We start from the raw sequence: 57671 nt of genomic DNA, 5'->3' as shown, positions 1-57671 counted from the left end.
AATTGTCGAAGATGACCTTGCCGTGCGGCGGGCCTACGCGGATCTTTTCAGTGCATACGACTGTGAGACCGTCGTTTTCCCGACCGCGGAAGAGTTCCTGGAACACGTATCTGATCATAGGGTAGCCTGCCTAATCCTGGACCAGAGATTGCCGGGGATGAGCGGCTTGGAGCTTCAGACATTGCTGCGCGAAATGGATGTGGCGTTCAAGACCGTATTCATCACATCGCAGGATGACGACATCACCAAAGCAAAGGCTATGGAGGCCGGAGCCGCGGCGTTTTTCAGCAAGGGAAGCGACATCGACGACATAATCGCCGGCGTCATGCGCGTTGCAGGTTACGAAATCGACTGAGGCGAGCGTCCCCTTTCAGGTGACCGCCGTGTCAACTTCGCGGAGAAGCCTTGAGAGCCGCACCATCGATCAGCGGTATCGAAAATTCCGCGACCGCTCCTCCGCTGCTTCTGTTCTTTATGCTAAGCGTTCCGCCGAAGCTTTCGACTACGCTTTGACATACCGTCAGGCCGAAACCCAACCTATCGGGTTTTGTAGAGAAAAAGGGATCAAAGACGAGCGCCAGGTGCTCTTCGCTTATCCCGGGGCCGCGATCCGATATCGAAATCCTCAAATCCGTCGCAAATGGCGGACGACAGATTGCTATAGAGACGACCGGCGGCCGGTCCAGAGAGCTCCCCGCTTCGAACGCATTCAGGAGAAGGGCGCAAATAACCTGCTGCAACGCAACAGGGTCCGCTTCGATGAGCGGGAGATCGCTATCCGCAGATATTTCTACAGCGGTATGTTTCAGGCCGAGTGGATCAAGAACAAGATCGAGTGAACGCCTGGTGAGCGCCAGGATATCAACAGCCTGCTGGCTATGACGGTTGGGCCGGAGACTTTCCCGGGTCTTTGTTCCTATTTCCGTCAGACGCTGGGTGTTCCAGCGAAGCCTATCCATTAGTTTCCCGACCGCTTCCGCGCCGCCGGGTCCCATTGCGACAAGCCTACTAGCGGTCGCCAGATCGAGCGAGATCGCGGTGAGGGGTTGGCTCATTTCATGAACGAGGGAGGTGGAAAGCGCAGTCGCGCAGGCAATCCTGTTCGCCCGCGCAAGCTGCTGTCGCGCAGCACCATTTCTCTCCGCTCGCTGGCCGTCGTCTCTGGTATCGAAGAACGACGCTCTGGCGACACCGTCTTCGGTGATCCAGAGCGAGAAGGGGACTGCCCGTCTCTCTCCACGGGTATCAACGAATTCCGCAATTCCGCATGTCGCCTTCGCACGATTGAGCAGGGCGACGAGGACAGCAGTTTCCACATCGAGATTGCCAAGGCCGTCGGCACTCGCCCCCGCGGTGATCATGTCGGCAGTATTCGGATAACCGAGCGCTCTGGATGCATGCTCGCTGGCACGGTAGGCCCGCACCGCCCGCCTGGTCTCGTCAGCCAGTGAACGGTTCGTCGCGAGATAGGCGGGAACATCGACCACACCTTTCTCTCTCAGGGTGTCGGATAACAGCTGCGCGGACTTGATATCGTATTCGACCCAGATTATTTCCCGCGGCTCAAAGACGGCGTTCAGGCGCTCGTCTACCTGCGAGAGAGACTTCTCGCATTCGTCGGTAATGGTTTGCAAGTCGAACTGTAACCTCGAAATCGTCTCGCGATCTTCTACCTGGCGCTGTACGTCGATCAGGCTCCCGAACCATCTCACCACTTCTCCGGATTCGGCCGATCTCACAGATCGGCCTTGCGATTCCATCCATCGATACGAACCATCGTTCATACGCACACGCGCATGGGCCGAGTAGTTCGAGCTACCGTTGTCGACGGCGGCACGCCACGCCTGATACATCTTCGGGCGGTCATCCGGGTGGATCGGGTCAGCCCAGCTTTGGTCGCCGATCGCCGTGAGACGGGGGATGCCGAATGTCTCGGTGTATCGTTCGTTGAGAAACTCGCACCGCCCATCAGCACCGGTGCCCCAGAGCACGTGCGGTAGGGCGTCCGCGAGTTCCTGACGACTGTCGGCGGATCCATGGTTTGGTACCGGCGGAACACGCTTACGAACGCGAAGAAAGGCGATCGCCAACAAGCCAATCGCGATGCCCGCAAGAGCCGCAAGATTGTACGGTTCGCTCCAGCGGTAGGTGAGGGCGGTCGTCAACGCGTCACCATGAATCATCAGCGACAGAAAGGCCAGGATCCAGGTAGTTATGGCGAGTGACCGCGAGACACGCGACGGATCACGCAGAGCGGTCAGGCGAAGAATGGGTGAAACGATCCCGTCCGGCTCCCGCAAGCGACGGCTCTCGACGAGAATTTTGCGGGTGAACGCCATCGCTTCTTTGTAAACTCCAGCAACTGAAGCCGAGACATCGCTTCAAGGCATGCTTGCGATTTCCTCGGAGGGGTGGCGCAGGATTGTCGAGATTTCCAGGTATGTTGCTCATCGAGCGCTGAGCCGAGCTTATCTACCGGCCAGATCTCAGTGGCTTACAAAACGCAGCGCCCAAGCTCCCGCGCAACATCGCCTCCTCCGCCAACCTCGCAGGCTCCCTACCCAAGGTTTCATTCGGACTGTGAGCTAACACCGATATTTGAGGGATCGATACCTATCCATTGTGGTAGGTCATCACTTGGATGTCGCCTAAGCCGTGCCGCAACCGCGGCGCGCGAATAGGAGCGACCTGGCACGAGCCATGTCGGGTATGTCGTCACGTTGTTCAAGCGTTGCGTAGACTTCCCCCATCGAGCTTAGGGAAGACTCCATCAATTCGATCGGCACACCCTCGCTAGACACGATGTCCGACAGAATACGCATTTCCAACAGGCGGTTCCCTTGCAATCTCGAAACGCGAAGGGCATCCCCGAGACCGGACAGCAGATCGTCCATCCGTCCGGTGAGACGCCACGCGAAAACCGCCTTCTTTCTGAGGAATTCGCCTGTGTAGATGCCACATCCTGTTAGTCGGGTCAGTGCGAGCGCCCTATCCACAGCACTGGAGGCGTTGCCGAAGTCCCGCGCTTCGGCGTATGCGTCTGCAAGATAGCCGGTGTAAACAAGCTCGAGCATCCCGCTCCTCAGGCGTCGCAGCTCCGCTATGGCACCATCGAGTGCGTCCAATCCATCTTGCAAGCGGCCCTGACGCACGTGCAGAATTCCCCGGTTAGCCTCCGCAGCCCAACGGAACGGCACTATTCCGCTGCGTATCGCGGACTCCGAAAGCCGCTCGACGTAACACTCCGCTGACACAATGTCGTCCGCCCAGAACATCACAGGAACCATCCAAACCAGAGCTATCGATTCCAGGGCGGCATGCCCGGTAGACCGGGCTTCTGCCACGGTATCGGCGATGACACTCTTCGAGCGGCTGAATTCGCCTTTCATCCAGAGAAGCTGGGCTAGGACGTTTGCCGACCAGAGCCGCTGGTCGACACCCGTTCTCAGGTTCTTAATGGATCGTTCGCGCGGAATTGTCGCGAGCGCCCTTTCCGCTAGCGGAATGGCGGCATCGATGTTTCCTTCAAACGCAAACGCAGTGCCCGTCATACTGTCCGATGCGCCATTAAACGTCAGACCGCGCCTGTTCGCCAGTTCGATGGAGGCTTGCCCGATGGCTGTCATGCCGGGAACGTTGCCGCTGCGAAGATGAAACGCGAAGTGCCCTGACATCACGCGCTCTTCGATGTCCGTCTTGCCGAGTGACCGAGCAAGCTCCAGCGCCCTGCCGATCTCGCCGGATACATCGGAGAGATTTCCCGGAATGAAGAGGAGCGATAGCGACGAATTCAGGCGAAGCTCCAACTCGTCCACCGTACCCTCGCGGTTTCCCGGCAGCTGCCCTAGCGCGGTGGCCGCCCAACGCGCGCCTTCCGCGAGGAGCGCCAAATCCCAGAAAAGGGGCCCGGCCGCCAAGGTTAGCCGGATCGCGATGTCTCGGTCGCCGTCCTGGGAATAGGCCCAAGCCAGTGCCGAGCGCACGTTTTCGACGTCGCCGCGAAGGGAGACGAGGCTGTTTTCCGGCTCTTTTTGCTGATGCCCGAGCAATTCCCCAAGGAAGAACTGCGCGTGCAGTCGCCTCCGCCCATTCAGATCATCGGCGCTTTGCACCCTTTCAGCGACGTAGTCCCTCGTAGTGTTCAGCAACCTGAAACGGATGCGGTCGGAGGAGGTGTCGAGGGAAACCAGTGATTTATCAACCAGGTCGGCGATGTGGTCGGCCACGTCCATAGGCGATAGCGGGAAGAGGCCGACGACGCTCTGGGCCGCTTCAAGCGAAAAAGAGCCCGAGAAGACGCCGAGTCGGCACAGGATATCGCGCTCTGAATCCGAGAGCAGATCATAGCTCCAGTCGAGCGTTCGCCGAAGCGTCTGGTGACGGGGCATAGCCGTCCGCTTTCCTTTGTTCAGCACGTCCAGCCGACTGAAGTAAGCAGCCGTCGAATCCGTCCCGAGAGCAGCGACCCGGCTGGCCGCGAACTCGATCGCAAGCGGAAGTCCATCGAGGCTGCGGCAGATGTTGGCGATGGTTAGGGCATTTTCTTCAGATGGCTCGAAGTCGCTGTCGATGGCGCATGCCCGCTCGATGAACAGCTGAGCCGATGCGAATTGGCCGACCTCGGTCAGGCTCGAGGGTTTTTCCGGAGGTATCGCGAGCGCAGGAAGCCTGCAGATGCGCTCGCCCGATACATGCAGCGGCTCACGAGTCGTGGTGAGGATGAAGACTTCCGGAGCGGACGCGCGGATTCGCTGGACCACCCCGGCAACTTCCTGCACCACGTGTTCACAGTTATCGACCAGCAGCAGGGCGCGCTTTCCCTGAAGAACCTTTGCAATCGCTTCGAGTTCCTGCTCCTCCCGCACGGGCAATCCGAGTGAAGCTGCGAAGGCCGCGTGCACGTGCCCGCTGTCGGTCACCTGACTAAGATCGACGAACGCGGTGTAATCCTCAAACTCATCCCGAACCGTCTCCGCGATCGCCAGCGCTACCGTTGTCTTTCCAACCCCTCCCGTACCGACGATACTTACAAGATGTGTGGAACGAAGCTCCCGGACGATTCTCTCGATCTCCTCGGCCCGGCCCAGTGGGTTGACCAGCAAGGCAGGGGGTCTTGCGAAATGGCTTGACGCGTCACTCGGGTGATTTCGGCGCGCCGAACCGACATGCGTCTCCGGTATTTGCGATGCTCCGAGATCGGCTACAAACACATAGCCCTTCCCAGGCACGTTAATCACATAGCGTCCTCCTTCCCCGGCCTCGGAAAGGACTTTCCTGAGTTCAGAGATATGAACGCGTAGACTGCCTTCGTCGACGGTCTGGCCTGCCCATACCTCGAACAGGAGCTCATCTTTTGAGACAATCGAACCCGCCCTGGCGCATAGCGCCAAGAGAATATCCAGCGCCCGCCCACCCAGCCGAACGGGCTCTCCCCGCATCAGTAGCTGTCTTTCGGCGACTGACAGAACGAAAGGGCCAAAACTGTAGGTCGGCGGCCGCGCCGCGTATTCTGGGGTAGCTGAAAAATGTGCGGTATTCATCGTGCGATGTCCGAAACTGAAATATGGCAGTCCGTTTATTGCTACGGACGGAATTCCCAGCGTCGAAAGGACGCCCTTGTTTCATCGCGCTGGCGAGCGATTGAGTCTGGAGTGTCTGACAGCCGCGGTCATCAAGACGTCGGAATCCCGGCTCCGGGAGCACTGCTCCAGAAGTTCGGGTATCCGCTGCCTGTGTCCGATGTCAGCCGCACCTAGTCATTTCCGACACCAGGCAATTTAGCTGGCGTGATCGATTCAAACACCCTCGAAAGAGGGGGGACTCGAAAGAGGGGTGCAAACTTCGTCGGGTCGAGCTTCTTTATGCCCATATTTCTGGGCGCGTTGGGCCAGTACCTGCTGCCCCCGGCTTCAGCCCCCCTTTCGAGGGTGGACAACATCGGTCCGCGATCTACGATCGCCGGGTTTTCGGGACCGGACTTGTCGGCGAGCTTTACTGTCTGGCAAACCGAACCATGTCGAGATCGATGTAGTTATAGTGGACCACAGGGAGTGGTATGATGCCGTCACGGACCGAATCCAGTCTGATTGCCCGTCGCAGAGGCCGATCGGAGACCCGCCGGTCACGGTGCCTGTCCATGTGCCGCGGCAGCTGAGAGACATGGCATCACGTCCCATAAGAGTCATGACAGCCGACGATCATCTGCTCATCCGGGAAGGATTGGCGGCATTGATAGCGGCGCACCCCGATATCGAGATTGTCGGAGAAGCGGCCGATGGCGAACAGGCTATCCGGCGTTACAGCGAACTCGAGCCGGATGTCATGCTTCTCGATCTCCAATTGCCGAAGGTTCACGGCATCGATGTCCTGACGGAAATCCGCAAGGCATATCCGAATGCCCGCGTCATTATCCTGACGACCTACGACTTCGAGCAATTGGCAAGCAAGGCGATCGCCGCCGGGGCCCAAGCCTATCTTCTCAAGTCATCCGTCAGGAAGGATCTGATAAACACGATCCGATCGGTAGCGCGTGGGCGACGCCATGTCGACGCGGAGGTCGCGAATACCCTGGCGACATATGCGGACGGGGAGTCCCTCACTACCCGCGAGATATCGGTCCTCGCCCTAGTCGCGGAGGGCAATTCGAACCGGGAGATCGGCTTGGTGCTGTCGATCACCGAGGAAACCGTCAAAGGGCATGTTAAAAGCATATTGAGCAAACTTACCGCGAACGATAGGGCCCATGCCGTGGCGATCGGGCTGAAGCGAGGTATCATCAGTCTTTAAAGCCTCTGTGATTTGCGTTGCCGCATTTGGCAATCCGGCAAATCAGTTCGCGAAGTAGCGTGTTGGCGTCGTGCCCAACGCCTTCTTGAACATGACGATAAAGGCAGTTGCGGATTCATATCCGAGATCGCTCGACACTTTCTGGACCGTCGCGCCGCCTGCCAGCTCGCGCAATGCGATGACCAGGTGCAGTTGCCGCCGCCATCGGCCGAATGTCAGCCCCGTTTCTTGGACCATCAGCCGCTTCAGGGACCGCTCGCTCATGGCAACGTGTGCCGCCCAATCTACCAAGGTGCGACGGTCGCTCGGCTCCTCCATCAGGGCCGCGGTGATCGCGGCGATCTTGGGATGCCTAGACGCGGGCAAGTCCAGCCCCTGTATGGGCATTTGCGCCAATTCATCAAGTAGGACCCGGACCATGCGGCCGACATGATCGTCCGGCGCGGAATCAACCGGTTCATCCGCCAGCCGGAGTATCATCTCGCGGAGCATCGGCGACACGGACAAGGTGCAGCACTCCTTAGGCAGTGTCGCCGCGCCGGGTTGCACGAACAGATAGGATAGGCGTGCGTTCGACGTGGCCTGGTTGCTGTGGGGCACGCCGCCGGGTATCCAGACCCCGCAATCCGGCGGGACAATCCATATCCCATGCTCCGTCCTACACGTGACGGCACCGTGCAGCGCCAGGATGAGCTGCCCCTGCTCGTGCTGATGCTTTGGCACTTCCGCTTCGTAGTCACGGAAATCGAGGCGAACAGCGACGGCCGGGTGATGTGACTGGTCGGGATCGAAGTCGTCGTAGCAGGGACGCGGTAGTGATGAGGATTGGCCCGATTTGGAGATCATTTGGCATTATCTCCAAATTCGTGCGGACCGCAACAGTCTACACTCGGGTGATCAACAACCGAAAGGAGACTGTCATGCGAATTTCTGTCGTCGGCGCGACCGGGCGAATCGGCGCTAAGTTGACCCGGACCCTATTGAGCGCCGGGCATCAGGTCAGAGCATTGTCGAGAGGCGGCCCGGCGCTTGATGCACTTGTCGAGCTCGGAGCGGAGCCGTTTCTCGGGAGCTTTGACGCAGGAACGGGTGACCTCGACAAATTCTTCGAGGGTGCGGATGCTGCATTCCTGATGGTGAAGACCGATTGGAACAACATCGCGGGACACTACCCCGCCGTTGCCCAGCGCTTTGTCGCCGCGCTGGAAAAATCCACTGTCAAACTGGCCGTCAGCCTGACGGCCATGGGGTCGGACGTGAAGGGTAAGACGGGGCATTTCGAATGCTTCAACGAACTGGACGAAAAGCTCAACGAGCTCGGCACGATCGATCTGGTCCATCTGCGCGCTGCCTGGTTCATGGAAAACGTGCTGGCCTGGGTGGGCCCGATCGCCCGATACGACCGCATTGCCTGGTCCTGTAAACCTGATCTGAAAATGCCCTGGGTAGCGACCGATGACATCGCATGGCTGGCCGCTAAGCACCTGACCCAACCGACGGGCCGGCACCGCGTCGCGCTTGAAGTCGGCTCGGAAGATATCTCGATGAACGACCTGGCAGCGATCATCGGGAGGGAGATCGGCAGGCCGGTGGAGTACCGATATATCGAGACGAGCCGCAAGGACGTGGAGGCGGAATTCCTTGCGCGGTTCGGGACGCCGGAAAAATGGCAGGACGATACCCTGACTGCTGACGCCCTGAACAAGGGCGTCGTCCGGTTCCACGGGACGCAAGAGGATCGTCCAAAACTGCCCACGACGATGGAGGCGTTCATTCGCGACGTCTTAAAGCCACACTACCTGGAGGCGGTCAGGGCCGGAGACCAGCGGGAGACGTTTGCCATGTGGACGGCCAGGGACTAGCTGAGTTCATTGGACTCGTAGTCGACGCGATGATTGCGCTAGGCGCTGTATCCACCGTCCACGTTTAGAACGCTTCCGGTGATGAATGCCGCTCCTGGGCCTGCGAGAAACATTATCGCGTCGGCCACTTCAGATGGCTTGCCAAGTCTTCCGAGAGCGTTGGCATCCCTTTCGGCGGCCAGCATTTCCCTGGATAGGCCTTGATCAGCCTGGGACTCGATCGCGCCGATCTGAACCACATTCACCGTTATTCCCCGGGGACCGAGGTCATGGGCGGCTCCCCTGCAGAAAGCGGCTATCGCCGCCCGCGTGGCCGCGAAATCGGCAAGCCCCGGAGTTCCGACTCGGTCGGCGAGGCTCGAGCCGAGCGCGACCACGCGCCCTCCGTCTCTCATTGACCTGGAGGTGGCCTTGACAAGTGCGATGACGCTTCGGACATCCGTGGTCATCTGCTCGTCGAGTGCGTCCTCGTCGACATCACCGTCATCTATCTGGCCTTCCACGCGGCGGATCGTGTTGGCAACAAGTACGTCTATTCCTCCCAGGGCCGCCACTACGGAGCGCACGAGTTGGGCTGCCTCGACGCCATTCGGAGATCCCGTGATAGGAAACCAGACGACGCGCCCCCCGTAAGATCGTAGAGATTCCATGAAATGCGGAGACGGCTCGCTTTCCAGCGCGAGAGCCAAATCTGCTCCGCTTTGAGCAAGCGCCTGAACGGTTGCCACGCCGATGTCACTGCTAGCCCGCATGACGAGGGCCACCCGGGAGCCTGTGACCTGGCTCGAAGTAAGTCCTGCCGCGCTCACGGGATGCCTCATAGCTTGCTTTGACATGTGGGAACGCGAGCCGGATATGCGGCAAGGTCCTCCGACAGTCGCTATCGGCAGGACGTCAGAGAATATTGTAAAATCCGGTTCCGGTGTTTGTTAGGCATCCGGCCTTAACGCCATAACTTCTTTTTACATCCTATAACTCGATTTCACACGTCCCAACACGGCAACCTCACTGCATCCGAAGCAGCGAGGACATCGCGATGGACACCTTTCTTTCATTCAATGCCGCCCTGGATGTCGGCAACGCCTCCCAGGTCTGGCACGCCGAAATAGACTATCGGACGATCGAAGGCTGGCTCGACCGGCAGGCCATCCTCGGCAGAAGCGCCCCAGCGGCGGCTGTGGTGAAGGAGAGGGTCACCTCCGGGCTCAGCGAGTGGCAGCGGAAGAAAATCATCCGCTACATCGATGAAAACGTCGACAGCAGGCTCCGCGTCAGCGACCTCAGCGAGCAAGTCCGCCTGAGCGTGAGCAGGTTTTCCAAGGGATTCAACGTAACATTCGGACGTCCGCCGTATGACTATGTCCTCTCCCGGCGCATCGAGGCGGCGAAATACCTGATCGCATCGACCCATGAGCCTCTCAGCCAGATAGCCCATGCCTGCGGCCTCAGTGACCAGGCCCACCTTTCCAAGGTGTTCAAGCGCCTGGTCGGAACAACGCCTCTCAAGTGGCGCAAGAACGCTTCCGTGCCCAAGACCAGACAGTGGGACTACCTGACCGCAGGCACCCGTCCCGACAATGACCGCATCGTTCACGCCTCGATGGCTTTCTAAGCGGTGCTACGCGCAAGGCATCAGGCGCGGTGCTTCGATGACAGAATTTGAAAACACGTGGGTGCAGGATCGTCCAATTCTTCCGCGCTGAACACCGTCACGATGCGCGGTGACGGAATGACAGCCCGGCTAGCCGAGATGCGGCTCGCACCCCGGAAAGTCACGGAGAAGAGGCGACAATGAGAAAGCTGACCATCAACGGCCAAGTCCATGAAGTCGACATGCCTGACGACATGCCCCTCCTTTGGGTGCTGCGCGACGTTCTCGGGCTGACCGGGACGAAATACGGCTGCGGCATAGCCCAGTGCGGGGCATGCACGGTGCACCTCGGAGGCATCGCGGTCCGTTCCTGCCAAACGACAATGGATATGATCGAAGACATGCCGATCGTCACCATCGAAGGCGTCAGCAACACGCCGATCGGAGCCAAGGTCCAGGCGGCATGGCTCGACAAGGAAGTGGTGCAGTGCGGGTATTGCCAATCCGGGCAGATCATGTCGGCGACCGCTCTCCTTACGGAGAACCCGAAACCCACGGATACCGACATCGACGACGCCATGGCCGGAAACATCTGTCGCTGCGGCACATATGTCCGGATCCGCGAAGCGATCCATTCGGTCAACGTGTGAGGGCTTCGCAATGATCGAGAACCTCGTATCACGCAGGAATTTCCTCCGGGGAACTGCCCTCGCAACTGCCGGGCTGGTGCTGGCCGTCCAGCTTCCCGGAAACACCCGCCGCGCGTCCGCCGCGGTTGGCGAGCAATCGAAATTCATACCCAACGCCTTTGTCAAAATCGATGACGACGGCATCACGCTGATTATGCCGCACACGGAGGTAGGCCAGGGAATCTACACCTCGAGTGCGATGCTCATGGCCGAGGAGCTCGAGGTAGATCTCGACCAGGTGCGGGTGGAGGCAGCGCCTCCCGACCTCAAGAAATACATGGACCCCATCCTCTTCGACCAGGCGACGGGCGGTTCGACGTCCACGCAGTCGGACTGGGTGCGCCTACGAGAAGCGGGGGCGTCCGCACGGATCATGCTCGTCGGAGCCGCGGCGGCACGGTGGGGAGTTCCCGCGGACGACTGCAGGGTCGAAAAAGGCGTCATCCATCACGAGCCTTCCGGCCGCTCGCTGAGCTATCTCGAAGTCGCTGCGGACGCCGCTACGCGAGAAGTACCTAAGCAGGTCCCGCTAAAGGACCCCTCACAGTTCAGGCTTATCGGTACCAAGGCAAAGCGCCTGGACACCCCGGCCAAAGTTGACGGTTCGCTGGTATACGGGATCGACACCCGGCTTCCGGGAATGGCTTACGCGACCCTCGCCATCGCGCCCGTGAAGGGCGGGAGGATCGCGAGCATGAACGAGGCAGCCGCGCGCGCGGTGAAAGGCGTCCGCGAAGTCGTCCGGACCGACGATGCGGTGGCAGTCATCGGCGATCATATGTGGGCGGCCAAGCTCGGTGTCGATGCGCTTGAACTGACCTGGGAAAGCGGACCGAACGCGTCGGTCTCGACCCAAGCGATATTAGACGATATGCATGAGGCCTCCCTCAAGCCCGGCGTTGTCGTGAGAGACGACAACGGGGCGGCCGAAGCCATACGGAAGGCCAAGACAAAGCTCGACGCGGTCTACCGTTCGCCATTCCTGTCGCATTCCCCGCTCGAACCCATGAACTGCACGCTGCACATCGGGGAAGACCGTGCGGAGTTGTGGGTTGGAACCCAGGTTCCGGTCAGGGCACAGAAGGCGGTCGCCGAGGCGACCGGACTGCCTCCCGAGAAGGTGACCGTGAACAACCAGCTCATGGGCGGCGCTTTCGGACGGCGTCTGGATATCGACACGATTGAGCAGGCGGCAAAGCTCCTGCGCAATATCCGATATCCGGTCAAACTCGTCTGGACCCGCGAGCAGGACCTCACTCATGATTTCTTCCGACCCTATTACTACGACCGCGTGTCAGCCGGACTGGATGACGCCGGCCGCCTGGTGGGGCGTACTCACCGCGTAACAGGCTCGTCGGTCATGGCAAGATGGGCACCTCCGGCATTCGTAAACGGCATCGACCCCGATTCCCTGGATTGCGCGGCCGAGACACCGTACGACGAGAGCGCCGTTTTCGCCGATTATGTCCGCCACGAACCGGAAGGCTTGACCACGGCCTGGTGGCGTGGCGTCGGTGCAACCCACAATCTCTTCGTCATGGAGAGCTTCATCGATGAGATGGCCCACGCGACCGGGCAGGACCCCGTCGATTTCAGAAGGAAGATGTTGACCAAGAACCCCCGCGCGCTGGCCGTTCTCGAACTGGCCGCGGAGAAGGCGGGGTGGAAAGAGAAGCTTCCAAAAGGTCGCGGACGCGGCGTCAGTCTGCAGTTCGCCTTCAACACCTACCTGGCGCACATTCTCGATATCGAAGTCGTCCCCGGCAAACAGGTGAAGCTTCTGCGCTCCGTGTTGGCGGTGGACTGCGGCATCGTCATCAATCCGGACACCGTAAGGGCGCAGATGGAAGGAGGCGTACTGTTCGGGCTTGGCACCGCGATGTTCAACGAGGTGACCTTCACCGGCGGGGCCGTGGACCAGAGCAATTTCGACAACTACCGGATCCTTCGCATCAACGAAGCGCCCAAGGTCGAAGTCTACCAGGTAAAAAGCGTCGAGAAGCCCGGCGGCGTCGGGGAAGCAGGTACCGCCGCGGCGGCGGGCGCTCTAGCGAACGCGATATTCTCTGCCACGGGAAAACGCATCAGGTCGCTCCCCCTGTCGCAGGCCGCAGTGTGAAATTGCGGACTTAGACGCGAGTGGGCGGCGAACGAGACTGATGGGACGTCATATGGAACTACCGACGATGGACCGGATGACGGACGGCTTCGGCCGTCGCGTCAGCTATTTGCGTGTTTCGGTAACAGATCGGTGCGATTTCCGCTGCTCCTATTGCATGTCGGAAAGCATGTCCTTCCTGCCGAGGGACGAGCTCCTCACCCTCGGGGAACTCGAAAAGCTTTGCTCTGTCTTTATCGCCAAAGGGGTGCGAAAGCTGCGGCTGACTGGCGGCGAGCCTCTGGTGCGCAAGGGAATGATGGATCTCGTCCGGTCGCTTGGCCGAAAGATCGGATCGGGCCTCGACGAGCTGACGTTGACGACTAACGGCTCGCAACTCGCACAGCACGCGGTGCAACTGGCGGACGCCGGCGTTCGAAGGCTCAACGTGTCGCTCGACTCGCTGCAGGCCGACCAGTTCCGCAAGATAACGAAGCGAGGGGAGCTCGCAAGGGTGCTGGAGGGAATTCAGGCAGCGCTTGCCGCCGGGCTGAAAATCAAGCTGAACGTCGTGGCGATGCGTGGCGTCAACGAGCACGAGATACCCGATATCATCCGTTTCGGCCACCTCTACGGCATGGACGTCACGGTGATCGAGACGATGCCGATGGGAGATGTCGGCGAAGACAGGACCAACGTTTACCTCCCGCTTTCGGAGGTGCGCCGAACCCTTGCCGACCATTTCACGATGAGGCCTCTGGACTACCGGACTTCAGGGCCCGCGAGATATGTCGAGGTGGCGGAAACGGGTGGCAGGCTTGGCTTCATCACGCCCATGAGCCATAACTTCTGCGAAAGCTGCAATCGCGTCCGCCTTACCTGCACTGGAACGCTCTACATGTGTCTCGGGCAGGACGACGCGGTCGATCTCCGGGAGGTTTTGAGGTCTGGTGCCGACGATGTCGAGCTCGGGCGGGCGATCGACGGTGGAATCGCCCGTAAACCAAGGGGACATGACTTTGTGATCGGTAGGGGAGAGAAGCCCGCCGTCCGCCGACATATGAGCGTGACCGGGGGCTGACCACCCAACAGGATCGCCGGGCTCGGCAAATCTCCCCCGGACACGAGCCGCCCGGGACATACTAGATGCCGGGCGGTGAACGCGGCGATTATTCGGTGTGGAGGATTTCGGCCATTCGCGCGAGCAGTCCCTCGGTTCCCGCCACGCGGGTGTGCACGAGGCTGAGGCCACCGTCGAACGTCGCCGCCGCCACGACGTCCTGACCCGGTATCGAGCGAAGAGCCGGAGCCCACATTTTCTCGACGACGAGGTCGCCAAAGCTGGTCGGCATCTGCAAAACCCCGAAATTCGTCATCACGCTGTCAAATGGTCCGTGTTCGAGCACGCGCTGCCTTGTCGCTTCGTAGCTCGGATCGTCAACACAGCGCTTCGCGATATCCCCGACCATCCAGAGGGCCATCTTCCTTTGGCGAAATTTGGCGATCTGCTGATGCACCCGGCTCACATCGTCCCAGTACTCCGTCCCACCCCTCTCGAACGGAGTAATCGCGATCGACAGCGACAGGCCGACGTGCTCGGGAATTTCGAACTCTGATCTGAGGTCAATCGGGGACATTACCCGCACGGCCTCTTCCGACCATCGTTCATTCAGTGAGACAAGTGATCGCCCGAGTGCGGCCGTGATCATGGAGTTTATCGTCGTGTCACGGGACTTCGCGGTCTGGCGGAGCTTCACCAGGCAGTCCGCGGCGATTTCCAAGGAATCGACCGTCGTTCGAAGTGTAGAGGTATGGAGCGGGTCAGCGTCGAGGGCGGCAGCCCCGCAGGAAGCAGCCGAATTGCTGAAGAAGGGCGGCACCTCCAACCCTATCCTGTCCTCGAGCTTCGCGTCAGCGGCCGGGGCCGAAAGCTCCGCTCCGCTCAGGGCAGTCAGCAGTTGGCGCATTACGAAGACGGCGGCCATGCCGTCGGCGATGGCATGATTGAACGTGAGGAATAGTGTCGTCGAACCGAACCCGGCAACCATCGCGGCGCGGACAAGCGGAGCGTCGGCCGATACGAGTGGCCTGTTCATCTCGCGTTCGGCGATCCGCTCCCAAGTGGTCGCCGATGCCGCTACTGCCGTGAGGGATATCGGGCGCTCCGAAACAACGAAGCAATGCGAGCCATCCTCGCTCCACCCCAGCGAAACACCGAGGAGGACGTGCCGTTCCTGCACCTTGGCGAGCGCGGCGACGACGGCCGTTTCCGACAACGTGCCGGAAACGCGAGCGGCGATCGTGAAGTTCATCGTACCGTCTTCGCCATAGGCAGCAAATAGATGCTCAAGCGCGCCGAGCGTCCTAAGGGTTCGGGATGTGGTTGTGGACATGTCGTATCCTGTCATCTGGGTCTACATGCCCTCGCATACGCTGAGAGCTGCTGCCCATATTGAAGGATCGGGTCGCGGGAAGAGCGAGACAGTCCGCGCTTGAGGGGAACGGAACCGCTGCATTCGATCTCGCTCAAGTATCAACACTTCCCCGAAGGCAGAATCGTCCTATTCCGCACTGAAACGAGGGCATAGCCATGATGCTATCAACAGCCCATGCGGCGACCCGCGGAAATTTGGTGTCGAACATGCCTCAGCCCTATCCCATCCTCGTCGAAGCGCTGACACAGATCGCGGCTTCCAACGACAGCGACCAGATTTCCGAAATCGCCCGTAATGCAGCGCGGCGCATCCTTTCGGCCGAAGCCATCGCGCTTCTCCAATCGGAAGCCGGGATGATCGCGGACGTACAACAGCCCTCGCGGATCACGACAGCCCTTACGTATCTACCCGATCCCGCCGCAAAGTTGATCTCCGTGAGCGCCATCGGGGAAGATGTTCGTCCGGAGGACTGCGCCCTGTCGAGATTCTCCGGGAGCGTCCAGAGCCTATCAAGATCGCTCCACTCACCGATCGAGGAGGTTTTCGAATTCTCTTCCGAGGATACGTTGCCCGATACTCTCGGGGAGATCGTCGCTGCGCAGACGCTTGCGCGTGCGGCCTCGGCCGCGATCTCACGCTGCATCGATCTCGGGGAGCAGATCCAGGCAAGTGCGCTTTTGAGGCTTGAGCGCGACGAAGTACGGCACCGCCTCAAGAACGTCTACGCTTCCGCGATCGGTCTCGCCAACCTCTCCCTGCCAAGGGAACAATCGAAGGAATTCGCGCAACGCCTAAGGACATTGGCGGAGGTGCACGACTTCCTCGACAACGAAGGCAGGGATAATCCCGGTATTCCGCTGCGGGAGCTTATCGCGGGTGTCCTGTCTCCATATCACGATCCGGACAAACCGCGGATACTGGCAGATGGCCCCGAGATAGAGATCAGCTCCACGATCGCCGTGGCGTTGGGTCTTGTGGCGAACGAGCTGGCCACCAACGCGCTCAAGCATGGCTCGCTCTCCATCGGATCGGGAAAGGTTCAAATACAGTGGACCCGTCGCGATGGGGAGATCGGCCTTTGGTGGACAGAGGTCGACGGACCCGAAGTCGATTGCGACGCAACTGCGAGCCAGGGCTCGAAGTTGATGCGGATGATCGTGGAGAGCCAGTTGCGCGGAACGATGGATCACGCCGTGACGCGATCGGGCCTCAACTTCTCCCTGGTGTTCCCGATCGACTGACCGCGGCGGGGTAAGCGTGACGGAAGCCGCCCGCGGAAGTCCGGCGAGAGGCTCGATTTTACAATCGCCCGTTATCGACAGCTGCTTTTCTCCGAGGGGAGATCAATCCCCAAGGAGAAACGACAATGGCTCAAGTGGAAACCTTCGACATCCTCGTGTTCGGAGGCGGCAAGGCGGGCAAGACCCTCGCGATAGAGCAGGCCAAGGCAGGCAAGCGCGTCGCCGTGATCGAGGCGGGTCTCATCGGCGGGTCATGCATCAATATCGCCTGCATCCCGAGCAAGGCGCTGATCAGGAGCGCGGAAGTGGCACACGCTACCCGCAGAGCCTCCGAGTTCGGCACACATGCCGATAACATCCGGACCAGCCTCGATCTCGTCCGTAACCGGACGGCCAGCGTCGTGGCTGAAATGGTCGCCTTCAATCAGACAGGGTTCGACGCCAGCGGCTTCGAGCTCGTCATCGGCTGGGGGCGGTTCGTCTCGCCCAAGACGATAGCCGTGGAAACCGGAAACGGCGTCAGGACACTGACGGGCGACAAGGTGTTCATAAACCTTGGCACCACTGCCGCCGTACCGGATGTCCCCGGACTGGCGGCCGCGGACCCCATCACCCACGTCGAAGCCCTCCAGCTTGGCGACATGCCCACGCACCTGCTCGTTCTCGGCGGCGGCTATATCGGCATGGAGCTCGGCCAGGCATTCCGGCGGCTCGGCGCGGAAGTTACCATCATAGAGACGGGCGCTCGCCTCGCTCCGAGAGAGGACGAAGACGTCAGCGCCGCCTTGCTGGGAGTCCTTCAGGACGAAGGCGTCAATGTGGCTCTCAACTGCGCTGGAACGACGGTGGCCGGAAAGTCCGGACAGTCGGTGCGCATCACAACCGCCGACGGCCGGGCTTTCGAAGGGTCCCATCTGCTGGTCGCCGCGGGCCGTCGTCCGCGGACCGGGGGGATTGGCCTCGATCTGGCTGGAGTGGAGCTCGATGGGCGAGGGTTCGTGAAGGTGGATAACCTTCTCAGGACCTCGGCGCAGGACGTCTGGGCAATGGGCGAGGTCGCGGGTACGCCGATGTTCACCCACGCATCCCTCGACGACTATCGCGTTGTCTCAGGTCAACTCAAGGGTGGCCACAGAACGACGGACGGACGGATGATTCCGTACTGCGTGTTCATCGACCCCGAATTCGCGAGGGTGGGTCTAAACGAAAGCGAAGCGCGTTCCAGAAACCTCGAATATCGGGTGGCCCGGCTGCCGATGGACGTCGTCCCGAGGGCGCGCACCCTTTCGCAGCGAAAGGGCTTCATGAAGGCGCTCGTGGCAAAGGACACCGATCGTATCATCGGCTTCGGGATGCTGGGCGTCAACGCTGGCGAGGTCATGAGCGTCGTGCAGATGGCGATGCTGGGCGATCTGCCGTTTACGGTGCTGAGAGACGGAATCTTCGCCCATCCGACCATTTCGGAGGGACTGAACATGCTTTTCGCAAACGTGAAATAACGGGGATGTCCGCGGCCGCCGGCGTTTCGGCGGCCGCTACGGTAGGTCCGTTTCCTGCGGAATACCGAAGAGCCGTCTTATCCGCGTAGCCAGTGTGTCGGGATGCGTGCCATGCGATAGGGAGCTGGCGTTAGAGAGATGCTCCTCGTCCTCCATCCGCCGTGAAAGTAGGGTGCCGAGCTCCTCCGCGAGAGCCGGACGGTCACGCATGACAGCGGCGAGATCTTCCTTGGTTATCTCGTAGATCACCACAAAAGTCAGGGCAGTCGTGTCTGCCGCCTCCGCAGCATCGACCAAAACCCCCCTTTCACCGAAAAGGTCGCCCGGCGACAGACGTGCAAGCTCGACCATGTGTCCGTTCTCCAGCCGCTGCAGCGCCGCGACGCCGGTTCTCATGATCATCAGGGAGGAAAGTTTGCTCCCCTGCGAGGTGATGACCGAGCCTTTCTGGTAGGTATGGCGTGTCATACTCGACGCTAGCGCGTCTTTCTCGTCGTCTGTCAGCGTGGCGAAAAGCGGTATCGACTCCAGCAACCGCCAAGGGGTTCCGGGATGCTTGACGGACTGCGCCTCCACCGAAGCCTCGGAATGCTGGACCGTGACGTCACGTGGTGCGGCCAGTTTCAGTCCGTTGGCCCTCGCGTGGCGGTAGATCAGATCATAAAGCTCGCTTTTTGCCGCTCCGGCGGCGGAAAACCCGCGAACGCGAAAGGTCAGCTCGATTTCGACGGCGTGACTGTCGATCCCGACGACCAGCGCCGAGGGTGGCGGCGTCTTGAGAATGGCAAAGCTGCTCAGCAGGACCGTCCGCATCGTCTCCTCGATCGCGGCTGGAGTACGGGTGGGAAGGAACCGGACCGTTATCGAGACGCCATGCGTCTCTTCCGGCCGCGTCAGGTTGACGAGGCGCGCTTTTGCCAGGGTGCTGTTTGGCAGGACGACAAGGTCATCAGTGCCGTTTATCAAGTGAGTCGATCTCCAGTTGGTCTCCACCACGCGTCCCTGGAAACCTCCCTCCAAAACTATCCAATCGCCGACGGCGTAAGGGCGGCCAAGGTTCAGCGCGATGCCGGAAAAGACGTCATTGAGAGTGCTCTGCAACGCGAGACCCAAAACGATCGCGAAGGCACCGGACGTCGCGATCAGCGTGCCGACAGGCAGGCTGAAGACATTTGCGATCAAAGCCAGGCCTGCTCCGAGATAGATGACCCCAATGACCAGATCTTGGGCAAGCCGACCTTCCCGAGGCTTGTTCTCGAAAATAAGAAACAGCCGGACCGCACTTACCAGTACCACCGCTGCACCGATCCACCACACGGCTTTGAGAAACCCGGTGGTTATCCTCCGCGACAACACGTTGTCGCCGAGATCGGGAGAGTAGGGCGCGATGTCGTGCGACAGCAGAGTGGCGGTCAGGAGAGCGAAGAAACACACGCTCACAATGAACCTGATCGTCGGATTCCGTCCGAGGACGACGCGCACCCCCACGGTCACCAAGACCAGAATGGAGAACTGCAATGCTGGATTCGAAAGTACTTGATCGATCATGACATACTTCATCGGCGAGTTTGGTGGCCAGGGAAGGATGCACGGAGCTTTGGGAGGAGGATTGTCTCAAATCGCTCCCGCGGCGCTCGATTACCGCCAGCCAAGACCATGCGCCGGGTGACGGGAACCTCAGACCGAGGGCTGCAGACCGACCGAAACCGCCGTCTCAATGTTGCCCGGCTGCGGTTTCGCGGTGCCTTTCGTGTCCTGTGTTGCGGCGAGGTGATCGTGTGAGAAAGACTCGCGGAAAAACTGGATCGTGGAAGGCAGCGCGGACAGCAGGTACTCCGAACCGTGCCTTGATCCTTCGAGAAAGCTGATTTTGCATGGCACGCCGCTGTCAGTCATCGCTTCCTGCATCAAGGAAGCGCCGCGGGCAGGGATGATTTCATTCGTTGAATTGAAAAGCAGCGCCGGAGCAGCCTTCGGGGTGACCCTGCTCAAAGGGCTGGTCGAGGCGAGGAGGCTGAGGTTGTTGGCAACCATCGCCAAAATGACGCCGCGGAGGAACGGGACCTGCTCACCCGCATCTTTGATCATATCCCAACTAACTCCATGGTAGTCACGCAGATGATCGCTGTCCCCGAGCGTCGCGGAGCTATCCATGAACCCCTTGAAGTCGATCAGCGGTGACCAGGCGACGACAGGAACGCCTTGCTGCAAACCGACCTCGATCGCGACCGTACCACCAGTGCCTATGCCTAGCACCGCGATACGAGCCCGATCGAAGTCGAAATCAGACCCACGGAGCCACCGGAGCGCGGCGACCGCGTCGGTCAGCGCCCGACCGTTCGGGCCAGTTCGATCCAGGCGGTAATTCGCCGAGAGCACGAGAAATCCCGATTTGCATAGGCGCTCCGCGAGGACCGCCTCTCCGTTCTTGTCGCCCTCAAGCCATCCGCCATGCAGCAATAGGATCGCCCCAAGGGGGGCGTCCGGAACGTACGCATCGAGCATGAGAAGATCGCTGTATTCAAGATCGGCGAGTACTCGCATGGCTTTCTCCTCATCGGCAGGTTGGGCGCTCGCGGTCGTCAAGGCGGTCACGCGGCTGCGGAAACGATCACCGGAACGCTCTTGTATGACGGCGTTCCCGATAGACGGTCGTAGCGTTCGAGCGTGATGACCACGTTGAGTTCCGGGTAATAGCCAGCCACCGATCCCTTGGGGATGTTGTACTCGACCACGGTGAACTTGCTCGCCTTTCGAGGTTCGGTCGAAAGGATGGTGGTCAGGTCGATGAGGTCGCCGTCACGTAGTCCTCGGTCGGCGAGGTCTGTCTTGTTCATGAAAACGACGTCCCTTCTGCCAAAAACGCCGCGATAGCGGTCATCGAGCCCGTAGACGGTGGTATTGTACTGGTCGTGGCTACGGATGGTCGTCAGCATAAGCGCATCGCGATCACGGAGCAGGTGATCGCCATCAAGGCTGGGCGGTAGCAGGAAAGCCGCCTTTCCGCTTTCCGTCTTCCACATCCGGTAAGACGCGGGGACGTCGAGACGGAAGCCACCCTTTACGCGGACACGCCTGTTGAATTCGTGAAAGTCCGGGAACACGATCTCGATCTTGTCGCGGATACGATCGTAGTTGCCGATAAGCCCGTCCCAGTCGATCCCGTGACGCGACCCGAGCGTGGCCTTGGCGATCCCCGCGATGATCGCAGGTTCAGAGCGGAGCAGGGGACTTGGCGGGTTCAGAAACCCGCGGGACGCGTGGACCATGGACATTGAATCCTCGACGGTTACCGACTGTGGTCCCGACGCCTGGGTGTCGAGGTCAGTTCGTCCGAGACAGGGCAGAATGATCGACGTCTTGGCCAGCAGGAGGTGAGAGCGATTGAGCTTTGTCGCTATATGAACGGCCAGATCCAGCTTACGCATCGCTTGGAACGTGGCATCTGGGTCCGACATCGCGACGGCGAGGTTTCCGCCAAGGCAGACGAGAGCCTTGGATCTGCCTTCAGCTATCGCCGCGATTGTTTCGATCGCGTTGTGGCCTTTCTCGCCCGACGGCCGAAAACCGAACGCTCTCTCCATGCCGTCCAGCAATGCCGCGTTCGGAATTTCCGTGATGCCGACGGTACGGTCACCCTGCACGTTCGAATGACCGCGAAGCGGGCAGATCCCTGCGCCTTTCCGTCCCATGTTCCCGCGAAGCATCAAGAAGTTCGCGAGTTGCTGTACGTTTGCGGTTCCGTTCTCGTGTTGGGTGACGCCCATACCGTAGCAGACGATAACGTTTTTTGCCTTGATGTAGACGTCCGCGGCGCTGGAGAATGCTTCCAGGGTAAGCCCGGAAACCTGGATGATGCTTTCCCAGCTCGTAGCTTCGATATCCTGCCGCAACTCCCTAAATCCGACGGTGTGCTCGGCGATGAACAAGCGGTCGAGAACGCCTTCTCCGCCCCGTCGAATGCTGGCCGTGTCCTTCTCGAACACCATTTTCATCAGTCCGCGGAGGACGGCGATGTCACCGCCGATACGTAGCTGATGGTAGGCGGACGCAATTGGGGTCGAGGTCAGAGTGACCATTTCGACCGGGTTTTGCGGAGCGGCGAACTTTTCCAGCGCGCGCTCCCTGAGAGGATTGAAGACCACGATCGGGACGCCCCTCCGTGAAGCTTCGTGCAGCGTCGTCATCATGCGAGGGTGGTTGGTGCCCGGATTGTGGCCAAACGAGAAGATCGCATCACAGTGATCGAAATCCTCAAGCAGGACGGTTCCCTTGCCCACGCCGATCGACTTTGGCAAGCCTACGCTCGTGGCTTCGTGACACATGTTCGAGCAGTCCGGGAAGTTGTTGGTGCCGAAGGCGCGAACGAAGAGTTGATACATGAAAGCTGCTTCGTTCGAGGCACGGCCGGAGGTATAGAACTCGGCCATGTTCGGATCGGGCAGCTTGTTGAGTTCGGACGCGATGATTTGAAGCGCCTCTTCCCATTCGATGGCCTCGTAGCGGTCGCGGCTCCGATTGTAGAAAAGCGGCGTCGTCAGTCTTCCGGCGTCTTCCAGCTTGTGATCTGTCCAGGTCCAGAGTTCGTCGACGGTGTTGTTTTCGAAAAACTCCGGGCCGACCCGTCGAGCGGTTGATTCCCACGTGATGGCCTTCGCGCCGTTCTCGCAGAACTCGAACGAGGAAGTATGCTTGGGATCGGGCCATGCACAGCCGGGGCAATCGAAACCGTCCGGCTGGTTTGCCTTGAGGAGCGTCGCGGCTCCCTGAGCGACGACCTGCTGATGGGCCAGGGTCTTGGCGACGGCCCGAAGGGCTCCCCAACCGCCTGCTGGGTCGTCGTAGCGTTCAATACCTTCTGGCCGCTCTTCCTGCATGCTCGATCCTCTTTGCCGCTTGAACCGGATGCGCGCGGCGGTCGGCCGCACGCAATTGTCCGATCAGAGAAGGCCAGCGTCACGAGGAGGTATTGTAAGAAAACGCCGCCGTCGCTCGTCACCGAGCCGCGCACGGGCGCGCTCTAGGAGGTTTGCGCGACAGCGAACGGAAGGTCGAACGCAAAGCAGGCACCGCCCGCGGGAAGATTGGCGACCGTCAACTGTCCGCCCATGGCCGCCACGGCGGAGCGGCATATCTCGAGACCCATGCCGATACCGGTCGCCTTGGTCGTGAAAAAGGGCTCGAAGAGCTTCTGGATGTACTCCTCGGGGATACCCGGTCCGGTATCGCTGACCCTGACCTCGACCGCTCCGTCTTTCGCGACGAGTTCAATCGTGACACGCCGCACTCCCTGTTGACCTCGCATGGCGTCAATCGCGTTGTTCACAAGGTTGACGAAAACCTGCTGAAGCTCGACCTGATCGCCCATGATCGCCGGAACGGCTGTCGCGCATACCACCTCCAATTCGACATGCGCGCGTTTCAGATCGTGGTCGATGAGGTCGCGTGTCTCGAGAGCGAGTCGATGAAGGTCAATGGTTCCAACCGCCCGGCGTCTCCCCACGAGATTTTCACGTGTTCGCTGGACGATACCCGATATGCGCTGCGCGTTCTTCTCCATGCGCTGCAATATGCGGTCGACCCCTTCGATGTCGGGGTTTTCGCGTGCGATCATCCGGGTCCCGGTCCGCGCGTCGAACACCATGGACGTGATCGGCTGATTAAGTTCATGAGCGATCGAGGCGGAGAACGCCCCGACAGTCGCGATACGGTTCGCTCTAGCCATTTCCGCCTGGGCGGCCTGGCGCATCTGCTCGATGCGCTCCTGCTCCGAGAGGTCGAGGTGGCTTGATAGATGCAGTCCGTCGGAAAGCCTGGTCACAGTGAAGTAGACAGGAATGCGCCGCCCCGCCTTGCCAACGAGCACTGTACGACCGTCGATATGATTGACGCCGTGATAGTACATCTCGAGCTGGCGAAGGAGAACCTCCGTACCATCCTCGGCGTTCTGGGCGGGCGGGTTCGCGACAAGGTCGGCAACATTCTCGTAACCCATCAGGCGCGCCAAAGCATCGTTTACCCTGGTGGTCCGGATCGCCCCGAGAGTGCGGGCCAGTTCGTCGGGGTGAGCGGCCATGTAAGACCGCAGGTCCGTCACGCCGCTGTCCTTGATCGCGTCCAGCATTGTTTCGGCTTTGCTGAAATCCATCTCGGCAAAGGTCATGTTGCTGACGTCGAACAGCCCGGCATACCTCTGCTCCGTCAGCATGAGCTCTGAAGTCCGCTCCGCCACGCGCTGCTCGAGCGTCTCGTTGAGTTCCTTGACCTTCTGATGCGAGGTCACTTCGTCATGGATATCCGAGACGCCGCCGTAATACCTGATCTCTTCCGGGCTTTCACCGAATTGAACGGGTCGGCCAACCAGCGACATCCATCGGTATTCTCCGGTCACATGACGCAGTCGATAGGTCGCGCGTACCTCCGAACGGTCTGAGATAGCCTCTTTCCAGACCCTAGAGAATTTCTCCCGGTCTTCTGGGTGGATGTCATCCGCATAGTCTTGTCGCCCGATCGTGGCCTGGACATCCCGTCCGGTGATTTCGGTGTAGCGACGATTGAAAAAGTCGATCTTGCCGCTGTGGTCTGCACGCCACAAAATCTGCGGGACCGAGTCCGTGAAGTTCACCAGTTCCGTCCGGCTGGTCTCCAGCTCGTCCCGGACCACCTGAAGCTCTTGCTTGGCGACAACCTCGTCGTGGACGTCGGAAAGTCCGCCGAAGCGTTCCACTTGGTCCGTGAGAGGCGAGTAGGCCGGATTGTCGTAGATCTGCATCCAGCGATAGGACCCATTCGCCTGGCGAATTCTGACCTTGAGATTCGTCACGGTCCTGTTGGCGACGGCGGCGGACACGGTCTCGTTGAGAATCGGGATGTCGTCAGGGTGGACAACGTCGTTGTAGCGTTGTCCTTCCAGAACCGAGAGCCGATCCAATCCCGTTACGGCCGTCCAACTCGCGTTGAGATATTCGATCTCCCCGCGAGGGTTTGAGCGCCAGAGGACATAAGGGACCGAATTTGCAAAAAGGTCGACTTCGGCTCGACTGTGTTCGAGGTCCTGCTGTGTTGCCTCAAGCCGCTTTCTGCTGACGAGAAGAGCCGCCGTGACGCCTATCGCGATACAGGCGAAAAGGCAGCGCAAGATGCTCGCGGCCTTGGGATCATGGAGATGGACGACGACCCACGCCAGAACGGTCAGCGCCACGCAGCCCTGGGCAGCCCGCGTGACCTCTTTGCCGCTGCCTACAGCGGAAACCAGCACCAGTGCCGCGAGGTACAGGATTGCGACAGACGATTCGTATTCCGCGATGCTGTCGATCCAGAAAACCAGAGCGGCCAGCGCGGTTGCCAACATCAGGAAAACAGGTCTTCGTATCGGTTCAGTCATGCCGCCCAGGCCCTCGTACAGCCGGCCGTCCCAATGGCCGTCCCCATGAGCATGAATATCTCCTTATCAGTCCATTGTCGCTAGGCATTAAGACTCGCCGAGGCCGACGGGAGAGCATTTTTGCTTCCGTTTCGCTCAGTGCCGGCCGGCCCGTATCGCGCGCCGTGACACCGATCGGGAAACGCCCGTCCAGCCCGTTCGTCGACGCTTCTCCGCCGAGGGCGGGCGCGCTTCGGTCGGAGATGTCGGCGGGGATTTTTCGGTCTGGGCGGGACAGGTCGCGCTTCGGAGAGAACGGCGCGATTATCCAATAATTCATGTCCAATGCCCTTCAGGCTTCAGTGATCCCGGATGGCTGGCGCTACCGCTATCCAAATCCGGCAGCACCGCAAGGAGACCTCCATGGACCAGACAGTCGCATCGACGCTTCGAAAAGCTCCCCTTAAAACACCGACGGACCTCGGCCAGAACGCGCGTACCGATATCTCCGGAGCGCTTACTGCGCTCCTCGCTGACGTTCTTGTACTTTATCTCAAGACCAAGAACTTTCACTGGCATCTCTCCGGGCCGCACTTCCGCGACTTCCACCTTATGCTGGACGATCAAGCCGGTCAGTTGATCGGCATGACGGACGCGATCGCCGAGCGTGCCAGGAAGGTCGGCGGCACGACGCTGCGGTCTATCGGCCATATCGCGCGCGTTCAACGACTGCTCGACAACGACGCTGAATTCGTTACCGCCGAGGACATGCTCGCCGAACTCAAGAGCGACAATGAGCAGCTGATCGGTATAATGAGGCAGGTACACGAATTGACCTCCGAGCATGGCGACATCGCGACGACGAGCCTCCTCGAGGGCTGGGTGGACGAAGCCGAAGGCCGCGTCTGGTTCCTGTTCGAATCGAACCGCAAAAGCTGATCTTTGTGGGATCACGGCGAGAGGAGCGATGCAGCCTCGGCTACATCGCTGATGTCCTGCCGATACTCCACCGCGTCCAAGGCCTTGAGAAGCGCGCTTCTCGAGGCGCTTCTTCGATCGGGCGAGGAATGTCGGTAAAGGCTGGTCGCGCACCTCAGGGCAAAGGTACCAGCGGCCTGTCTCACGGCCAGATCGTGAGCCCTTTGCAGTAGCGCGCGTCCGTCTGTCGGCGAAGTCGGCATCGCAAGCTCCCCGCGCAGCCTAAGGACTTCGGCACCACACCAGGTACCTTCCGGTACGATGCGCTCCAGGAGTTCCGCGCTGGCGAGACGACCGCCGATGACGAGGCAGTTCTCGAAAGGCGTCCCCCCCAAACGGGACACCGTCCGGTCAAAAAGAGCCGAGTCGTTCTCCCTTGTCGCGGCGATAACATCTTCGTAGGCCTGTCCCCAGGCCCTCCATCTCAAAAGCGAGTTCCTGGTCGACGCTTCGCGGAGCATTCCGACGAGCCGTTCCCCAAGCACAGCATTGCCGATACCAAGAGCCGTCGGGCAAGCCGAGGCTGCCAGAAATAGGCATGTCGAGATGGCATGGTCTTTCTCCATCACCTCGTCCAGAGCCTCGTGGAGAGTGGTCTCCGCGGCGGAGTATCGCCCCTGTATCCAGAGCGTCTTTACGATCACGCAAAAGGCGCTGATGCGAATGTCGAAATAGCTTGAGCTATTAGCTGGGGGCTTCTGGAGTTCTCTAGGTGGAATGAGCGTGATCCGCGCGTGCTCCATCGCGTTATCGAAGTCGCCGATATAGTGGTAGTTGTGGTTCAGGAAGTGGCTTCTGGCCGGCGGAGGCATTTGGTCGAATTCTTTCTTGAAACGATGAACAAGGTCGATCGCCTTCTGATAGTGACCGTTAGCCGTATGAATCGCCGCTGCGCCGGCTATTATCCGCATCAACATTGTGATGTCCCTCGCTTCTACGGCGAGGTCCAAGGCCCGGTTGTACTGATCGATGACATCTCCATTCCGATCGAAGGTTTTCGTGTGATACAGCGCGATGCCGTACGACATGCGGAGTTTCATCTCGAGGCCCGGATCGGAAATGCCTTTGGCCTCAAATAGCTTCAGGGCCCGTTCGGATGCTGACAGCTGTTCCGACATGAGACCAAATTGGACCCAGGCGGTGTCGGATATCGCTGTAAGGGCCAGACCAAGGTCTTCGTCGCCGTCTTCGCCCAAAGCCCAAAGGAGAGCGCAACGCAAATCGTTTACGATCTCTCCGTTGTCGGCGCGCCATGTAGGCGGATCGATCTGATACCATTGCTCGTTAGCCGCACGAAGACGGCCAAGACAATATCGAGCATGCGTTAGCCTGCATGATCTGGAGAAGCGCGTTTCGGCAAGTTTTTCGCGGGCGTAGTCCCGCGTTGTCAGCAGCAGCTTAAACCTTCCCCCTCGCTGGGTGACGGCCAAGAGCGACTTGAGGAAAAGGCCATCGAACGCTTCGTGAAATGTGTCTGGATCGTCTAGTTTCCCCGAAATCGCGAGTGCTGCATCCGTGGAAAACGTCCCTGCAAACACCGAAAGCCGCAGTAGGAGCTCTTTCTCCTCATCGGACAGGGTGGAGTAGCTCCAGTCCAATGTCGCCCTCATTGTCTGCTGGCGGGGCGGCGCAGTTCTTCGGCCACGTCTCAGGAAGGAGATCGGCTCGGCGACAGAGCTATGAAGGGACGGCAAGTCCATATCGAAAAGGCGCGCGGCGGCAAGTTCGATAGCCAACGGTATCCCGTCCAAGCTGCGAACTATGTCCGCTACGAGCTGGAGGTTGCGTCTCCCGGACAAATCGAGATTGTCCCCGGCGAGAACCGCAAGCGAAGTGAATAGTTCGATAGCCGGAACGGTGCTGATATCCGAGCCGTCCTCCACCTCAGGCGGCAGCTCAAGCGGCGCGACCTGCCTGACCTTTTCCATTGAGGTCCTCAGAGGCTCCCGGGTCGTCGCGAGGATTTGGGTCGTCGGCGATTCACGAAGGATGATCTCCGCAGAGTTCGCGGCGGCATCAACTATACGTTCGCAGCCGTCCAAGAGCAGCAGCGTGGGTTTCTTCGAAAGCTCGACGACTATGCCCGGAAGGACGTCGTCTCCAAAAGTACTGAGGCCAAGTTCGGTTGCTAACGTAGACAGAAGACCCTCACCGTCGATGAGGGTAGCAAGATCTATGAAAACGACTCGCGTTTTCTCCGCTACCGCATTCGCGCAGGAAACTGCGATCGCCGTTTTCCCGATTCCCCCAGGGCCGGCGAGCGTCAGAAGACGGCTCTTGTCGAGCAGTTCGAGCGTGGATCGAATGTACTCGCTTCTGCCGATCAGCCTCTTCGGCATGCGTGGCAGGCTGCCTACCGGGTGATTGGCGATACGTGGAACGGGCTTATGGACGGCTTCCTCGCTCGAAATTTTACGAACGTCACCCGCAAACACATATCCTCGACCGGGTATTGTCTCGATAAGATGTCTCGCGTGGTCCCCGAAAGCCTTCCTGAGCGCTACCAAGTGGACCCGGAGCGCACCTTCGTCCACGATAGTCGTCGGCCACACAAGGGCGATCAACTCTTCCTTGGTCACGACGTCTCCGGCCCTGCTGACAAGAGCCGAAAGAATGTCGAACGCCCGACCGCCGAGCCGCAAAGGCAGTCCGTTTTCGGTCAGCCGCCGTTGTTCGGTATCGATTTCGTAGTCGTCGAATTGAAGATGCGACATGCCAGATGACCTCGTGGCTCAGTCGCTTGTGTCGACGGGTGAAGGGCGAGAGAGGTGTAACCTAACGGCGTTCAGGATAATCACCGAATCACCGCGCCCATTGGCCTGATCGAAGGCAATCCAGTTGATGACACCGCGACGATCCACGAGATATGTCGCAGACATCTCCGGTGAAGCCTTGTTGCGGTTGAAACCGTAAATCCTGGAAACGAGGGCCTTGGGTTCCCAATCCAGCAATACCGGATAGCCGGCCCGGAAGGTTTCGAAATGGCGTACCCGCGATTGATCTGCGCAGATTATTCCGACGAGACCCACGCCGAGTACCTCGAGTGTCGGAGCAATGGCGTTGAGGCAAGCTGACTGCTGTAGCCACGAGTGTTCTGATCCGGAATAGAAATGAAGGACGAAAGGCGCTCCGAGAAGTTGGGCAAAACCGAAACTTCCCTTATCGCCGCGCGGCAACACAAACGCAGGTGCATACTCGCCAACCGGGACGCCTGCTCCAATAAGGCAATCCGGTTTCACGGCGCTTGCATGCTCTGCGGGCAAGTCGGCAATCCCGTCGTATTCTGGAATGGCTGCCAGGTTTGCTTTCGTCATTGCTCCCTATCCCGACATACTAAGCACGGAATCCGTCCCGCTGACCGCAAAGGCGGCTGCATCACATTCCATACAAACACCATCAGAGTTGAACGCTCGGATGGAAAGGTCGTCAGCGAGCTGAGGGCCATGCTGAAGCTTCACCGAAAACGTGAGTTAACGCATGTGAAATGTTGTTAAGTTTGGGTTTTTGAAGCGGACAGTGTGATCCAAGTCGCCGTTGTGCGCCGTAGTCGCGGGGAACTTGTACGCCGAGAATAGCGTTCATGCTCGACAATACGCCCGCCGTCACCGCGCTGCGGGAACATACGCAAAAAAGGCATGCCCCGTTGGAGACATTCCCCGCAATATCGGTGATCGACGATGATCCCAGCGTCCGATCCGCAATCGACGACCTCCTGAAGAGCAGTGGATAATCTACCAAAGTGTTCGGCACTGCAGACGTCTTTCTGAGCTCCTCATCCATCTGGGACAGCGATTGCATCGTTAGTGACATGGAAATGCCCGGTACAAGCGGGGTCGAACTTCTTCGCCTCCTTCGCCTGAGAGGGATCGACACCCCGGTAGTGCTCATGTCAGCAAGAGCAGGGGTGTCGACCGCAGTTGAGGCTACAGCGTATGGAGCGTTCGCTTTCGTGGAGAAGCCGTTCTTGCCGGAGCGGTTCCTCGAAGTGGTCCATTCGGCGAGCCGGCGAGGCTCTCGGTCGCAGCGAATGCTTGGCGCGCGGGGGTGAACTATCGCATCGGCAGTTTCCCACACTTCAAAGCCGTTTGGCGAATTGCAACGTTAGTTTTCCCGGGCTAAATCTCTGTCTGGACGGCGCGGGCTCTGACAAGATCTATTCCGGCTGGGGCCGTCGAGGATAGAGGATCGCCCGGTGCAAGAGAAGTCGTCATCACAGCCGCTTATCCGCATTGTCGATGACGACAGTTCGGTGCGCGTAGCCCTTCTCGATCTGTTCCAGTCGATCGATCTCGAAGCGATCGCGTACGATTCGCCCCGGGCCTTGCTGGAAGCCGACAATCTCGACACCCCCGGCTGCATAGTGCTCGACGTCAGGTTTTCCGGTTCAAGCGGCCTGGATTTCCAATCCGATCTACAGAAGGCTGGCAACCGTATGCCCATAATCGTCGTGACGGGGCACGGGGACATTCCCATGTCCGTCAGGGCGATGAAAGCCGGAGCCATCGATTTTCTGACCAAGCCGTTCAGAGACCAGGACCTTATCGACGCCGTAACCGGCGCGATCAAGCGAGACCAAGTGATCAGGTCGCAATCTCAGACCCGGTCGGACGTCGAGCGGCTCAGGGAGACCTTGACCCCGAGGGAGGTCGAGGTGATGCATGCTGTCGTAAACGGTTACATGAACAAACAAATCGCCGGCCAGCTGGGGATCAGCATGGTCACGGTGAAACTTCACCGGTCTAACGTGATGAAGAAGATGCGCGTCCGATCTGTGGCCGACCTCGTGAAGAAAGCCGAACTTCTCGGGCAAGACCAGCCTGCGGCTCAAGGAGATAGCTAAGCCGCCTTGTTTGCCGTAAAGGGGCGCATGCTTGCGCGCGTGGACAAGGACATTGGAAAGCGCTGATGCTCATCGTCTCTTGCGGCGAACTCCATCTCCAGTGACGGCGAGAGAGTTGCCGTTGCGCCCTCGGCATGCTTTTCCAGTGCGTATTCGCGTATCAGCCTCGGCATAGCGTAGGTCCCGTCGCGCTGTTGACCTGCTATGAGCGATTTGACGACAAGGCCGTCAAATGCTTCCTCGAAGTCCGACCGTGCGAACGCGAAACCGTAATGTTCCCGCGCCGCGTCTTTTGTGAATTCGGTCTCGAACACCGAGAGCAGGCCGAGCAAAGACTGCATGTTGCCGTCGAGAAGGTTGTAGCTCCAGTCGATGTTCGCGCGCAACGTCTGTTGGCGTGGATGGGATGTCCGGTTTCCGCGACGTAGTGTTCTTAGAGGACGATCGAGGGATATCACGAGATTTTCAAGCCCGAGATCCGCGACGCGAGAGGCGGCCAACTCGATGGCCAAGGGGTTGCCGTCCGTCTTGCGGACAACTTCGGCGGCGAGTTCGATTCCTCTTGGGCCGTCTATCGCATATTCCTCCGCGACCATGGAGACGCGTTCAGCAAACAGCTCGACGGCGCTGAACGTCGCCAGATCATCGATGCGTTGCCTGGCTTCAGGGACGGCAAGTCCCCGAAGATGAAGCACGTTTTCGCCGATGATCCCGAGAGGTTCCCGGCTTGTCGCAAGGATCGTGAGATCCGGGTGTCTGTCGGCAACGGATTCGGCGACCAAGGCCACCCGATCGATGGACCAATCGCAGCCGTCGAGAACCAGCAGAACGGTTTTCCCGCCAAAGCCCTCTACGACCTTTCGCAATATATCCGACGTCAGATACCCTGCCATGAGGGCTTCAGCGATCGGAGTACAGGGCCTTGCTGCCTGATCCGCAATGTCCACGAACAGAACGCTGTCATAGGCCTCTTGAAGGAGACGGGCCATTCGGAGCGCCACGGCGGTCTTGCCTATCCCTCCCTGTCCAACGATGGTCGTGATACCCGCGCCGATCTCGTCCGCCCATTTCGCAATCAGCTTCTCGCGGCCGACAAGGCGGGCGCAGCTGTTTGGGAGGCTCTCCGTCCGCGACGCCCTTAACGCCGAGCCGACGGCTCGGTGATCGCTCAGCCTGGTGACGGGAACGGTGAAAGTGTAGCCGCGCCCGGCGACGTTCTCAACCATGCTGTAGGGATTGCCGCCGTCAAGTGCTTTGCGAAGGGATACGATGTTCACACGCAGGGAACTCTCTTCCACGTGTGTCTCGGGCCAGGCCACCTCCATGAGTTCCGCTTTCGACAGGATCTCTCCCTGCCTTGACGCCAACGCGGCCAGCAGATCGAACGCTCGGGAACCAATGCGGACGTCGCAGCCAGAGCGCTTGAGGCTTCGGGCCGGAATGTCCATTTCGAAATCGTCAAACCGCAGTATCGTCATCGTCCACCTGCGCTCGCTTCGGGATCGATCTGGGCAAAGCCGCATCAGCGATCCAAGGTAAAACCAGGGACAGCGTCCTAGAAGCGTGCCCATGCAATCGATATACGACCGGTGGATAGGAACAATTGTACTGTGGGTTGGCCCAACCTATCCCTAGAGACAGGGTAAGATCCGCAACGAGGCCGACAGACGGCAGCGCGAGCCCTTGCGGGAAGCCACGTGTGTCCGCGCTCATCTAAGGGCATTTCGTATCGAAGGGGGAGGAGGTCAAGGGCTCGTAAGAGGGGGGCGGTCGTCCACATGGACCTGGTTTTGGTAAGACCAGAAGCCCTCGCCAGGGAAATCGCTTGTCGAGATGCTTACCTTCTGGCCGGTGGGCTTAAATGTGGCAGAGGCGCTTCCCGCGCTATACTTCCCGCCTTTTGCCGCGAGCTTGAGGGCGACGTTTTCAAGTAGGTGGGCAAAGGACTGTTGATCCATGCCGTCAGCCGCGTTGACAAGGGCTATCATGCTGTCGGCGATCACCTCTTGCATTGTCAGGTCCTTGCTCATGACGGCTCCGGTTCTGGATCGACGCTCCGGGATGGCCGGCGCGGCAACGCATCGGCACGTCGGACATCTCATACCTACGATCTCGCCTCGCGAGAGTGGAATTGAGGATGCCCACCCCGGGGAGAGAACCGGGATGGGCGCGTCCTGGCGGGCTCAGGAGCCCATTGTCAGGACGACGCGGAAGCGAGGCTTGCCGTGCATCATCTTGTCGTAAGCTTCGACCGCCCGCTCCAACGGGAATTCCTCGATCATCGCAGAGATGCCGAAAAGCGAACTGAAGCGAAGCGTCGTGTCTCCGGTCGCCGGGTCGCCGGTAAGCGCGCCCTCGACCGAACGCTCCTTGAAAAAGAGGTCGCCAGACGCGAGTTCGATTGGTTCTGCCGTCGCTCCAAGGACGATCGTCTTTCCTCGAGCTTTGAGGCCCTTGATCGAGTCCGAAACGCCCTTGCCGCCAGAGGCGGTAGCCAGGACGAGGTCCGCGCCGCCGAGCCGCTGAAGCGCGTCCGCGACCGATTCGGCGGCGCTGTCGATGTAGTGGTGAGCGCCCAGTTTGGTCGCCAGCTCACCGACGGCCGGACCGCGCCCGATCGCCACGACCTCGAACCCCATGCCGCGTGCGTACTGAACGGCGAGGTGGCCGAGCCCGCCGATACCGATGACCGCAACAACGTCGCCGGCCTTAGCTCCGGAATTCCTCAGCGCGCTGAAGGTCGTCAGCCCGGCGCACAGGAGGGGAGCGGCTTCGACGTCCGTGAGATCGTCGGGAACAGACATCAGTCCCGAGGCCTTTGCGACCATCCACTCGGCATAGCCGCCGTCATGGTGGACGCCCGTGAACTCCTGGTTCCTGCAGCTCACCAAATGACCGGAGCGGCACTCGGAACAATGTCCGCAACTGCCCGCCAGGAAGCCTACGCCGACCCTCTGGCCGATGCTCCAGCCCTCGACGCCTTCGCCGAGGCTTTCGATTTTTCCGACGACCTCGTGGCCCGGGACCCGCGGCCAGCTGATCGGGAAAACGCCCTCGACGGTCGCGGCGTCTGAATGGCACACCCCGCAGGCCTCGATTTTGATGCGAACCTGACCGGGGGCAGGCGACTGCATCGGCTTCCTGGTAAATTCGAGTTTGCCAGGCGAGACGGCCTGAACGGCTAGATAGGTTTCTGTCGTGTCGGTCATCGCGCTCTCCGTGGCCCTGTGGCGATATGCTCTTTGCCTTGTCGCAGGGAGTCAGTGCCGATTATTGTAAGATTGGGGCGTACCGCCTGAAGGCGGTAGCTGATGCCGGATGGCCGCCTCGGCTTCGATTTTGCTGAGACGGCCTGGTCCTTCACGTCAGCACGATGTCCAAAAGATCGATCGAGACGACGAGGGGTTCCGACATGGCCTGCCCGTCCGGCTGTCTCGGGAAGATGCGGCGGTTCGTCGGGATCATAATCCCCTGGACTTCCGTGTAGCCGCCGATGTAGTGCGCTCCCGGAGTGCCGCCGGCGATTTCGACGTCGTAGTCGTGGCGCTTGAGCAAGCCCGCGTCATCGAAATAGATAGTCTGCACGGCGCTGTGGCTGACGATGTCGGCCGGGAACGTGATCCTGAGCCTGTGCCAGGTTTCGCCGTTCTCCTGCCAATCCGGCAGTTCCTCGGTTACGACGCCCTTGTGGCCGAGCAGAAACGGCATGTTCAAGTAGGTCCACATGGCGCAGCCGGCGAAATACGCAAGCTGAAGCTCGTTCCACGGCGTCTCAAGCGTATGCCCGGCGAATGAGGAACGTGGGTCGCGCAGCTCTTCAAGAACCTTGCCCTGGACGTTGCTGAGGGCGACCCTGCCGGGTTCGAAGCTCGATACCTTTGCCTCGGGGCCGAATGGCGAGTGCGAAGCCCACTCTCTCACGAGATCGACGGTCACGCTGGTTTCGGAAAGCGTTGTCGGCTGTCCTTTGAGGGTCCACAAGGCTCCCCCCTGAGTAAGCCGCGCCTTGAGGAGAGAGAATTTCTTCCATCTTTCGAGACCGCCGTGGGCGTCGATGATCTTGCTGACGAGCGCGTTCATTTGATAATCCTCTGAGTTGGGTGAATTAGAGTTCCAGGAAGGTCTTCACGTGCGTGACGAACCTTTCCGGCTGTTGGAAGAGCGCGCCGTGCCCTGCGTCCGGGTAAAGAACCAGGGTGGCGTCCTGCATGTTCTTGAACATCGAGTAGGCGTTGTCGGAGGGGAACATCGTGTCGTCGCTGCCATGCACGATGAGCGTGGTGGTGGGTATCGACTTGAGTGAGAGATGATCCGGGTCCATTCTCGCGCACCACTCGATGATCGCCTTGGCCTGTGGATCGCTTACGGCGTCACCCTTGTCCGGAGCCCGATCGTGCGAGCGGGTCAGTGTCCTTTCGATGAACGCCTTCCCCGCTGCCTGGCTTTTCGCGGACGGTGTGAAGAACAACGGAAGGCGCACGTCAGGGGCGTTCTGCCCGAATGCCTTGCCGGCCACCTCGAGAAGGTGTTCCTCTCCGCCGGCGGGGGCACTCCCGGCGACGACCATCCGCCCGATCGCCACCCGCCTGCGCGCAGCCATCACCTGTGCGAGGAAGCCTCCAAGCGAGAAGCCGAGGAGATCGACTTCACCGAGGCCAAGTGCCGCTATAAAGCCTTCTGCGTAGTCCGCCATTGCCTCGACGCTATCCGGCGTCACACCATCGGAGGAGCCGACGCCGGCGTTGTCGAACACAAAGACCTCGGCCACTTCGGCAAGCGCGTTCACCACGGCCGGATCCCAGGCGTCCATCGTTCCGGTGAAATGCTGCAGAAGGACCAGCTTCCGCGCAAACCGATGTCCGATCCGGCGATAGGCGAGCTGCACTCCTTTCACATCCACATATTCAGTTACGGCGGTCTCAAGGGTGGCGGTCATGACAGATCCTCGGTGGTTTTTTAGGTTAGCGATCGGAAAGTTCGAGCCGCGCCAAGACAACAAGAACAGCTGTCCGGTGAGACAGGCTTGCGGTTGCGCCGTTCGGCTGAAGGAGAGGAGGGCGTCCTGGGGGAGGGCGGCGGCTATTTCGCGGTGACTGGCTTGGCGTACATCCGACCGGAAACCAGAAGCCAAACCGTCATCACGGTCAGTCCGAGCACCAGCAGGTTCGCCAGGAAAAAGGTTATAGGTGCCACCACGGATATCGCCGCGTTATCTCCGTGCCCAAGAAGACGCACCGGAGCCGTCGCCATGGAGGTGGCCCCGAAGCTGAACGCCCAGAACCCCATCACCGCCCCGGCTTCGCGCAGCCACTGAGAAAGACGAAGGAGGACGACGAGCTGGAGAATTCCGTAGCCGATCAGGGCATGGACGAACATGTCGGGAGCGCCGCCGCTGACGGAGATATAGGCGACGGCTCCGACCGGAGCCGGGGCGAGCTGCACACCAAGCGTCGGCCGAAGCGCCGGCGGTGTCATAGGCCCCGTGAGCAGGCGATGGAGAAGAACGGACTCGATCGCAAGCCACGAGAAGATCCCGGCTCCGAAAGCCAGCTGTCCCCAGTCCTGATATCCGAGCGAAGAGGCGATGGTCGCGGTCACGAAGCTTCCGGCGACCGTCGGCAGGTAAAGCACCGCCGTCGTGGTCGCGGGGTCCCGCTCGCCGTGCCAGAGCCCACCCGTCCGCCAGACGGCAAAGATGCCAGTGAACGCGAAACCGACGATAAAAAGCGCGGCACCGGCAGTGTAGGAATAAGGCTCCGCAGCGCCGGCGATGAGCATCGTCGCGACCCCGATCAAACCGACAAAGCAGCATTGGACCGGGTGGTTGATCTCCGTGACCAGCTTATCCATGGCGAGGACCGCCTTGGCTGCGAACAGGATAACCAGGACCGCCCAGACAATGGCGGCGAGCGCCAGGATCCATTCCGAAATCCCGTTGCCGATATGCCAGGTTTGTTCAGCGGCGCGCCAGGCGTTTCCGAGACCCGCAAGTCCCAGAACCATGCCGAAATACGCCGCCGGCGTTCTGGCGGCCACACTGGCGATCCAGCCCGTGTTCAGCTCTTGTGGATTGGGTTGAAATCCCGTCGAATCGATTGCCATTTCACACCTCTCAAAGATTTAGGAGATGGCCACCGGCATCTCTGTCTCGGTGGCCGATCGATCGCGGCATGATCAGCGTACGCTTCTCTCAAGTTCCTGGAATTCGTCGTCGGAAAGCTGGATACGTGTGGCGGCGACATTCTGCTCGAGATGGCTGACCTTCGAAGTACCTGGGATCGGCAGCATGACCGGGCTTCGCTTGAGCATCCATGCCAGCGCGATCTGGCCAGCTGTCGCAGCGTGGCGCTTTGCGAGCGAGTCGAGAACCCCACCAGGACGGGCGAGGTCGCCTGCCGCCAACGGAAACCAGGGAATGAACCCGATGCCGTTGCGTTCGCAGTAGTCGAGAACGTCCTCGCTTCCACGGTCGACCAGATTGTAACGGTTCTGGACGGTGGCGACCTTGAAGTAGCGGGAGGCTGCTTCGATTTCCTCGATAGAAACCTCGCTGAGCCCCGCGTTCGCGATCACACCCTCGTCGAGCAGCTGCCTGATCGCTGCGAACTGGTCCTGCATGGGGACGCGCGGGTCGATCCGGTGGAGCTGCCAAAGCCCGATCTGTTTAACGCCCAGCTTCTTGAGGCTGCCCTTTGCGCGCTCGATCAGGTACTCGGGTCGACCGTGGGGCATCCACTGGTCCGGACCGGGGCGGCGCAGTCCCGCTTTGGTGGCGACCAGGACGTCGCTGCGGCCCGCCAACGCTTCTCCGATCAGTTCCTCGGCGACGTCCGGGCCATAAGAGTCAGCGGTGTCGATGAAGTTCACTCCCAGCTCCACAGCCCGGCGGACGGTCGCCAGGGCTTCGTCGCGGTCAGCCGGAGGACCCCAGATGCCGCGACCGGTGAGACGCATCGACCCGAAGCCCAGCCTGTTTGCGACGAAATCGCCGATTTTGAAGGTTCCGGAAAAGCTTCCAATTGTCTTGGCGTTGTCCATTTCAAACTCCCTTTCGGCGGCCGTTTTCGAAATGCCGCGTGTGTTCGTCGGCTTTCGGCCGGTCGTCAGTCTTCGTGTGGGAGCAAGTTACGACGACGAAAGTCGCCTTTATTGTATCATCGTGCACGACAGCGCCTGGCGAGCCTCTATACCTAGAGCTAGGTGGACTGGGGGTTGGCGTCTGATAAGGTCGCTCGCATGTTCGCGGTTTAGCGAGCTGGATGCCCAGGGTTCGGATTCCGGAATCGGATCCGTGCGTTCGTCTGTAATGTCGTTAGCCGCGTTGGAATATGAAGTCCGAGACGCTTTGCACCTACCCAATACCGCAAAGTCGTCGCGGCAGTTCCAAAGAGACCGTCGGAGCCACGTGATTTGCTGACGATTGCAATAGTTGAGGACGATGACGGCGTGAGGCTCGCGTATGCGGACCTGATGTCGTCGTACGGGTACGAGGTGAGAGCATTCGGGTCTGCCGAGGATTTCATTTCCTCGAGTTGCCACGACGAAGTCGAGTGCCTCATCCTGGATCAGCGGCTGCCTGGGATGAGTGGCCTGGAGCTCCAGGCTCAATTGCAGCGGCAGCGCAGTACGCTGCCGATAGTCTTTGTCACCTCGCACGACGACGACGTGACGAGAATGAAGGCGCTGGAGAACGGCGCGGTCCATTTCCTCAACAAGCCGATCGATGCCGACGAGTTGGTTAGATGCGTCACAGACGCCCATAGTCGGACACGCGAAGGCAACTAGCCCTCGACGAAAAAGGCGCTCGCCGACGTATGGGTGCGTCTTCATGCGTGCCGCCCTGGCGCGTGGCAGAGTCAGTTTCCATGCTTCCGCATTCCCAGTGTCATTCGAACCGAATTTTGCAATTATCCCAGAAGCCTACCGTCTATCCTCGCCTGGAAGCTGAAATCGTTCCGCAGGGCCGAAAGGGTAGTACAGATGTTGCTAGAAGCCACCCTCCAGAAACTCATCAAGATTGGCACTCTGACCGTCAGGTTCCCCGACGGACGTTCCCAGACTTTTGGAACGGGTCGAGAGCCTCACGCCGCCATTGTGATCCGCACCGAACGCGCCAAGCGGCGACTGCTGCTCAACCCGGCCCTCGCGCTCGGCGAGCTTTATATGGATGGGGAAATCGAACCCGGACCCCGCGGCCTTTTCCAGACGCTGGATTTTCTCGCCATGAACTCCATGGAGGGTGGCAGTCATCCGATGGACAAGCTGATGGAAAAGGTCCGCTGGTTTCGGCGTAAATTCGACCAATTGAACTACGCAGCACGCTCGAAGAGGAACGTCGCTCATCACTACGATCTCGACGGGCGGCTTTACTCGCTCATGTTGGACGAGGACCGTCAGTATTCCTGCGCCTATTTTCCGGAAGGCGACGAGACGCTGGAGGAGGCCCAACTCAAGAAGAAGAGGCATATCGCTTCCAAACTCAGGCTCGACCGACCCGGACTCGATATCCTGGATATCGGGTGCGGCTGGGGAGGGATGGCCCTCTATCTCGCCAGGGAGTTCGGTGCCCGCGTGACGGGCCTGACCCTATCCGAGGAGCAGCTCAAAGAGGCCCGGGCACGCGCCAAGGAGGCACAGCTCGAGCACATGGTCACTTTCGAGTTGATGGACTACCGAAACTGGACCAAACAGGTCGATCGCGTCGTATCCGTCGGAATGTTCGAGCACGTGGGCGTCAACCACTTCCGGACCTATTTCGACAAGATCAAGTCGATCCTAACTGACGACGGCGTTGCGCTGATCCATGCCATCGGCCGCGCGGATGGTCCCGGCAGCACTAATCCGTGGATCGCCAAGTACATCTTTCCGGGCGGATATTCCCCGGCGATCTCCGAGGTCATGTCCGTCGTCGAGAAATCGGGTCTCTGGGCCACGGATATCGAGGTGCTCCGTCTGCACTACGCCAGGACACTGGAGCAGTGGCATCATCGGTTTGCCGACAACAGGAGCAAGCTCGCCAAGCTCTATGACGAGCGTTTCTGCCGGATGTTCGAATTCTACCTCATCGGGTCAGAACTGGCGTTCCGCCGAATGGGGCATATGAACTGGCAGCTGCAGCTGACAAAGAACGTTTCCGCCCTTCCGCTAGCCCGAGACTACATGTTCGATACGGAGCGTAATTCGGCCGCAAAAAGCACCATGGCCGAGGGCCTCACAGCCGTCGGCTGGGACCGTCAGCGGGAAATGTCGTGAAAGCTGCGAGCTCCCTCGTTCGATCCTAGTGATGCGTGCTCGAGTATTTGAACACCAATTTGGCGTTTGGACTATCCAGCGTGTAACTCAGCACGTCACAGCTGCCCTTTGCCCGCACTGGCGAAGGGCCAGAGAGCACGATGTTGTTTCCGCTGAAATAGCCGACCACCTCATACGGCGCTGGGGCGCATCCCATCCGGTACGTGTAGGCAGTGCCTGAAATACGGCTTCCTTCTTCAGAGCCCTTGAAGACGACGGTTCCTTCCTGGATTCCGGACGTCAGAAGCGATGCCTTAGGCGTCGCATAGGTCGCGGTCGCCTCACCGTTCACGACGAACCAGTTGATGACCGAACCGTTATGCTCGTAAATATCCAGCTCTCCGGCGAACGCTCCACCGCATATTGCGGCGGATAGAACAAGTGACGCCAGCAATTTCGAGAACAACGAAAAATCGCGCATGATATCCATTCTTATGATGCATGTTGTCGAAGTGGCTTCAGCCCAGGAGGACGCATAAGCCATGTCACCGGTAGTCGCATTTGCCCATAAACAGCTTCACCGGGCCGCCGCTGCGATCCATCAACTGATTTCCATCCAGTTTGAAATCGATACCCTGAGCGCCACCCCACTCGTATGAGTATCCGATGCCCGATCGCCCGGCGAAAAGCGCTTCAGGAGAAACCTTTGCGACGATAGCACTCGGATATTTGTCGTTGCGACGGACTTCGACCTTCCGGCCATCTGAGAAGGAACATTGAACGATGACGGGCAGACCTGGAAACAATGTCGCCAATTCCTTCTTCGCAGCGATCTCCGCGGCTGCGGCCCTGTCCGTGACGATCGCCGACGATCTCCCGCGATAGCAGTGATAGACAGCCGCGAAATCGTATTCGTCCGACGCGGCGTCCTTACACGCTCGGTAAGCGGCTACGAGGTCCTCTTCGTCCCTCGGCGGGCGAAGCGACTGAAGCGCTAGGCGTTGCGCCGCGATGCAGTCATCCTGCCCGGGCCAATCGTCGGGGTTGCGCTGTTCGCAGAGTTTGGAAATCTGGCGATCTACGGTAGCGCGGTCCCAAGCCTTCGCATGCGTGAACGCGCAGAAGAGTAGGGTGATGGAGACAAGTATCGGCAAAGGACGCATATGATTCCGCTCGGCAAGCTGTGGGCCGAACTATGTCAGTTGCCGCCGCGGTGGCAAATGCCCGGTAGGCAGTTCCCAAAGATAACTGACATCTTTCGCTGCAGCCGCGCTGTGACGCGCGTTCTGGTCGAGACAAGCATGTACGTCGAAACGCTCTACAGCGCCGAAAGCGTGATGGTGATCCCTACGAATGCCTCCTCGGATTCCAAAGTGACAGGATGTTACAATCCTGCGGCGGCGGACGCCCCCATTCTCGTCTCCGTATCCTCGATACTTCAGTCCGCGACGTGACATCGGATCACTGGCCGACATCGATGGGTACGGTTCCCGAAATCAGTCAACACGCCCGCGCGGTCGCAACGACGAGATCGCCGCCAGGCAAACCGCCCAAAGGAAACTTCCATGACGGACAAAGTCATCCCGCTCGCATATCGCGACCCGCAGAACCCGGCACTGCCCAAGACCGACGTCGAGATCGATATCCCGCGGACCGCGCTGGTAATTACCGACCCGCAGATCGACTTCCTGAGCCCCAAGGGCGCAGGGTGGGGCGCTTTCGGCGAAAGCATCACGGAACACAATACGGTCGATAACATCGGCAAGCTCTTCGAGGCGTCGAAGAAGGCAGGCATCGAGGTGGTCATTTCGCCCCACTACTACTACCCGTTCGATCACCGCTGGGATTTCGCCGCTACTGGCGAGACGCTGATGCATAAGCTCCGGATGTTCGACCGCCGCGATCCGTTGTCGCTCGAAGGCTTCGACAATTCAGGCGCGGACTGGATGCCCGAGTACAAGCAGTACATCGAGGACGGCAAGACGATCGTGTGCTCGCCCCACAAGATCGCCGGGCCGCAGACCAATGACGTCGTCTTTCAGCTGCGCAAGAAGCGCATTGACAAGGTGATCCTGGCAGGCATGGCCGCGAATTTCTGCGTCGAGTCCCATCTCCGTGACTTTGTCGAGAAGGGTTTCGAAGTCGCTGTGGTCCGCGATGCGACGGCTGGAAGCAAGCTGCCCGAAGGCGACGCCTATCTCGCGGCGCTGGTGAACTTCCGCTGGTTCGCGAACGCGCTCTGGACAACCGAAGAGGCGGCCGACCGTCTTTCCCAGGCTTCGCTTTCCTGCCCGATGCCGATGGCGAGTTGAATTATAAAGGTCTTTCCGCCATATCCGGGACGGCTCTTCCTCAGATCACATCGATACCAGCGCCCGTCGGGAAGAGAGGGGCGCTGCTCACCTTCCAACAAACCGGGTATGTCGCAGCTGCGTGGTTCATGCACCGTGGCCGGTGATGAAGAACTCAACAACGGGCTTGATCCAGGAAAGAAACTGATACTGGGATGCAAGAAGCAATAGGGCGTCCTTGTGCTGGATGATCCAACCGACTGCCAGAAGCCCGACGCCCGCTTTCCCGGCATCCCAAATCGTGTCCCCGATCAGAGACGAGAACGAGCGCCGTGCGGTAGACGCCAGTCGCAATCCCTGCCGGCACACTTCTGAAATCGTATTGGAGATACTCTGGAAAATAGAGTGGTCGATTTTCCCACGAGCGCCGAAATCCCGCCTGTCCTCGAGCAAAAGCTCAACGGCAGTCCGGACGTCCTCCTCGAACAACGGCTCGTCGATCATGGCCCTGAAGTCACGTAAAGCAGCTGCGCTATCATCAGTAGCGGAACCCAGGTCTCCCCTCGAATATTCCGTCCAAGCATCGAAGTTCCGCAGGAAGATGTCGCATTGAAGCAGCGTGGCGACAACCTGTCGTCCCAGAAAGGCGGAGAATTCCTCGGTGGCAATATCCTTGAATGAGTTGGCAACGCTGACGTAAATTCCGAACGAAATCGGCGAAAACAGCTCACGCGCTTTCGAAATCTCGTCCAGGCACTTCCCAAACGACTTCCTTATCCGCGGATCGCAGTTCGATCGGTTGAGTTCTTCGCAGGTATCCCCGACGATTTCGCGAAGTGCGAGCATGGCCTGCTCGATATGAGCATCGTCGACTCGGGAGGATACCCTGGTCGTGGCTTTCCGGCGGATACTGGAAGGGGTCGCAATCACCTCTAGGGGAGCGACCCTCTGCATCGGTACCATCGCGAGAAGTTCCGCGATCAGACTGTTCTCCAGACGACTGGGATCGATATCGATCAGATCTTCGGTGACGTCATAGAGGCCCTCCAGGGATTTTTCGAGTTCGTCGAGAAATGGCCAGTCGAGTTCCGCGGCGTTTACCTCCGCGAATACGTCACTCAGTCTAGCGGTACAGGCTTCGATCTTCCCGAAGAAGTATTCTTTGTGGTCGGCCATCCCGGCTTGCGAAACCATTCGGTCGACGCGCGATCGCGTGCGGTCCACATCCTCGACGTAGTTCCAGAACTCGACCTCGAAAGCGTCGAAGGCGACCTCGAAGGCAGCGACGTCCTTTGCTATGTGCTTGGCGACTTCATAGTTGGCCTGGTCGTAATCGCCCTCGATGCTCGCCGCGCACCATTGCTTCAGCTCTTCGCAAAACTGGAAAACCGAGGTTTGCGCCCGTAGGAATTTCGCCAGGCGCTTTTCAACGACTTCGTAGTCAGTAGACCTGGCTATATTCACGTGCCCCACCCGCGGATATACAAGAATCTGCCCCGGAAGAGAGCCAGTTCTGATGGCCGACTACTCGCAAGGATCAAACCGCGCGTCAAGGTAGCGCCGCGACCGAGAGAACACGCCGTGCCTCTCTCGTCGTCGCGGCTCCGCAGGCATTCATTCCGCCGCGCGTTCGACCGCGAATCCGAGGACGCGGGCGACGCCCGCTCCGTACTCCGGGTCGGCTTTGGTGCAATTAACGACGTGCCGTTCCCTGACCGCCATCGACGTGCCGGCCATCGCCCGCCCGGTGTTCTCGAAGAGAACCCGCTTCTGATCAGCCGACATCGCCCTGAATAGGATGCCGGGCTGCTCGTAGTGATCCTCGTCAACGCGGTGGTCCCAGTGATCGGGGGCCCCTTCGATCGCAAGCGGCGGCTCCCTGAAGTCGGGCTGCTCAGCCCACTGGCCGGAGGAATTGGGCACATAGGAAGTGGTCGCCCCATGATTTCCGTCGACGCGCATCGCGCCATCGCGGTGATAGGAGTGGAAGGGACACTTGGGCGCGTTGACTGGGATCTGGTGGTGGTTCACGCCGAGACGGTAACGGGCGGCGTCCCCGTAGGAGAACAGTCTCGCCTGCAGCATCTTGTCCGGCGAGAACCCGATCCCCGGCACGATGTTGGCCGGGGTGAAAGAAGCCTGCTCGACCTCGGCAAAGAAGTTATCGGGATTGCGGTTCAGCTCGAAATAGCCAACCTCATGCAGCGGGTAGTCCGCGTGCGGCCAGACCTTGGTGAGGTCGAAGGGGTTGTGCCGATGCGTTGCGGCCGCTTCCTCCGTCATGACCTGTATGTACATCTTCCAACGCGGGAATTCCCCGCGCTCGATGCTCTCGAAAAGGTCGCGCTGATGGCTTTCACGATCGGCACCGATCAGGGAGGTCGCTTCTTCGTCCGACAGGTTCTCGATGGATTGCTGGGTCTTGAAGGTGAACTTCACCCAGGTGCGCTCGTTCATGGCGTTGATGAAGCTATAGGTGTGCGAGCCGAAGCCGTGCATGTGCCGGAAGCTCTTGGGGATGCCGCGCTCGGACATGACGATCGTAACCTGGTGGAGCGCCTCCGGGAGGAGCGTCCAGAAGTCCCAGTTGTTCTCGGCGCTGCGCATGCCCGTGCGCGGATCGCGCTTCACCGCGTGGTTGAGGTCGGGGAAACGGAGAGGGTCGCGGAAGAAGAAGACGGGCGTATTGTTGCCGACAAGGTCCCAGTTGCCCTGTTCGGTGTAGAACTTCATCGCGAACCCGCGGATATCGCGTTCGGCGTCGGCCGCGCCGCGTTCGCCAGCGACCGTCGAGAACCTGACGAACATAGGCGTCTGCTTGCCGATCTCGGAGAAAATTGCCGCCTTGGTATATCGGCTGATGTCATGCGTGACGGTGAAAGTCCCATGAGCCCCGGCACCCTTGGCATGCATCCGGCGTTCCGGGATGACCTCGCGGTCGAAATGGGCGAGCTTTTCGATCAGCCAGACATCCTGGAGCAGGGCAGGGCCACGTCGGCCTGCCGTCTCGATGTTGAAGTTGTCTACCACGGGCGCGCCGGCGGCGGTTGTCAGGCTTTTGTCGGTCATGGTTCTCTCCAAAGACTTGGGAAGCTGGGCTGGCGGAGCCGGATCACCGCGGCCATCGGCTGGGTATCCGGCGCTAGGGATGGTTTAAGGGGCTGAAAAACGTCGTTCTTGTACATCTCGTCACTTCCTTGCTTTCGCCCGGAACCGGAGGCCGTCGCCGCGTATTGACGCTGGGCCAACCGACGGAGTTATGAACATGGACATCCAGGAACGCCCGCTTGAGCATTGCTTCGACGAGGGGCGCGCCGCCGCGCTTGACGGGTCTGATGAAAAGGCCTGTCCCTATTCGGCCGGAACCATCGAATACGAGACGTGGATGGAAGGGTACGAGTCCGTCGTCGAAGACAACTAGACTGACGGTTGAGGGTGGCGGATGAAGGAGCAATTCAGAGCCAGCCGCTCTTCCTGAAGCGCCGATAGAGTACGGCGCACATCAGCGCGATAACGCCGAGGACCACGTAGTAGCCGTATTCGGCTTTCAACTCCGGCATGTTCCTGAAGTTCATGCCGTAGATACCCGCGATTGCCGTCGGCACAGCCAGGATGGCCGCCCAGGACGCCAGCTGCCGGGTTATCGCGCCTTGCCGCTGCTGTTCAAGGAGGCTCGACGCCTCGAAAACCGAGGTCATGATCTCCCGCAGCCCGCCCACAAGGCTCTCCACCCTTCGAACGTGATCATGGACATCGCCAAAGAACGGACGTGCGTTAACGTTGACGCATGGCAGGTCCAGGTGGGTAAGCTTTCCGACAACCTCGCCCATCGGTCCGAGAACGCGCTGGAATTTCAACACCTGGCGTCTCATGCGGAAAATCCGCCTTATCTGTTCGGGGTCGAGGAAGGAAGAAAGGATGTGTTTTTCGAGTTCAAGGACGCGATCCTCGATCGTCTCGACCATCGGGAGGTAGCCGTCCACGACGGAATCAACGATCCCGTGCAGAACGTAGTCGGGACCGTGGGCGAGAAGCTGTGGAGACCGCTCGAGGTGCTCTCTCAGCGACCGATGCGATCGCGACGGCCCGTGGCGGACCGAGACAAGATGACCCTTGCCGACGAAAACGCATATCTCGCCGTAGGCGATCCGGTCTCCCTCGAGGTGGGCTGTCTTCACCACGACGAACAGCTGGTCGCCATAGATGTCTATCTTGGGCACCTGTTTTCCGGCTAGGGCGTCCTCGATTGCCAGGGGATGAAGGCCGAACATGGCCTTGAGGGCTTCCAGTTCGCGCTCCGTGGGCGACGACAAGCCGATCCAGGCGAACTCGTTCTGCCCCGCGTCGAAGGGCTTCGCCACGAGCGGCACTTCCTCCGCACGAGTGCCGTCACGGTAAAGATAGGAGGCTACGACGGTCATGGCTATCCTCGGGGCATTGACTTGTCCGCTCGCGCAAATCAACCGCGAGGACGAACCGGAATAGCGAGGCCGGGTTCCGACGACCATCGCACGCCGGATCGTTAGGCGAGGACGGCACGGTGGTCTTTTACGATCGTGGCGTCCGTTACGGCCGCCACGTCGCCCTCCGCCGCATCGGTCCGGAACCGTTTCATACAAGACCAGCCGACCGCGATGGCCCATGGCTTGCCTATAGATCCGGCGGGCCTTTCGCCGCTGCCTGTGACTGCGATCCCGGCCGCATTTGGAGAAACAGATATGTTCGGTTTGACGGCGCTCGAGCTGGCGAGAATCCAGTTCGGGTTCACGGTATCCTTCCACATCGTATTCCCGGCAATCACCATCGGCCTCGCCAGCTATCTCGTCGTGCTGGAGGGATTGTGGCTTTTGAAGAAGGACGAGGTCTACCGCGACCTCTATCGCTTCTGGTCCGCGATCTTCGCGGTCAACTTCGCGATGGGCGTCGTGTCCGGCCTGGTGATGGCGTACGAGTTCGGCACGAACTGGAGCTTTTTCTCGGCTTTCGCCGGGCCGATCACCGGACCGCTCCTCGCGTACGAGGTGCTTACGGCGTTTTTCCTGGAGGCGGGTTTTCTCGGGGTCGCCCTTTTCGGATGGAACAAGGTCGGCCCCGGTCTGCATTTCTTCGCCACGACGATGGTCGCTCTCGGTACGCTGATTTCCGCGACATGGATTCTGGCTTCCAACAGCTGGATGCAGACCCCGTCGGGCTTCGAGATCGTCGACGGACGGGTGGTTCCGGTCGATTGGCTCAAGGTCATCTTCAATCCGTCCTTTCCCTATCGCCTTGCCCACATGACCATCGCCGCGTTTCTCAGCACCGCCCTTTTCGTGGGAGCCGCCGGAGCCTGGCATCTCCTGCGGGGAAACGACAATCCGCGCGTCAGGAAAATGTACTCGATGGCGATGTGGATGGTGCTGATCGCCGCGCCGATCCAGATCGTCGTCGGTGACGGCCACGGTCTGAACACCCTGGAACACCAACCCGCCAAGATCGCCGCGATGGAAGGACACTGGCGCAACGAGCCGGGGGCGGGTGTGCCGCTCATCCTTTTCGGAATTCCGGACATGGAGAAGGAGGAGACGAGATACGCCGTCGAAATCCCCCGTCTCGGCAGCCTGATCCTCACCCACAGGCTGAATGGACAATTCAAGGGCCTGTCTGAATTCGACGCAAGGGACAGACCGAACTCGCTTGTACTTTTCTGGTCGTTCCGGATCATGGTCGGCCTCGGCATGTTGATGCTTCTTCTTGGCGTCGTCGGCTTGGCTCTGAGGTCGAAGCGACGCTTGTTCTCCCAGCGACTGTTCCTGCGTTTCGCCACCGTCATGGGCCCGTCGGGGCTTATCGCGCTGTTGGCGGGCTGGTACACGACCGAGATCGGTCGGCAGCCATGGGTCGTCTACGGGGTGATGCGTACCGAGGACGCTGTCTCGAACCACTCGGCGCTGGCGCTTTCGGCGACCCTCGTCGTGTTTGTGGTCGTCTACTTCACGGTGTTCGGCCTCGGGATCAGCTACATGCTCAAGCTGGTGGGCAAGGGCCCGACGGAGGGGCAACACCACGACGGGCCCCCCGGAGGCAAAACCATGCGCCCGGCCAGACCGCTCTCCGCCGCGCCCGACGACGTCGACCCCATCCCCGGCTGAAAGGAAAACAAACATGGGTATCGATCTTCCGCTTATCTGGGCGGTCATCATTGGCGTCGGTCTCATGATGTATGTCGTCATGGACGGCTTCGACCTCGGCATCGGCATACTTTTCCCGTTCGTGCGTGACCGCGAGGAACGCGATACGATGGTCAACAGCGTAGCCCCCGTGTGGGACGGCAACGAGACCTGGCTCGTCCTCGGTGGTGCGGCGATGCTGGCCGCGTTTCCGGTCGCCTATTCGGTCATCCTGAGCGCTCTCTACCTGCCGCTGATCTTCATGCTCGTCGGCTTGATCTGGCGCGGTGTCGCATTCGAATTCCGCTTCAAGGCGGATGAAGGCCACAAGGCGTTCTGGGACAAGGCCTTTGCCTGGGGATCGTACATCGCGAGCTTCTGTCAGGGAACCGCACTCGGAGCGTTCATCAACGGCTTCGAAGTTGAAAACGGGGCTTACTCCGGCGGCCTGTTCGACTGGCTTACCCCGTTCAGCGTGTTCACCGGACTGGGTCTTCTCGCCGCCTACGCCCTTCTTGGCGCGACGTGGCTGGTCATGAAAACGGAAGGGAAGCTGCAGGCCGACATGAGGAGGATTGGCAAGCCGATCGCTTTCGCCCTCTTCGTCGTCATCGTCGTGGTAAGCCTATGGACGCCCCTGGCGCACGAGGCGATCGCTGAGCGCTGGTTCGCGCTGCCCAACCTCGTCTTCTTTGCTCCCGTTCCCATCCTGGTCCTGCTTTCGACGATCGCGCTTTCCAGAACCCTCGAAAGCGGGAGCCATGCCCTTCCGTTCGTGCTGACCCTGACGCTGCTTTTCCTCGGCTACACTGGGTTGGCGATCAGCATGTGGCCGAACATCGTGCCGCCGGGCATCTCGATCTGGGATGCCGCATCGCCGCCGCAGAGCCTCGGGTTCGCCCTGGTCGGAGCGCTGTTCATCATCCCGTTCATTCTCGCCTACACCACATGGTCCTATTACGTTTTCCGCGGGAAGGTGAAGGCCGGGGAGGGATACCATTGACGGGGAAGGTTTCCGGAGGGCCGTCGTTTTGGAGCCGCCTTGGCTGGCTCGTGGCGATCTGGTCCGCGAGCGTGGGCACTCTCGGTGTCGCCGCGCTGGCGTTCAGGTGGTTGATGTCGCTGGCGGGAATGACCCCATGACCCGCCTTTTCGCAAGGCGAAACGCCAAAAGGCGACTTGTTCGGAGTATTTTCATCCCGGATGCGAACAAGCACGGTTCCCAATCGCAAGCAACGGTGCCAAAACAGATATCAGCTTCGGCTTGAAAAGCACGGTCACAGAGCGCACGGATGTCATCCCAAGTCGAAACTTCCAGTCAACCGGACGATCTCAAGGCGGCGACTGCCGACGTCGCGGGTCACGGAAGTTTCCAGAAAGCGTTGGAGGCGGCCAAATCCAGCCTGGCCGCCGCCGATCTCGTCACGTCCGATCGGAATATCCAGCTCGCGTCCGCATTGGCAGAGACCAAGATCGAGAAGGCGGAAGTCTGCTGCCTCAAGATCGACTGGCATCTCCGTCGGTCCGAGGTTCCGGAGAGTGTCGCCGCTGGTCTCGAATGCCTGAGGGACTTTGGTCTCGTCATACCGCTCCGTCCCGATCAGGTCGATCTCGAGACCGCCACAATCGGCGTATGGGAACGGCTTTACGGGCGTCCGGTCGAAGAGCTTGTCCACCTCCCGATGATGGACAATCCCGAGGTCGAGGCAATTGTCAGCGTCCTGTCGGCCATGACGAACTCCGCACAGCTCACAGACGAGAGGCTGCTGGGCGTCACGCTCAGCCATTTGGTCGTTCTGACGCTGGAGCACGGGATCACCAAGGCGGCCGTTCTGGCCTTTGGCCTTTTCGGATTCTTCCTCAGCAACCATTTCGGTCGCTACCACGACGGCTTGAAATTTTGCGAAACCGCACGCGAACTCGTGGAGGTACACGGGTTCTGGGAGCACGAAGTCAAGGCGATCAGCTACATCGAACTGGTCGCCGTATGGGCCCGTCCCCTGCGTTCCGTCATCGAGCTGACCAGATCGTGCATCGCGGCGGCGGAAGGGAGCAGGGACATCCCCTATTCCTGTTACGCCCGGGTCCGCATCGTGGCGTATCGGCTTGCGCGAGGCGACAGCCTTGTCGACGTCTCGGCGGAACTCGTCGACGCCGTCGGCTTCGTCGAAAAAGCGAATTTTGCAGCGCCTCTGATGGCCCTGCACTCGCAAAGAGCGTTCGTCCGCACGATGGCGGAGGGACGCGGCGTCGGCGATATCTTCGATCGCGACGGATTCGACGCCAGCGCCTTCGAAGCGAAATTCATCCCGGAACAGACCCCGACCTACATCTGCTTCTACTGGATTCTCAAGGCTCACGCCTCCTTCGTGTACGGCGATTTCGACACGGCGGCGGACGCCGTCAGGCGTATCTCCGATCTCATCTGGGCATGCACGGGGCATCTCCAGCTCGCCGTTTATCATTTCGTCGCGGCGCTGGCGCTCGCCGCGGAATTCAAGGATGGCACCGAAGCCGAAAGGGCCGCGATCGTCGGCCATGTGGACTGGCTTGCCCGATGGGCGGACACATGCCCTGAGACGTTCCAAAGCAAGCGGCTGCTCGCCCTCGCAGAACTGGCACGGATCGACGGAGATTCTAAGCGGGCCGAACGCCTGTACGAGCAGGCGATCGACGCGGCGGCGAGGTTCGGCCTGCTCGCCGACGAGGCGCTCGCCTGTGAGGTCGCCGGACGGTTCTACCTGGCCTCCGACAGGGAGCAGTCCGCGAAATCCCATCTGTCCAGGGCAAGGGACTGCTATCGCCGTTGGGGCGCTGCAGGGAAGGTAGCGCAACTCGAGAACGCGTTTCCCGGCATTTTTATGGAAGGTGTCGAACAGCAATCGCGACAGTCGCACACTGTCGGCGAAAGCGGTCTGCTGGAGACCGTGCTGGATGTCTCCCAGACCATGTCATCTGTCATCGGCTATGGGCCGCTTGCCGAAACGATCCTCAAGACGGCGTTGGATATGTCCGGAGCGGGCAGGGCGATGCTGGTCGAGCTGGAAAACTCGCAGGCATGGATCACCGCCTCCGGAATTCGTGTGGGCGGAGAGACCGTCTATAGCACGGAGCGCAAGGCCGTCGGAGAAAGCGAGTTATCCCGAGCTGCCTTACTTCGGGTCGCCCGTACTCTTGAACCCTTTTCGGCAGAAGCGGGTACCAACGCCGGAAACACGGACGAGGGGGGCGAACCGTCCGGCGCGGAAGGGTACTTCATCCCGCTGGTCAAGAAATCCCGGCTTATCGCCGTTCTGTATCTCACGGGTTCGAGGAAGCACGAGAAACGTGGTCCGGATGACTTACCGACACTGCTCGCGATCGCGCCTCATGCCGCGATAGCCCTGGACAACGCGAAACTCTTTTCAGAACTGGAAATCGAGAAGGCCGATCTCGCTGAGCGCGAGCACGAATTCCGCATGGCGAACGACACGATGCCTTCGATGACGTGGAGCGCGGACGCGAACGGTGCCAACGAGTGGTTCAACAAGGAATGGTACGAATACACTGGGCTCACGCCCGAACAGGCCTGCAACGGCGGTTGGAAGTATGTCTTCCACCCGGATGACAGGGCGGAGTCCGCTGCGACATGGCATCGGATCGTCACCAAACGCGAAATGAGCGGGCTCGAGGCGAGGAAGCTCCGGCACGACGGCGAGTATCGCTGGTTCATCGTCCGGGCCAAGCCGCACTGCGATGCCACCGGACGCATCGTGCGATGCTACGGCACGGAAAGCGATATCGACGACCTCAAGCGGGCGGAAATCCTGCTTGCCGGGGAAAAGCGGTCTTTCGAGATGATGACCACGGACCAGCCGCTGGCGACGATACTGGATTCCCTTTGCCAGACGCTTTTCGTCCTTACCGACGCGGCTTTCGTCACTATCATGCTTCAAGACGAAGAAGGCCGCACCCTGCGGCCAGGTGGAGGATATAAGCTTCCCGACGGCTTCAGCGACGCGGTATGCGGAATTCCCGTCGGACCTGAATTTGGCTCTTGCGGTACCGCCGCCTTCAGGCAGGAGCCCGTGTGGATCGACAACGTCGACACGGATACCCGATGGGATTGCGCGCGCGACATCGTCGATCGCTTCGGGTTCAAGTCCTGCTGGTCCACTCCGATCATGTCCGGTCGGGGATCGGTGTTCGGAACGATAGCAGTTTACTCCAACAGGCCACGGTCGGCCGGGGATCGCGAGCGGCAGGCGATCGACCGCTTCACCCAACTCGCAAGCTTTGTGCTTGAACGCAAGATCGCCGAGGACGCGCTCAGGAAAAGCGAAGCCATGCTTGCCGAGGGCCAGCGTATCTCGCACACGGGGAGTTGGGCCTGGACCGTCGCGACCGACAAGCTGGAATGGTCGGAAGAACACGGCAACATCTTTGGCTACAACGTCTCCGAGGTCGGTGGAACCCTCGAAACCATGCTCGACAGAATGCTTCCCGAGGAAGCTGGCCTGGTGAGAGATGCTATGCGCAAGGCTGTCTCGGAGAAGACGGATGTCCAGTTCGAGTACCAGGCTACACTGCCCGGCGGAAACACCATCCAGCTGCTCTGCACCGGAAGGGCCTCGGTTGGCCAGTCCGGCGAGGTGACGGGCTATGTCGGAACGACCATGGACATAACCGAGCGCAAGCGGGTCGAGTCCGAACTCCTCAGGAGCGCGGCGCATCTTAGGGAAGTCCAGGCGGAACTCGAACATGTAGCTCGCGCCACCACGATGGGCGAACTCGCGGCCTCGATCGCGCACGAGGTCAACCAGCCGCTTACCGGGATCGTGGCAAGCGGTGGAGCCGCGCTACGCTGGCTCTCCAAGGCGACACCGGACGTCGTCAGGGCCAGGGACAGCCTCAAAAACGTGATTGACGACGGTAGGCGCGCCAGCGAGATCGTCACGAGGATCCGGAAGATGTTCCGCAAGGAGATGGCGACCGTCGAGCCGATCCGGATGACCGAGCTGATCGGCGACGTCATTTCCCTGACGCGCGGAGAGCTCCAGAAGACCAAGATCGCGCTCAAGCTCGACATTCCCCATGACCTTCCCGCGATTCCGGTCGATCGCGTGCAGCTTCAACAGGTCTTCGTGAACCTGATCTTGAACGCCATCGAGGCTTTGCGAGAAACGTCGGACCGCGACCGGGCGCTCACCATCGACATCGCGCTAGACGGTGAGTTCGCGACGATCGGCGTCAACGACAACGGACCAGGCATCCCCGAGGATCGCGTCGAAAGTATCTTCAGGCCATTCGAAACGAGCAAGGCAAACGGCATGGGGATGGGTCTTTCGATCTGCCGTACGATTGTGGAGAACCATGGAGGACAGATGCGGCTGGTTCACGGCAGCGCCCCCGGATGCCGTTTCGAGTTCACGTTGCCACTCGAATTGGCTATCGCCTGACCTTGGAACGTGAGGCCGAAATCACCGGCGGTTGACCGCTTAGCTATGCTGTTGCCGCTGTTGTTCGGTCCGCGGTGCTGCTGAAGCTTCCTGTAGTCGGCGGATGTGCCCATCAGGCCGACCTGCCAGTGAAAGGAATTTTGGCAGGCGTATTAGGCTTGTTCCTGAGTGAGACCGTTTCCCTTGGGCATGCCCAGAATATCGATTTCGAAACCGCCGGCCTTCTCGACGGTGTCGATGTAAAACAGGTCGTTGCCGATATGATCCAGCATCTGCTGGACGAGGTCGGGCCTCATCATCGTCGAATTTGACCAGGGGAAGTGATTGTTCGCGAGGATCATGATCCGGATGAAACGCCATTCAGGAAGGTGGAGACTACGGTCCGGATAATATTTTTAAACGTTTAGCGCGCGATGTAGACGTGGGGCGAAACCGAACGCCCGCCAAAGCGGAACCAGCCGGTCTCTGGCAAGACCAAATGCCTGTTTACAGACCGTGATCGAGTATTATTCCATTGAGTTCCATAATACAAGTTACCTGACAAATACATGTAGCCGGGTGGGTTCAAGGATGAAGTGCGACTTGCGAATGATGCCAATGGGTTGTCACTCGCAAGGAAGCTGCTATGAAACGCACCTACTCCCATATTGATCTCGATGAACGCCGCAAAATAGCCCGCTGGCGTATGGCTGGGATGACGGTCGGGGTCATCGCCGAGAAACTTGGACGTCACCGCTCGACGGTCTTTCGGGAAATCAAACGCAATACGTTTATCGATCGCGCCGTTGCCGACCTCAGCGGCTATTACTGCGTGACGGCACATGACATGGCTTGCGAACGTCGCGAGAAACTCCGGAAGCTGGCGCGCTTCTCGCATGTCAGGCAGTCCGTGATCGACCGCATCATGCATGGCTGGTCGCCGCAGCAGATTGCCGGCCGGATGCGTCTGGAACGCCATCCGATCTCGGTCAGCCACGAAACGATCTACAAGTTCGCATATTCGGCCGATGGCGATGCGATCAAACTATGGCGGCATTTGCCGGAGCATCGTGCTCGTCGCCGACCGCGACATGCAAGACGCAAGCATGGACAACGGTTTAGCCCGGAACTCAACATCCTGCGCCGCCCGGATATCGTCGCCGATCGAAAACAGTTCGGGCACTGGGAATGCGATCTGATTCAGTTCCGGAAGAAGTTCGGGAAAGCCAACGTGACATCGCTCGTTGAACGGGTCAGCCGCTTCGCAATCTTCCTGCGCAACAATGATCGACAGTCGCGACCGGTCATGGATGGCCTGGTTCGTGCTCTACAAGCCCTGCCCCATCTCGCCCGCCGATCGATTACTTTCGACCGAGGAACAGAGTTCACCGACTGGCCCTATCTGCAGGCGCATTTCGGCGCCCAGACTTGGTTCTGTGATCCACAGTCCCCGTGGCAGAAAGGCACCGTCGAAAACACCAACGGCCGCGTCCGGAAATGGCTTTCGAGAGAAGTCGATCCTTTGACCGTGACGGATGCGGACTTGGTCGAAATTTGCGGCCAGCTCAATGCTACGCCGCGCAAGTGCCTGGGCTATCGAACACCTGCAGAAGTCTTTCGCAAGAAACTGCTCGCTCAGATGCGATATGCCGGTTAGCTTCAGGCGCCTCGCAAGTCGCGCTTCGGCATGAACTCACACCGCAAAGTTAGAATGTCCTGTTTCTGCAAAGTTGGAATGTCACACTCCCCGGGTCTCAATGATGCCTGGGAGTTTGCAGATGGTGTTGGTTTCCACGCAGAACTGAGCCGGTTAGGCGCATAATTTCCATTGAGAATTGAGCCATGTGAACCTTCCCCCAACGCGGAGAGCGACGGGGGCAACGGAGTGATCCACATGGGACTTTTAAACATCATCCGTCGGATGGCACTGCGTGAGAAGCTGTCGGTGCGCGAGATCAGCCGGCGCACCGGGCTGTCACGTAACACGATCGCAAAGTATCTGAGCGCGGGTACGATCGAGCCGACGTTCACGGTACCGGAACGACCGAGCAAGCTTGATCCGTTCGCCGACAAACTCTCTGGCTGGCTGAAGACCGAGGCCGGAAGGTCACGCAAACAGCGCCGAACGCTGAAGCAACTTCATGCCGATCTGACGGCTCTGGGCTTTACCGGCTCCTATGGCCGTGTCGCCGCCTTCGCCCGTGAGTGGCGGGTTGAGCAGCAGACGGCTGGCCGCGGCATATTCGTTCCGCTGTCTTTCCTCCCAGGCGAAGCATTCCAGTTCGATTGGAGTGAGGACTATGCCGTGGTCGGCGGCGAGCGCACGAAGCTGCAGGTCGCGCACATCAAGCTATCGCACAGCCGGGCGTTTCTGGTCAGAGCCTATCTGCTACAGACACACGAGATGCTCTTCGACGCTCACTGGCACGGCTTCCGCGTATTCGGTGGCGTGCCTGGCCGCGGCATCTACGACAACATGAAGACCGCAGTTGATCGCGTGGGCCGCGGCAAGGAGCGGCAGGTCAACATCCGTTTCCTTGCAATGACGAACCACTACGTCTTCGCGCCTGAGTTTTGCAATCCCGCCGCGGGTTGGGAGAAGGGCCAAGTCGAGAAGAGCGTTCAGGATGCCCGACCACGTTTGTGGCAACAGATGCCGGACTTTCCGGATCTGGCGGCATTGAATGTCTGGCTGGAACAGCATTGCCAGGACTTGTGGCGCGACACAGCGCACGGCACCTTGCCCGGCACGATCGCGGATGCTTGGGCTGATGAGCGGGTAGCATTGATGGCGCTTCCCGCCATGTTTGACGGCTTCGTCGAGCAGAGCAAGCGCGTCTCCCCCACCTGCCTGATCACCTTCGAGCGGAACCGCTACAGCGTACCTGCGTCTTTTGCGAACCGACCCGTCAGCCTGCGGATTTATCCCGAGCGGCTGGTCGTTGTGGCAGAGGGCAATATCCTCTGCGAACATCCGCGGGTGATCGAGCGCAGTCACGACAAACCGCCGCGAACGACTTACGGCTGGCGGCATTACCTTGCGGTCATCCAACGCAAGCCCGGTGCTCTACGCAATGGCGCACCCTTCCTGGAATTGCCGCCCGCCTGCATAGCGGCAATCTAGGTAAGATTCAGCGTCAATCAGGATGAGACTCGCGCCGGGGTGTGACGGAGTGAGGGCGTAGCCCGATCGTAGTCATA

General features: G+C 60.0%; 45 protein-coding genes and 1 pseudogene (1 of these 46 running past the window's edge). 22 read left to right on the top strand and 24 right to left on the bottom strand.

Translation table 11 applies throughout. The features are described 5' to 3' along the window. Window positions 1-355, top strand: the 3' portion of a protein-coding gene (locus tag FHW37_RS26095; protein ID WP_145641714.1) for a response regulator. The gene continues 20 nt to the left of window position 1, outside the view; 355 of the gene's 375 nt are visible here — the last part of the coding sequence; its start codon lies off the left edge, out of view; its stop codon occupies window positions 353-355. A gap of 31 nt (window positions 356-386) precedes the next feature. On the opposite strand, the gene FHW37_RS26090 is transcribed toward FHW37_RS26095, so the two are convergent. Beyond that, window positions 387-2339: a PAS domain-containing sensor histidine kinase gene (locus tag FHW37_RS26090; RefSeq protein WP_145641712.1), complete on the bottom strand. Its 1953-nt coding sequence runs from the start codon at window positions 2337-2339 to the stop codon at window positions 387-389. Window positions 2340-2648: 309 nt separating this feature from the next. Beyond that, entirely contained in the window at window positions 2649-5540 is a 2892-nt protein-coding gene (locus FHW37_RS26085) for an ATP-binding protein (RefSeq protein ID WP_145641710.1), read from the bottom strand. Between the two features lie 643 nt (window positions 5541-6183). Between FHW37_RS26085 and FHW37_RS26080 the strand changes: the two genes are divergently transcribed. After that, window positions 6184-6786, top strand: a complete 603-nt coding sequence (locus FHW37_RS26080) for a response regulator transcription factor (RefSeq protein WP_210249325.1) — start codon at window positions 6184-6186, stop codon at window positions 6784-6786. Window positions 6787-6828: 42 nt separating this feature from the next. Here FHW37_RS26080 and FHW37_RS26075 read toward each other — a convergent pair whose 3' ends face one another. Next, window positions 6829-7632: an AraC family transcriptional regulator gene (locus FHW37_RS26075; RefSeq protein ID WP_145641706.1), complete on the bottom strand. Its 804-nt coding sequence runs from the start codon at window positions 7630-7632 to the stop codon at window positions 6829-6831. 74 nt (window positions 7633-7706) lie between these two features. Here FHW37_RS26075 and FHW37_RS26070 point away from each other — a divergent pair, with 74 nt between their 5' ends. After that, window positions 7707-8648, top strand: a complete 942-nt coding sequence (locus tag FHW37_RS26070; RefSeq protein ID WP_145641704.1) for an NmrA family NAD(P)-binding protein — start codon at window positions 7707-7709, stop codon at window positions 8646-8648. A 38-nt stretch (window positions 8649-8686) separates the two neighbouring features. Here FHW37_RS26070 and FHW37_RS26065 read toward each other — a convergent pair whose 3' ends face one another. Further along, window positions 8687-9400 (bottom strand): SDR family NAD(P)-dependent oxidoreductase, encoded by a 714-nt coding sequence (locus FHW37_RS26065; RefSeq protein ID WP_246690924.1) that lies wholly within the window; start codon window positions 9398-9400, stop codon window positions 8687-8689. Between the two features lie 284 nt (window positions 9401-9684). Between FHW37_RS26065 and FHW37_RS26060 the strand changes: the two genes are divergently transcribed. From FHW37_RS26060 to moaA, 4 genes are all read left to right on the top strand, one after another. Next, complete coding sequence (locus FHW37_RS26060) at window positions 9685-10260, top strand: helix-turn-helix domain-containing protein (protein WP_145641702.1); 576 nt, start codon at window positions 9685-9687, stop codon at window positions 10258-10260. Between the two features lie 179 nt (window positions 10261-10439). Further along, complete coding sequence (locus FHW37_RS26055) at window positions 10440-10889, top strand: (2Fe-2S)-binding protein (RefSeq protein WP_145641700.1); 450 nt, start codon at window positions 10440-10442, stop codon at window positions 10887-10889. 10 nt (window positions 10890-10899) lie between these two features. Then, window positions 10900-13047: a xanthine dehydrogenase family protein molybdopterin-binding subunit gene (locus FHW37_RS26050; RefSeq protein ID WP_145641698.1), complete on the top strand. Its 2148-nt coding sequence runs from the start codon at window positions 10900-10902 to the stop codon at window positions 13045-13047. A gap of 40 nt (window positions 13048-13087) precedes the next feature. After that, complete coding sequence (gene moaA, locus FHW37_RS26045) at window positions 13088-14107, top strand: GTP 3',8-cyclase MoaA (protein ID WP_246690914.1); 1020 nt, start codon at window positions 13088-13090, stop codon at window positions 14105-14107. Between the two features lie 88 nt (window positions 14108-14195). On the opposite strand, the gene FHW37_RS26040 is transcribed toward moaA, so the two are convergent. After that, window positions 14196-15419 carry a hypothetical protein gene (locus FHW37_RS26040; RefSeq protein ID WP_186458395.1) on the bottom strand — a complete coding sequence of 408 codons (1224 nt, stop codon included), beginning with the start codon at window positions 15417-15419 and terminating at the stop codon, window positions 14196-14198. A gap of 197 nt (window positions 15420-15616) precedes the next feature. On the opposite strand from FHW37_RS26040, the gene FHW37_RS26035 reads away from it, so the two are divergent. Beyond that, complete coding sequence (locus tag FHW37_RS26035) at window positions 15617-16702, top strand: sensor histidine kinase (RefSeq protein WP_145641694.1); 1086 nt, start codon at window positions 15617-15619, stop codon at window positions 16700-16702. Between the two features lie 125 nt (window positions 16703-16827). Continuing rightward, a complete protein-coding gene (locus FHW37_RS26030) occupies window positions 16828-18201 on the top strand; it encodes a dihydrolipoyl dehydrogenase family protein (protein WP_145641692.1) in 1374 nt (457 codons plus the stop codon). 36 nt (window positions 18202-18237) lie between these two features. On the opposite strand, the gene FHW37_RS26025 is transcribed toward FHW37_RS26030, so the two are convergent. The 4 genes from FHW37_RS26025 to FHW37_RS26010 form a co-directional block, all read right to left on the bottom strand. Then, window positions 18238-19749, bottom strand: coding sequence for a mechanosensitive ion channel family protein (locus tag FHW37_RS26025; RefSeq protein ID WP_145641690.1), 1512 nt, complete (start codon window positions 19747-19749; stop codon window positions 18238-18240). Window positions 19750-19878: 129 nt separating this feature from the next. After that, window positions 19879-20745 carry an alpha/beta hydrolase gene (locus tag FHW37_RS26020; RefSeq protein ID WP_145641688.1) on the bottom strand — a complete coding sequence of 289 codons (867 nt, stop codon included), beginning with the start codon at window positions 20743-20745 and terminating at the stop codon, window positions 19879-19881. 47 nt (window positions 20746-20792) lie between these two features. Continuing rightward, entirely contained in the window at window positions 20793-23078 is a 2286-nt protein-coding gene (locus FHW37_RS26015) for an FdhF/YdeP family oxidoreductase (protein WP_145641893.1), read from the bottom strand. Between the two features lie 143 nt (window positions 23079-23221). Next, a complete protein-coding gene (locus FHW37_RS26010; RefSeq protein ID WP_145641686.1) occupies window positions 23222-25585 on the bottom strand; it encodes a PAS domain-containing sensor histidine kinase in 2364 nt (787 codons plus the stop codon). A gap of 402 nt (window positions 25586-25987) precedes the next feature. On the opposite strand from FHW37_RS26010, the gene FHW37_RS26005 reads away from it, so the two are divergent. Then, window positions 25988-26503, top strand: coding sequence for a Dps family protein (locus FHW37_RS26005; protein ID WP_145641685.1), 516 nt, complete (start codon window positions 25988-25990; stop codon window positions 26501-26503). 11 nt (window positions 26504-26514) lie between these two features. On the opposite strand, the gene FHW37_RS26000 is transcribed toward FHW37_RS26005, so the two are convergent. Together FHW37_RS26000 and FHW37_RS25995 are read right to left on the bottom strand one after the other, a co-directional pair. Beyond that, the gene (locus tag FHW37_RS26000; RefSeq protein ID WP_145641683.1) at window positions 26515-29256 is read right to left on the bottom strand and encodes an ATP-binding protein; all 2742 of its coding nucleotides are present in this window, start codon (window positions 29254-29256) and stop codon (window positions 26515-26517) included. 18 nt (window positions 29257-29274) lie between these two features. Next, window positions 29275-29856 carry a redoxin domain-containing protein gene (locus FHW37_RS25995; RefSeq protein WP_145641681.1) on the bottom strand — a complete coding sequence of 194 codons (582 nt, stop codon included), beginning with the start codon at window positions 29854-29856 and terminating at the stop codon, window positions 29275-29277. A gap of 425 nt (window positions 29857-30281) precedes the next feature. On the opposite strand from FHW37_RS25995, the gene FHW37_RS34685 reads away from it, so the two are divergent. Then, window positions 30282-30590, top strand: a complete 309-nt coding sequence (locus FHW37_RS34685; RefSeq protein ID WP_145641680.1) for a response regulator — start codon at window positions 30282-30284, stop codon at window positions 30588-30590. A 144-nt stretch (window positions 30591-30734) separates the two neighbouring features. Beyond that, entirely contained in the window at window positions 30735-31382 is a 648-nt protein-coding gene (locus FHW37_RS25985; RefSeq protein WP_246690913.1) for a response regulator transcription factor, read from the top strand. Here the strand turns inward: FHW37_RS25985 and FHW37_RS25980 are convergent. From FHW37_RS25980 to FHW37_RS25950, 7 genes are all read right to left on the bottom strand, one after another. Further along, complete coding sequence (locus tag FHW37_RS25980) at window positions 31379-32860, bottom strand: ATP-binding protein (protein WP_186458394.1); 1482 nt, start codon at window positions 32858-32860, stop codon at window positions 31379-31381. The two genes, FHW37_RS25985 and FHW37_RS25980, sit on opposite strands and share 4 nt — an antisense overlap. 267 nt (window positions 32861-33127) lie before the next feature. Continuing rightward, window positions 33128-33412, bottom strand: a complete 285-nt coding sequence (locus FHW37_RS25975) for a hypothetical protein (protein ID WP_145641674.1) — start codon at window positions 33410-33412, stop codon at window positions 33128-33130. Between the two features lie 153 nt (window positions 33413-33565). Next, the gene (locus FHW37_RS25970) at window positions 33566-34591 is read right to left on the bottom strand and encodes an alcohol dehydrogenase catalytic domain-containing protein (protein WP_145641672.1); all 1026 of its coding nucleotides are present in this window, start codon (window positions 34589-34591) and stop codon (window positions 33566-33568) included. 151 nt (window positions 34592-34742) lie between these two features. Then, the gene (locus FHW37_RS25965) at window positions 34743-35462 is read right to left on the bottom strand and encodes a hypothetical protein (RefSeq protein ID WP_145641670.1); all 720 of its coding nucleotides are present in this window, start codon (window positions 35460-35462) and stop codon (window positions 34743-34745) included. A gap of 25 nt (window positions 35463-35487) precedes the next feature. Further along, window positions 35488-36318, bottom strand: a complete 831-nt coding sequence (locus FHW37_RS25960) for an alpha/beta fold hydrolase (protein WP_145641667.1) — start codon at window positions 36316-36318, stop codon at window positions 35488-35490. 143 nt (window positions 36319-36461) lie between these two features. After that, window positions 36462-37484: a dicarboxylate transporter/tellurite-resistance protein TehA gene (tehA, locus tag FHW37_RS25955; RefSeq protein WP_145641665.1), complete on the bottom strand. Its 1023-nt coding sequence runs from the start codon at window positions 37482-37484 to the stop codon at window positions 36462-36464. A 72-nt stretch (window positions 37485-37556) separates the two neighbouring features. Further along, entirely contained in the window at window positions 37557-38420 is an 864-nt protein-coding gene (locus FHW37_RS25950) for an aldo/keto reductase (protein ID WP_145641664.1), read from the bottom strand. 372 nt (window positions 38421-38792) lie between these two features. On the opposite strand from FHW37_RS25950, the gene FHW37_RS25945 reads away from it, so the two are divergent. Together FHW37_RS25945 and FHW37_RS25940 are read left to right on the top strand one after the other, a co-directional pair. After that, window positions 38793-39167, top strand: a complete 375-nt coding sequence (locus FHW37_RS25945; protein WP_145641662.1) for a response regulator transcription factor — start codon at window positions 38793-38795, stop codon at window positions 39165-39167. 195 nt (window positions 39168-39362) lie between these two features. Further along, window positions 39363-40634, top strand: a complete 1272-nt coding sequence (locus tag FHW37_RS25940) for an SAM-dependent methyltransferase (protein WP_145641661.1) — start codon at window positions 39363-39365, stop codon at window positions 40632-40634. A gap of 25 nt (window positions 40635-40659) precedes the next feature. Here FHW37_RS25940 and FHW37_RS25935 read toward each other — a convergent pair whose 3' ends face one another. Together FHW37_RS25935 and FHW37_RS25930 are read right to left on the bottom strand one after the other, a co-directional pair. Continuing rightward, window positions 40660-41094: a hypothetical protein gene (locus FHW37_RS25935; protein ID WP_145641658.1), complete on the bottom strand. Its 435-nt coding sequence runs from the start codon at window positions 41092-41094 to the stop codon at window positions 40660-40662. 64 nt (window positions 41095-41158) lie between these two features. After that, window positions 41159-41776: a hypothetical protein gene (locus FHW37_RS25930; protein WP_145641656.1), complete on the bottom strand. Its 618-nt coding sequence runs from the start codon at window positions 41774-41776 to the stop codon at window positions 41159-41161. A 402-nt stretch (window positions 41777-42178) separates the two neighbouring features. Here FHW37_RS25930 and FHW37_RS25925 point away from each other — a divergent pair, with 402 nt between their 5' ends. After that, window positions 42179-42925 carry a cysteine hydrolase gene (locus FHW37_RS25925; RefSeq protein ID WP_145641654.1) on the top strand — a complete coding sequence of 249 codons (747 nt, stop codon included), beginning with the start codon at window positions 42179-42181 and terminating at the stop codon, window positions 42923-42925. Between the two features lie 126 nt (window positions 42926-43051). On the opposite strand, the gene FHW37_RS25920 is transcribed toward FHW37_RS25925, so the two are convergent. Both FHW37_RS25920 and FHW37_RS25915 read right to left on the bottom strand, forming a co-directional pair. Further along, window positions 43052-44368, bottom strand: coding sequence for a hypothetical protein (locus tag FHW37_RS25920; protein WP_145641652.1), 1317 nt, complete (start codon window positions 44366-44368; stop codon window positions 43052-43054). A gap of 150 nt (window positions 44369-44518) precedes the next feature. After that, entirely contained in the window at window positions 44519-45973 is a 1455-nt protein-coding gene (locus FHW37_RS25915) for a catalase (RefSeq protein WP_145641650.1), read from the bottom strand. A 196-nt stretch (window positions 45974-46169) separates the two neighbouring features. Here FHW37_RS25915 and FHW37_RS33720 point away from each other — a divergent pair, with 196 nt between their 5' ends. After that, window positions 46170-46325: a ribosome modulation factor gene (locus FHW37_RS33720; protein WP_186458393.1), complete on the top strand. Its 156-nt coding sequence runs from the start codon at window positions 46170-46172 to the stop codon at window positions 46323-46325. A 34-nt stretch (window positions 46326-46359) separates the two neighbouring features. Here FHW37_RS33720 and FHW37_RS25910 read toward each other — a convergent pair whose 3' ends face one another. Then, window positions 46360-47325, bottom strand: coding sequence for a magnesium and cobalt transport protein CorA (locus tag FHW37_RS25910; protein WP_145641648.1), 966 nt, complete (start codon window positions 47323-47325; stop codon window positions 46360-46362). A gap of 297 nt (window positions 47326-47622) precedes the next feature. Between FHW37_RS25910 and FHW37_RS25905 the strand changes: the two genes are divergently transcribed. From FHW37_RS25905 to FHW37_RS25890, 4 genes are all read left to right on the top strand, one after another. Further along, window positions 47623-49035: a cytochrome ubiquinol oxidase subunit I gene (locus FHW37_RS25905; RefSeq protein ID WP_145641646.1), complete on the top strand. Its 1413-nt coding sequence runs from the start codon at window positions 47623-47625 to the stop codon at window positions 49033-49035. Window positions 49036-49048: 13 nt separating this feature from the next. Beyond that, window positions 49049-50056 (top strand): cytochrome d ubiquinol oxidase subunit II, encoded by a 1008-nt coding sequence (gene cydB, locus FHW37_RS25900; RefSeq protein WP_145641644.1) that lies wholly within the window; start codon window positions 49049-49051, stop codon window positions 50054-50056. Beyond that, complete coding sequence (locus tag FHW37_RS34545; RefSeq protein WP_145641642.1) at window positions 50002-50196, top strand: DUF2474 domain-containing protein; 195 nt, start codon at window positions 50002-50004, stop codon at window positions 50194-50196. The genes cydB and FHW37_RS34545 overlap by 55 nt, the downstream gene beginning before the upstream one ends. A gap of 149 nt (window positions 50197-50345) precedes the next feature. Beyond that, the gene (locus FHW37_RS25890; protein ID WP_145641640.1) at window positions 50346-54491 is read left to right on the top strand and encodes a PAS domain-containing protein; all 4146 of its coding nucleotides are present in this window, start codon (window positions 50346-50348) and stop codon (window positions 54489-54491) included. Window positions 54492-54643: 152 nt separating this feature from the next. Here the strand turns inward: FHW37_RS25890 and FHW37_RS33715 are convergent, their stop codons facing one another. Then, window positions 54644-54790, bottom strand: coding sequence for a hypothetical protein (locus FHW37_RS33715; protein ID WP_186458392.1), 147 nt, complete (start codon window positions 54788-54790; stop codon window positions 54644-54646). 326 nt (window positions 54791-55116) lie between these two features. Here FHW37_RS33715 and FHW37_RS25885 point away from each other — a divergent pair, with 326 nt between their 5' ends. Together FHW37_RS25885 and istA are read left to right on the top strand one after the other, a co-directional pair. Beyond that, window positions 55117-56127 (top strand): IS30 family transposase, encoded by a 1011-nt coding sequence (locus FHW37_RS25885; RefSeq protein ID WP_145641639.1) that lies wholly within the window; start codon window positions 55117-55119, stop codon window positions 56125-56127. Window positions 56128-56364: 237 nt separating this feature from the next. Beyond that, a pseudogene (gene istA / locus FHW37_RS25880) lies at window positions 56365-57576 on the top strand (IS21 family transposase); the annotation flags it as partial. Window positions 57577-57671 lie beyond the last annotated feature (95 nt).

Origin of the sequence: Neorhizobium alkalisoli (genome assembly GCF_007829835.1) — a bacterium.
GTDB lineage: Bacteria > Pseudomonadota > Alphaproteobacteria > Rhizobiales > Rhizobiaceae > Neorhizobium.
This window is presented reverse-complemented; position numbering and strand designations above follow the sequence as displayed.

Excerpts from the sequence above, each read along its gene's own strand:
- FHW37_RS26090 (WP_145641712.1), bottom strand. The coding sequence starts at position 2,339 with ATGGCGTTCACCCGCAAAATTCTCGTCGAGAGCCGTCGCTTGCGGGAG.
- FHW37_RS26085 (WP_145641710.1), bottom strand. The coding sequence starts at position 5,540 with ATGAATACCGCACATTTTTCAGCTACCCCAGAATACGCGGCGCGGCCG.
- FHW37_RS26080 (WP_210249325.1), top strand. The coding sequence starts at position 6,184 with ATGACAGCCGACGATCATCTGCTCATCCGGGAAGGATTGGCGGCATTG.
- FHW37_RS26075 (WP_145641706.1), bottom strand. The coding sequence starts at position 7,632 with ATGATCTCCAAATCGGGCCAATCCTCATCACTACCGCGTCCCTGCTAC.
- FHW37_RS26070 (WP_145641704.1), top strand. The coding sequence starts at position 7,707 with ATGCGAATTTCTGTCGTCGGCGCGACCGGGCGAATCGGCGCTAAGTTG.
- FHW37_RS26065 (WP_246690924.1), bottom strand. The coding sequence starts at position 9,400 with ATGCGGGCTAGCAGTGACATCGGCGTGGCAACCGTTCAGGCGCTTGCT.
- FHW37_RS26060 (WP_145641702.1), top strand. The coding sequence starts at position 9,685 with ATGGACACCTTTCTTTCATTCAATGCCGCCCTGGATGTCGGCAACGCC.
- FHW37_RS26055 (WP_145641700.1), top strand. The coding sequence starts at position 10,440 with ATGAGAAAGCTGACCATCAACGGCCAAGTCCATGAAGTCGACATGCCT.
- FHW37_RS26050 (WP_145641698.1), top strand. The coding sequence starts at position 10,900 with ATGATCGAGAACCTCGTATCACGCAGGAATTTCCTCCGGGGAACTGCC.
- moaA (WP_246690914.1), top strand. The coding sequence starts at position 13,088 with ATGGGACGTCATATGGAACTACCGACGATGGACCGGATGACGGACGGC.
- FHW37_RS26040 (WP_186458395.1), bottom strand. The coding sequence starts at position 15,419 with ATGTCCACAACCACATCCCGAACCCTTAGGACGCTCGGCGCGCTTGAG.
- FHW37_RS26035 (WP_145641694.1), top strand. The coding sequence starts at position 15,617 with ATGATGCTATCAACAGCCCATGCGGCGACCCGCGGAAATTTGGTGTCG.
- FHW37_RS26030 (WP_145641692.1), top strand. The coding sequence starts at position 16,828 with ATGGCTCAAGTGGAAACCTTCGACATCCTCGTGTTCGGAGGCGGCAAG.
- FHW37_RS26025 (WP_145641690.1), bottom strand. The coding sequence starts at position 19,749 with ATGATCGATCAAGTACTTTCGAATCCAGCATTGCAGTTCTCCATTCTG.
- FHW37_RS26020 (WP_145641688.1), bottom strand. The coding sequence starts at position 20,745 with ATGCGAGTACTCGCCGATCTTGAATACAGCGATCTTCTCATGCTCGAT.
- FHW37_RS26015 (WP_145641893.1), bottom strand. The coding sequence starts at position 23,078 with ATGCAGGAAGAGCGGCCAGAAGGTATTGAACGCTACGACGACCCAGCA.
- FHW37_RS26010 (WP_145641686.1), bottom strand. The coding sequence starts at position 25,585 with ATGACTGAACCGATACGAAGACCTGTTTTCCTGATGTTGGCAACCGCG.
- FHW37_RS26005 (WP_145641685.1), top strand. The coding sequence starts at position 25,988 with ATGGACCAGACAGTCGCATCGACGCTTCGAAAAGCTCCCCTTAAAACA.
- FHW37_RS26000 (WP_145641683.1), bottom strand. The coding sequence starts at position 29,256 with ATGTCGCATCTTCAATTCGACGACTACGAAATCGATACCGAACAACGG.
- FHW37_RS25995 (WP_145641681.1), bottom strand. The coding sequence starts at position 29,856 with ATGACGAAAGCAAACCTGGCAGCCATTCCAGAATACGACGGGATTGCC.
- FHW37_RS25980 (WP_186458394.1), bottom strand. The coding sequence starts at position 32,860 with ATGACGATACTGCGGTTTGACGATTTCGAAATGGACATTCCGGCCCGA.
- FHW37_RS25975 (WP_145641674.1), bottom strand. The coding sequence starts at position 33,412 with ATGAGCAAGGACCTGACAATGCAAGAGGTGATCGCCGACAGCATGATA.
- FHW37_RS25970 (WP_145641672.1), bottom strand. The coding sequence starts at position 34,591 with ATGACCGACACGACAGAAACCTATCTAGCCGTTCAGGCCGTCTCGCCT.
- FHW37_RS25965 (WP_145641670.1), bottom strand. The coding sequence starts at position 35,462 with ATGAACGCGCTCGTCAGCAAGATCATCGACGCCCACGGCGGTCTCGAA.
- FHW37_RS25960 (WP_145641667.1), bottom strand. The coding sequence starts at position 36,318 with ATGACCGCCACCCTTGAGACCGCCGTAACTGAATATGTGGATGTGAAA.
- tehA (WP_145641665.1), bottom strand. The coding sequence starts at position 37,484 with ATGGCAATCGATTCGACGGGATTTCAACCCAATCCACAAGAGCTGAAC.
- FHW37_RS25950 (WP_145641664.1), bottom strand. The coding sequence starts at position 38,420 with ATGGACAACGCCAAGACAATTGGAAGCTTTTCCGGAACCTTCAAAATC.
- FHW37_RS25940 (WP_145641661.1), top strand. The coding sequence starts at position 39,363 with ATGTTGCTAGAAGCCACCCTCCAGAAACTCATCAAGATTGGCACTCTG.
- FHW37_RS25935 (WP_145641658.1), bottom strand. The coding sequence starts at position 41,094 with ATGCGCGATTTTTCGTTGTTCTCGAAATTGCTGGCGTCACTTGTTCTA.
- FHW37_RS25930 (WP_145641656.1), bottom strand. The coding sequence starts at position 41,776 with ATGCGTCCTTTGCCGATACTTGTCTCCATCACCCTACTCTTCTGCGCG.
- FHW37_RS25925 (WP_145641654.1), top strand. The coding sequence starts at position 42,179 with ATGACGGACAAAGTCATCCCGCTCGCATATCGCGACCCGCAGAACCCG.
- FHW37_RS25915 (WP_145641650.1), bottom strand. The coding sequence starts at position 45,973 with ATGACCGACAAAAGCCTGACAACCGCCGCCGGCGCGCCCGTGGTAGAC.
- FHW37_RS33720 (WP_186458393.1), top strand. The coding sequence starts at position 46,170 with ATGGACATCCAGGAACGCCCGCTTGAGCATTGCTTCGACGAGGGGCGC.
- FHW37_RS25910 (WP_145641648.1), bottom strand. The coding sequence starts at position 47,325 with ATGACCGTCGTAGCCTCCTATCTTTACCGTGACGGCACTCGTGCGGAG.
- FHW37_RS25905 (WP_145641646.1), top strand. The coding sequence starts at position 47,623 with ATGTTCGGTTTGACGGCGCTCGAGCTGGCGAGAATCCAGTTCGGGTTC.
- cydB (WP_145641644.1), top strand. The coding sequence starts at position 49,049 with ATGGGTATCGATCTTCCGCTTATCTGGGCGGTCATCATTGGCGTCGGT.
- FHW37_RS34545 (WP_145641642.1), top strand. The coding sequence starts at position 50,002 with ATGGTCCTATTACGTTTTCCGCGGGAAGGTGAAGGCCGGGGAGGGATA.
- FHW37_RS25890 (WP_145641640.1), top strand. The coding sequence starts at position 50,346 with ATGTCATCCCAAGTCGAAACTTCCAGTCAACCGGACGATCTCAAGGCG.
- FHW37_RS33715 (WP_186458392.1), bottom strand. The coding sequence starts at position 54,790 with ATGATGAGGCCCGACCTCGTCCAGCAGATGCTGGATCATATCGGCAAC.
- FHW37_RS25885 (WP_145641639.1), top strand. The coding sequence starts at position 55,117 with ATGAAACGCACCTACTCCCATATTGATCTCGATGAACGCCGCAAAATA.